The following is a 57,671-nucleotide window of genomic DNA, read 5'->3' as shown; positions in this document are numbered from 1 at the left end:
TTGTGGACACAATTGCCAGTGAGGGAGATTATTCTTTACGCATGGAACTTAGAAAAACGGATGCTGATGTCAGTGGAAGCAGAAGATCAGAACTGGCTTTAGGAATGGAAGACCCATTGGAAGAGCATTGGTATTCCTTTAGCACCTACCTTCCCCTTGGTGGTACCGAAGATTACGCTTTGGATAATAATAGCGGTGAAATCCTGGTTCAGTGGCATAATTATCCTGATGAGGGAGAGGAATGGACATCGCCCCCCCTATATTTAGCTACTGTCCGAGGTGGTTATGAAATTGGGAGATGTTGGGACGATGCTAAATTTTCTTCGAATAGCTCCATGAGGGGAAAAGGCAATTTTGAGTATGAAACCATTGGGTCTTATCTTGAGGATAAAGGTAAATGGGTTGATTGGACTTTTCATGTTAAATGGGGTTGGCATGAATCCCAGGATCCTATCCTGGAAATATATAAAGACGGCAAAAAAGTTTTTGATCGAAATGGTTTGCCGAATACCACCAATGATGAAAACGGCGTATATATGAAATTAGGTATTTATAAATGGGATTGGAAAGAAAATCCGGATATATCAAAAATCGATAACAGAGTTGTTTATTTTGATGAGATTTCAATAAATTAATGTTCTAACAGGAAAAATAAGATAGGGATAAAAAAGTAAGTCTAACAATTTTTTATGGGTTAGACTTACTTTTTTTGAAAGAAAGGCTTGTAATATATATTATCATAGAGTAAATATTTCTTAGCCATGGACATTGTGATATAATCACAAATAGGATAGATAGTCATCATTAGCTGTTCGAAGAACTTGGCAAGAAACCTACATGCCGCGTTAAGAAATTGCGCTAATATAGAGTAAATGAGGTTAGGAATCTGATGGAATTTACTGCGGTAAGTATAATAGTTCCGATATATAATGTGGAAAAATATTTACATCAGTGTATTGATTCTTTGGTGGTGCAGACCTTAAGTAACATCGAAATCATCTTGGTTGATGATGGTTCCACGGATCAATGCGGGAGGTTATGTGATGAGTATGCCTTAAAAGATGCTCGTGTCAAGGTAATTCATCAGCCTAATGCTGGGTTAAGTGCTGCCCGAAATTCAGGCATTAAATGTGCCGGGGGTGAGTATATTGGATTTGTGGATGGCGATGACTGGGTCGATGCCAGCATGTTTAAGGTGCTTTATGATGCAGGCAAAGAGCACCATTGCGATATCGTATCCTGCAATTTTAGCTTCTTTTACGAAGATTCTACGCTGAGGCGAATAGAACAAGAAGAAAAGATGTTTATCTCGCCGGGAATCGTGGATCAATCTAATATCCGGGAAGAGATATACTTACCTGTCATCAAAGGGGAAATTTTCACCTCATGCTGTAATAAAATTTATGATCGAAAATTTTTAGAGGAAAATAAAATTTTATTTCTGGAGGGTCTTCTTTTACAAGAAGATTATTATTTCTATTTGGATGTTTTTACCTACATGAAGCGCTGTTTTCAAATTGATGAACCTTTATATTATTATAGAAATTATTATGGCAGCAGCCGTCGTCGCTCACTGAATAACTATTTTCAACTGAGAATGGATTTACACCAGAAAGTTTTAGCCTGCATGCAGCTTTGGGGCATGGGGACAGCTCCTTATTTATCTTTGGCTTCTATCAGGTGCTTGGAACTAGCTTATGACTCAATGGTTAAGATCTTGCATTATAGGGATATCAATGTATTACAAAAAATAAAAAGAATGCTAGAAATCATCAATGATGAAAATGTTTTAAGTGCGATTAAAAAAATTAATAAGAAGGACATGCAGTCAAAGCCGTTGGATCTTAAATGTAAATACTGGGCGTTTAAATCCCGTAATATCTTCCTGGCATCTGTATTATTGCTATTTGCCAAGATAATTAGAAAGCTGAATCTTAATTTTTCTAATGCGGATACATCTGTGTAAAATTATCAAGGGAATTTCTTAGGCAGGTGGGGGTTATGAGGGGAAATAGAAAGATATGCTTGTTGAGTTTACTGATCATCATATTTTTGGGGGTGTTTTTTAACGGTTTTTTCATGAGGATAGGGGATTACCTGCCAAAGAAGCTGTCTATGCCGGATGATCTGCCGGTGCTTTTTTCAGAGGATTTTGAATCAGGACATTTGAAGAAAGAATGGCGCCAAAGTTTGGCTAATCGTAATTATTCCGCTCAAATTATTAATCACCGGGCGAGGACAGGAAATTCCTCTTTGCGTGTCGAATTAAGGGAAAATGACCCTAATATTGATGAAAGTAAAAGGGCCGAAATATCCCTTCCCATGGAAGCAGCTTTAGAAGAACATTGGTACTCTTTTAGCACTTTCCTTCCCTTACGAGGGGATGAAGACTACGGAATCGATCCTTCCAGCGGTGAAATTATTGCTCAATGGCATGATGTTCCTGATTTTGGTGAAGAGTGGCTTTCCCCTTCTTTAGCTTTGATGACGATTAACGGGTTTTATCAAATTGGACGGGTCTGGGACCAATCCCCTTTATCTACCCAGGAAAGAATTAAGGATGAGAGATTATCTGAATATGTAACCTTGGGCGAATATAATGCCGATAAAGGTAGATGGGTAGATTGGACTTTTCATGTTAAATGGGGCTGGGAAAGATCTCATAAACCACAGTTGGAAATATTTAAAGATGGGAAGAGAATCTTTGCCAGAACCGGAGTGCCTAATACTAAAAATGATAAACAGGGCGTTTATATGAAGTTAGGAATCTATAAATGGGATTGGGAAGAAAATCCCGGGAACTCGTCCCTTGATAAAAGGGTAGTATATTATGATTCCATTGAAATTAGATAATATATGCAAAAAGATATAGCATACGACAGGATGTGGAATATGAGAAGGATATTCTGGGCTGATTTAAACTATTTTGATCTTAAGACCGATAAATCAACTTTCATCGAAATATGCAATGAACTTGCAAAAAGTGGATATGAGGTTTGTTTTATTACCAGCTATAAGAAAAGTAAATTCATCCCAGAAGATTTGAATTATCTTTTTCAATATATTTATGCACCGGCAGTTCCTTTTTTATTTCGCCTGATTTTAATTTTTCGCATCTTGCTTTATTTGATGAAAAATTTACAACAGGATGATTTATTAATTTGCCAACCGGCTGCCTTAGCTCTTACCCTTGTGGCTAAAAAGAAAAACGCCAAGGTTCATCTGGACTTTCGCACCCTGCCTTGTGATATTATTTCATGGAAAGGCCATTTAGATCGATATATTTTTTGGAAGATTATGATCAAGTGGTTTCTGGAAGATGCGGACAGTTTTTCCTTTATTTCTGAAACATTAAAAAGTGAAGTGGAAAAAGAATTTAATCACCATTTCCATGATTATGTCATCTGGTCATCTGCTGTTAATACGGAGTTGTTTAAAATTTTGCCAAATAATAGAGAAGGTGCAAAATCTATTCATTTCTTTTATCATGGTCACATCACGATTAAGCGGGGCATTTTGACCTTTATTAATGCTTTTGCCCAAGTGATTCAGCATGGCAGAAATGATGTTTTTTTAACTATTGCAGGAGATGGACCAGAGCTTGAGTTTATTAAAAAAAGCACAGATGATTTAGGCATGAAAGAGCATGTTCGTTTTCTGGGGCTCCAGCCTTATGAATCGATGCCAGGCTTAATTAATGAAGCTGACATTTGTGTTAGTCCGCTCCCGGATCGATTAGAATGGAATGTGTCCAGCCCCTTGAAAGTATTTGAATATCTTGCTTGCGGCAAACCTGTGCTACTGACACCAATACCTGCTCATCGAGATGTTTTAGGTGATATGGATGGTATTATTTATACCAAAGGTGATGATGAGAATGCTTTTGTCAGTGGGATTACTGAAGCTTGCGAGAAAGTTGAATTCTTGAATGCTCAATCAAATTTTTTGCGCAATTTTGTTAGCAGGAGATATACCTGGAAAGAGCAAGGAAAGGTATTGATTGCCCATTTAAGAAAGATATATACTGGGGATTAAAATGTGGGAGGAACATATCTATGGCTGTATTGGTAAGTGTGATTTGTATTACCTACAATCATGAAAATTATATTGGGGATGCCATCGAAGGCTTTATAATGCAACAAACAGATTTTGATTTTGAAATCCTGATTGGGGAAGATTGCAGCACAGATGGCACGCGAAAAGTCATAGAAAGCTATGCTAATCAATATCCCGAAAAGATTAAATTAATCACCTCAGATCAAAATGTAGGCATGATAGAAAACTACCGCCGGGTTTATGCAAAGTCCTCCGGTAAATATATTGCCGAGTGTGAGGGGGATGATTATTGGACGGATCCTCAGAAACTACAAAAACAGGTAGACTTTATGGAAGCTCATCCGGAATGCAGCATGTGTTTTCACGCCGCAGAGGTCATCGATGTGAGAAATAATACCAGGGTTGCTTATATACGTCCTTTTAACAAAACACATATTTTGCCCGAGAATAATTTTTTCTATGGAGGAGGGCCTAAATGTCCTACAGCTTCAGTGATCTATGTTCGTGAGTTAATGAAAAATCCACCCCAGTTTTATCATGAAGCTCTGGTAGGGGATTTTGCTTTCTCCTTAGTGATGTTGGCCTCTGGGAGAATTGGTTATATGGATGAAGTGATGTCTGTGCGCAATCTTTGGGTTCCCGGTTCATGGGTTACAAAATACAATCATGAGTCTACAAAGGAAGACAAGGTGCATCATCTCCAAGGAATGATCAAGACATTAAATGGATTTAATGAATTTTCTCATGGTAAGTGGGAATATGAGGTTCAAAAGAAGAAATTGGAATGGTGTACAGAAATACGTGCGCTATTAGGAGACAAACATTATTTAAAAGATGGAGAAATTAAAAAGCTGTTTAACCAATTAGTTTTAAAGGATAAAATGGAGTACGTCCTTTGCTGGTATATACCTGGAATGAATAATCTATATGAGAATTTCAGACGCACCGTCAAGAAACATCTGTTACGTGTTGAGACCGAACATCATCAAGCACTAAAATAGCAATGCCCTCAACTTCATTCTCTTTCGTAACCTGGAAGCGGCTCTGGGAGATGTCAGATAAATATTTTAGGAGGATAGATGACCATCGTGAACCAGTTTATTAAAGTAAAACCTCAAGCTTTGACACAACTTTATTATGACTAAATCGATTAAAGAGCTTGATAAAAGAGAATTTAAAAATGCTGTCTTAGGCAGTCTGTTCTGGCGCTTTTTAGAACGGGGCGGTACCCAAGGCATTCATTTCATCATTTCCATTATTATAGCCCGTTTATTGATGCCGCGGGATTTTGGAATTATCGCTTTGATCACTGTTTTTATTGCTGTGGCAGATACTTTTGTGCAGGGTGGCTTTTCATCGGCTCTCATTCAAAAAGAAGAAGTCGATGAAACGGATTATTCATCGGTATTTTTTATCAATCTGATTATTGCTGGTTTTCTTTACGTGATCTTTCTGGGGACGGCCCCTCTTATTGCCGATTTTTATCAAGAACCTATCATCACTCCGGTATTTCGTTGGTTGTCTTTGATTGTCATTTTCGGTGCTCTAAATAACATTCAATATGTTGTTTTAGCCCGGGAAATGAAATTTAAGAAGAGTTTTTTGGTAAGCATTGGAGGAATTCTTGCCTCGGGTACGGTAGGAATAACAATGGCCTATCAAGGTTATGGCATCTGGAGTCTGGTGTTTTCTCAGATTGCAGGGCAGATGGTTTCCACTGTTATTTTGTGGCTGAGTGTATGCTGGCGGCCGCAATTATTGTTTTCTTTTTTTAGGCTTAAGATTCTTTTCAGCTTTGGCTCAAAGCTTTTGTTTTCAGGATTGTTGGATACGATTTTTAACAACATTTATCCTCTCGTAATCGGTAAATTATATGGAAAAACAATGTTGGGCTTTTACAACCGTGGTCAGAGTATCCCTGCAATGCTGGTAAATAACATTAATGGTACGATTACCGGCGTGATGTTTCCCGCCTTGTCCCATCACCAAAATGATCCTTTGCGTGTTAAAGCAATGATGCGGCGGACGATGCTTTCCAGTGCATTTATTGTATTTCCTATGATGTTTGGTTTGGGCATTGTAGCCAAGCCCATGATTTTACTTTTATTTACAGAAAAATGGCTGCCATGTGTTCCTTTTTTGCAGCTTCTTTGTATCTCTTTTGCATTCTATCCTGTTCATACGGCAAACTTAGAAGCACTTAAAGCCGTTGGACGCAGCGATATTTTCTTGAAGTTGGAAGTCATTAAAAAAGGTTTATTTATTTTAATCATTGTAGGTACCATACCCTTTGGGATTTATATCATGGTGGCAGGACAGGCCGTGGGCTCCATCATTGGAACAATCATTAATGCCTGGCCTAATAAGCAGTTATTCCATTATTCCTTTCAGGAGCAGATTAGGGATCTTATGCCTGCGTTACTTCTTTCTATCGCCATGAGCGGGGTGGTTTTTCTTATTTCCTTGTTTCCAATCCATCTTTATTTATCCCTGTTTTTGCAAATATGTATTGGCGCAGCATTCTATTTCATTGCTGCATCTTTGTTTAGGTTGGAAAGCCTGACATATATTCTGGCCACCATAAAAGATCTGAGAAAAAAAAGTTGATCATATCATGAAGGATCAAGGGGAGAGTAATTATGAAGCCACGATCAATTCCCGTCACCATTCCCAGCCTGCCACCGGTGGAAGAATATATTGCAGAAATCAAATCCATTTGGGATACGGGCCTGCTTACCAATATGGGACCTTTGCACCAGAAGTTAACAGGTTTACTGGTGGATTATCTAAATGTAAAAAATATTAGCTTGTTTACAAATGGTCATCTGGCTTTGGAATGCGCAATCGAGACCTTGCAGCTTACCGGTGAGGTTATAACCACTCCTTTTACCTTTGCTTCGACTACCCATGCTTTGATACGTCAGGGACTCACACCTGTTTTTTGTGATATTAGTCCTATGGATTTTACCTTAGATACGTCTAAGATGGAAGCTTTGATTACCGAAAAAACGTCGGCTATAGTTCCGGTACATGTTTACGGACAAGTATGTAATGTTGAGAAAATAGATCAAATTGCAAAGAAGTATGGTCTCAAGGTGATCTATGATGCAGCTCATGCCTTTGGCGTCAAAATTAACGGACAGGGCATTGGCCGCTTTGGTGATATTTCTATGTTCTCATTTCATGCCACTAAGGTCTTCCATACCATTGAGGGGGGGGCGCTGACTTTTTCTGACAGTAGTTATGAGGAAAGGTTGAGTCGTTTAAAGAACTTTGGTATTTCATCTCCTGAAGATGTCACTGAAGTTGGGACAAACGCAAAAATGAATGAGTTTCAGGCGGCCATGGGGATATGCAACATCCGTTATATTGATCATCAAATTGCTTTGCGTAAAAAAATTGTCGATTGCTATCGGGAGTATTTGGATGGAATCAGAGGATTGAGCTATCTATCTCCTCAAAAGGGTGTTACTACTAATTATGCCTATTTCCCTGTTCTTTTTGATGAAAAGGAATTTGGTAAAACCCGAAATGAGGTGGTAGAGGCCTTGAAAAAGGAAGATATTCTCGCACGCAAATATTTTTATCCTTTAACGAGCCGCTTTTCCTGTTACGAAGGACGGTATCAAGAAGAGGCAACGCCGGTTGCTAAATACATCGGTGATCGGATCCTTACCCTTCCTTTGTTTGGGGCACTTAATTTAAATGATGTGAAAAGAATTTGTCAGGTCATTTTAGAGAGGTGAGGGAAATGAAAGGAATTATTCTGGCAGGTGGAAAAGGAACCAGATTATATCCCATGACCCAGGTGGTCTCAAAACAACTATTGCCAATTTATGATAAACCGATGATTTATTATCCCTTATCAGTCCTTCTGTTAGCTAAGATAAAGGATATCTTAATTATTTCGACTCCACTAGATTTGCCTTATTATCAGAGACTGTTTGGTGATGGTTCCCAGTTGGGTATTACCCTGTCCTATGTGGCTCAGTCTGATCCGCGAGGTTTGGCGGAAGCATTTATCTTGGGAGAAAAGTTTATTGAGGGAGAAGAGGTATGCTTGATTTTAGGGGATAATGTTTTCTATGGTCAAAATCTGACCATAGATCTTCAGGAAGCCCAAGAAGCTTTAGAAGGGGCGGTGATTTTCGGTTATCGGGTAAAAAATCCTTCTGATTTTGGTGTCGTTGAGTTTGATAAAAATAGACAGGTAATTTCTTTGGAAGAAAAACCGGCTAAACCGAAATCTCATTACGCTGTTCCCGGATTATATTTTTATGATCAAGGTGTAGTGGAGATCGCCAATAATGTTAAGCCTTCTCCTCGGGGTGAGTTGGAAATTACAGCGGTTAATAATGCTTATCTGGCACGAAATAAATTGAAGGTCATTGAGTTTGGCCGAGGTATGGCATGGCTTGATACGGGAACACCGGAGGGGATTCTTCGGGCCAGTGAATTTGTTGAAACCGTACAGTTGAGACAAGGTTTATACATTGCATGCCTGGAAGAGATCGCTTGGCGCAGAGGGTTAATAAATACGGAACAGTTGCTTCGTATCGGGGAACAACTGCACATGACGGAATATGGAAAGTATATCTTGTCCCTGGTTGCAGAAGAAACCTAAAGATATGCTTCATTAATAAGACTGATTGAGTAAGCAGGAAGTGACATGATGAAAAAAAGGGCAAGAAGAGAAATGTTTAAGAAGATTCTGGCTTGGCTGATATATTGGACAGGTGTTTATTTTCTTTTATCATTACTATATCAGAGAAAAAAAACAGTAGTGATCCTGGCTTATCATAAGTTGGAAGCTCAACAGGGGAAAAACGTTTTTATTTCTTCCCTCGGTGTTACTGCGGCTGCCTTTGAAAAACAAATGAAGTATTGCACCAAGAAATATCGTTGCGTGTCTTTAAACGAGGGTATTCGGCTCTTGAGAACGGAAAAAGAATTAGAGTATAACTATCTGGTATGTACTTTTGATGATGGTTATCGAAATAATTATGATCATGGTATGGTAGTTTTTCAGAAGTATCAGGTGACTCCTATGATTTACTTGCCCACAGGATACATTGATACAGGAGAAACCCTTTGGCATGATCAAGTAGAGCAGCTGGTAAAATCCATTGACCAAGAGCGAGTGGATATTCCCTGTCTGGGAATATCGGCAAAATTAAGCAATAATAATGATAAGATGGATTTAGCATACACGTTAATGCAAAAAATAAAACACAATGCTCCCAAGGAAAGGGATACAATGATTAAGCAGATCGCTGATGAAATTGGTTTGACCTTAGAAAAAAAGGATAATGGATTATTAACCTGGCAGGAAATAAAAAGGATGGCTGATGCGGGAATTGATTTTGGTTCCCACACTGTGTCCCATCGGATTCTTGCCAAGAATGCCTTACCGGAATTTGAAAAGGAGCTTTATGTCAGTAAGGAGAAAATTATTGGCATTACAGTTTCAAAGGACGTTCATTTTGCGTATCCTGATGGTAAGCTGGCTGATGTTGATGAAAAAATAGAGCAAAAAGTCAAAGAAATCTATGTTTCTGCGGTTACGACAGAACCGGGGCATAATTACCCTGGATGTGATTTGCATCAATTGAAACGCGTTGGTGTGATCAAAGAGATGGATCTTACTTACTTAAAGGTAAAGATCCTGCTCACGAAGATCTTAAATAAGAGAGAATTATAAAAGAGGAACCCAAATGGCAGACATAATGAAACGGGATGAGAGTCTGAATTATCGGTTTATCATACTGGTTCTTGTTGCGATGTTATCACAGGTGATGCTTCAAATAACTGATAGTACCATGTTCAAGATTAGTGACGATTTTGTTTTTTTATTGTTACTGATCGATTCTCTGGTTGCAGTAAAAAAGAAACGCATTGAAATCGGCTTTGACCGTATCACTCTTGTTGCAGTCTCGGTTTTGTGTTTTAGTTATGTCTTTAGCGCCGTACTTGCTCTTTTGAATGGTAATCAAATCATGGTCATCCTGCTTCAATTGCGGCAATATAAATATGTCTTTGTTTTTCTTATTTTGCTCTATTATCATGGTGACCGCGTTTTTTATCAGATGTATAATATTGTGCGCATCATTGGTTATATCTCTGTTCCGGTTTCTATTATCCAGAGATTTTCCAGTAGTAATCCTTCTGGGGATATAGTAACAGGGCTGTATGGCTATGGCACCAGCGGTATTATGTCTCTGTTTCTTTTGATCCTATTTTTTTCTGAATTGTGCCAAAGACTGGCTCAAGGGAAACGTATTTTTGGTTGGTATTTTTTATTTTTTGTGCCCCTTGGATTGAATGAGACGAAAATTGTTTTTGTCATGATACCGATCATGTTTGTCATTACCTTGTGGGTGACGAAAAAATTTACCGTCACTAAGGTGCTTTTTATGGTGCTTAGTGCTGCTATCTTGTTTTATGGGACGAGTTTCATGTATCGCCAGGTTTATCATCGGGAGGTATCAGAGATATTTTCCAGGGAGTATCTCACGGAATATATGACTGAAGTAAATAGTGAGGATATTGGACGATATAATAAAACTATGATCGCGTATGATATTATTGACAGATCACCTCTTACCCGAACTTTTGGCTATGGAATTGGTGCCGGGTTTTCCGGGCAACTAACAGGAGCTTTCGGCATAGTCAGCGAAAAGTACTATGCCAGAAATTTATTTGGCGGGACGCGACCGCAATTATTTAACACCTTAATTGATAGTGGGGTTGCCGGAGTTGCTGCTCAGTTGCTCTTTATTGTGCTGATGACTGTGAAGATTGTTTATTTTAGCGGGGCTTATAGCTTAAAGCATTATGTGGCAATATTTAGTTTACTGACTTTATTTACAGGTATATTTTATCAAGACGTAATGACCACTCCTAATTTGGCCTTTTTTATCTTTACCAGTATATATTTAGTATGTATCAAGGCGCCGGGAACAGAACGTGAATTTTCTTAATTTATGGGGGCGTTGATTTTGGAAATAAGCTACTATATCAATTTACTAAAAAGGAATGCCCTGTTCATCATTTTTTTCATTATTTTGGAGTTACGACTATTTTACTGGGGTATAAATATTTTGCACCAAAACAGTATGAAGCGAGCATTACATTATGGGTTAATTATGGAGCAGATACATCCAGAGAATTATTTCTGGGGACGGAGCTGATCAAGGATATTCGAATCCTGATAAGAACGGATGGTTTCGCAGCAAAAGTACAAGAAGAATTGGTTACATTAAACCCGGGGAAACCCTCTTTAATCAAAGACGGTATCAGAGATGATATGATCTTTAATGATACTCCCGGGGCAAGAACCTTTTCCATCAGTTATCGTGATTCCGCTCCGGAAAAGGCCACTTCGGTACTCGAATCAATCGTCAACGTACTCCAGCAGGAGATAATGGAAAACTATCAAGAGAATGTGTTGATTATTGTGGATAATAAAAATTATTTTGCTTACTCTATTGGGCTATCGCTTAAAAAACTTGCTGCATTCGCTCTGGTAGTATCCATGGGATGTGCTTTTTTGATTGTTTTAATAAAGGACATAATCATTAATTCCATAGAATAAAAATCCTGGAGGGCATGAAATGAGTATTCATTATTATCAGTTATTAAAAAAAAGTCTGGGTTTCATGATCTTATTTGCTTTGCTATGTGCAGGAACAATGGCAGCTTTAAGTTATTGGGTAATCCCTAAAATGTATGAAGCGAATGTTTCCATGATGATTATAAAAAATCCTGATTCGGGTTCGGAATATTTTTATGACGAATTAATAGCTGGTCGGGAGATCATTAATGACTATCGGGAGATCTTAAACACCGATAGCGTTTTAAATGAAATAAAAAATGAGGTTACCAGACAAATAACCGGGGATACGAGTATTTCTCTTGATGATCTGAGAAAGAGAATCAATTTTGAATCTTTCTCAGATTCTCGGGTGTTTACCATCACTTATCGGGATTTAAATCCCTATCATGCCCAAATCGTTGTGGATTCGATTGCCAAGGTTTTAAAAACGCGCATTGTCGCTTTAACTCAGGTAGATAATATTGCTATTTTAGGTGCTGCCCAATTGCCTGTGGAACCGGTATCACCTAACATTGTAACTAATGGGGTACTAGCCTTTATGCTCAGTTTATTTGCTGCCTTTATTTTTGTCATCTTTATTGACTATCTGCGCAGTATGAATAAGAAGGTCGCCGAGCTTAAAAATTAAAACTAATCTTCCATAGCCTCCTGATATAATTGAATTAATCTTAAATTTGTTTTATTGATATTAAATTTTTCATATATCGTTAGATAGGCTGCTTCTCCCAAGGTCTTTTTAAGAGAAGGATTGTTTAGTAAAGTTATGATGCAGTTTGCTAAAGCCTTCCGATCACCGGGATCAATTAATAACCCGTTTTTTTCGTTTTCGATCACATGGGGAATCCCTCCAACACGTGTGGTAATAACTGCACATCCATGAGACATTGCTTCAAGCAGAGACATAGGCATCCCTTCATGGTAGGAAGACAAGACAAAAATGCTGCATTTCGCTAAATATGCTTGCTTTTCGGATCCGGATACCCAACCTAAAAAAGTTACATGTTTCTCAATGCCTTTTTTAAAACAAATAGTTTTATATCTATCAATATCACCATCACCAGCCAGGTACATGTGTGCATTTTTATTTCTATTAATAATTTGGGGGAAAATATCCAATAGATCATCAATTCCTTTTTCTTTACTTAGTCTGCCGAGAAAAAGAATATCCTCATTGTCATAGTTTTTATCAGTTATTTCCGGGAGTTGCACTGAATTATAAAGTATGCTTATTTTATTGATATCACAGATCTCTGATAGAAAGTCACGCCATTCTTCAGACAGGGCGATAACTTTATTTGCTGAAGAGAATGTCATCCTAATGACATTCTTTTGTTTTTCATTACTTTCATTGTAGTAAAATTGATGGAATTCTCCTGAATGCAGGTGAATTATAATTTTTTTATCAAATATTTTCGCAATTTTTATAAAATACTTTTTGCGTCGGAAGCTGCCTCGCGAAGACATATGAATATGAATGATTTCATAATTTTTAATCGTTCCAATATATTGCATCATGCACTTAATAAAATACATGAATTTAAAAAGTTTGGTCCCGCTTTTCATTGTCGGAATATATTTCAAAATAATGAGTTGGTTCAGATCGGCTTCATAATATTGGTTGACAACTGAAGCAATTCCACCTTTTTCATTTGGGTCTGGGCCGATCATAAGCACTTTAAGCTTATTGTCTGTCATGATGATACCTACTTTTTCTTTTATTTGCGTTTTAAACCTTTTTAACCTCGTGCGACAAGAAGCCTCCCACCTCTTTAGGTGGGGGATGAATTGTCGCTCTTTGTTTTGTTCTTGTCATGAAAATATTGCCATAATATAATCAGTAGTATAGTTATCTATGGCGGTGAATACTGTGGAATTAGACAATAACAATCATTCAGTCTTTTTGATGAATTATCACCTCGTCTTGGTTATAAAATATCGGCGTAAAGTAATAGATGATAGAGTTTGGATTTGCAGTAATTGTGGTACAGAGTTAGACCGTGACATAAATGCTGCAATCAATATCAGAAATGAAGGCCGACGCTTGCTCGGTATAGCCTAAATCTAATAGATAGAACCGTTGGGCAAACGGGGTTAGCTTGGTAATTATACTGGCGTTAGCTGGTACGTCCCAAGAAGCCCCTACCGCTAAGCGTTAGCGTAGGTGGTGGGAGTATGTCACTTGACACTAATTGTAGTAATTAATGTGCAATCTTTGTTTGTGCTTATCTTTATTCTGATGCCAACCACTTTTTCTCTTTTAAAATATTTATCAGAATACCACATTGTATCTTCTTCAATGACATAGTCATGGGTTCCCGAAAAATTCATGGTGACTTCCCTTGCTCCGTTAGAAATTACGATTTTATCATTATTGATTACCTGAGCACAAAACCCGGGACCTAAGATAAACGTCAAGATACAATTGACTGAATTAAGGATATTTTTAATTCTGTCTTCAATCCTAAGGATATTTACCGAATTAAATTGATATCGTCTTGAATGAATAACAGGAGCATATCCGTCATGGAAAAGGTCAATGATTGCCTCGCTCCCGTTAAATATACAATTGTTAATCTTGGTGTTTGCTTTCTTGCCCCATAAAAATGCCCCCAGCATTTCTGATTGGTCTCTGTCATTAATAGTAACCGTATTATGATTGATCGTTTTTCTGAAATAGTCCCTATCCTCTGGAGTAAAATGATAATTATATGTACCGGGATCCCCGAATACCGGAAAACCATTTACAAACATCTGAAAACTCAATGCATCTGCATGTCCATGGGCTGCAATCGGCCCAAATCCAAGAGCGGCGTGGTCAATGCCAATTAGTATGCTTCTATCGCGGCTTTTTAAAATCGTATGACCGCCTTCTTGATAACAGATACAATTAGAATTGTCATAAAGCACTTTATTTTTAGCTTCGGAAATGTTGTTGTCTGAAAATATCCAACTTATGTTTTCATGAACATTAGACAAGTCAACATATCTTTCTTCTAACAACATGCTCATCAATTCAAGAACATAATGATAATAGTTAATCATCTCTCCTTGAAGATCTAATATTTTCCCCTCATCGTTATCGCCAAAGACAATAACTTCACCAAATTTACCGATACAATTTGAGACATATCGGCTCATTTTTTTTAAGATATCAAACCAAGTTATTGGAACTTCAATATGATTGAATTTCATAACTCGGATGAACAGGCCCAAAGCTTCCATAACAAAAGCTTGATAATGCAGGGATAGCTCTTTATTTATTCCGTCAGCATAATTCTGGCGCAGGATCTCTGTATCCAAGATGCTGATCCCTATTGTAATCCAAGGTTCATAATCAAAAATGATCCCGGAAAGGCCAATTACATAAGCTTCTACAATAACATGGTTGTTCGCTGATGAAAACCTGGAGTAATGATTGGCAATATATTCAGTCATGTTGATGATGCCCACTCTAAGTTCTTCAAGGATCCTGGTCGGAGCATCCTTCACTTGCTTAAGGAAACAGTAGCAGAATATCCAGGAATTTGTTCTGATGGCAACTTCCATGATGCTTGTCCAGGATACCCCATAGAGAAAAGGGTTCTTTTCGGTCCAATCATCAAACAAATCGACCAATTCATTCATATATACCGGGTCTTTCGTGACAAAGCAACCTTTAGCCAGTAGTGGGAATTGAAAGTGTCTGTTTAATTCCCAGTTTGTTCTTACGTCTCCAATGTCAACCCGCTGTTTATAATCTAAATCATAAGAAAATTTTAATGGCCATTTATTTTTCGTTTGAAATCCAGCATGCCAGTTTTTCTTGTAAAGTTCATATTCAAATACATCAAACAAGGCGATTATCTTTTTTGATGTATATTTATGATTTGATAAATTAAGTCCCAGTCGGGCTTCGTCTATATTCAGCCGCTCCAACCTTTTATAAAAAACCTTATTCGTAACGGAAATCTTACTATTCCCAAAAGCTTTTCTTTCCTTTTTATGTATTTGTTTTTGCTGTAACCGCCAAAGAATTTCCATAAGGCTCATTGCTTTCATGCGGTTTATATACCACCATAAATTGCCCAAACATATTCCTCCAACGGTTTAGGATGATTTATCTAATAACTAACTTCTACTAAACCAAGAACTCTATATAATAATCTATAATTCTACAGAACCTTTTTTATTCCTCCAAAATGATACTAATCGTAGTTGCCGAAATAGGTTGAAAAATAGAAAATACAGTGACTTTTTGTCGATAATCTAGTAGAATAATGAGGACATGAAATAAACTAATAAATGTAAAAAAGATTTGTATTATCTGGAAAGAGCATTGGATACAAGCCAAAGAGAAAAATCATGATGATCAGTTTCATTAGAGAGAATTTATAGGAGTAAATACTATGGAATCTTCGGACAAAAATAGACGGTATCAAATTTTTAATACTTATGTAGATGTATACAGCTTTGATGAAACTGTTCATAAAATTGAACGTATTATTTCAGAAAGAAATCCGACTCAGCATGTGGTAATCAATGCATCAAAAGTGAATTTAATGCAAAAGGACAGGCAATTAACCGAGATTGTCAATTCATGTCCCCTCATTAATGCTGATGGTGCTTCCATCGTCTGGGCGGCTAAAAAGCTAGATATCCCATTAAAAGAACGAGTTACAGGGATTGATTTATTTTTAAAACTGGTGGAAATCTCAAATGACAAGGGCTATCGTATCTTTCTCTTTGGTGCTAAAGAAGAAGTTGTTGCTAAAGTGAAGCGCACCTTTGAAGAAAAATACTCCAACCTGAAGATTGCAGGGATCAGAAACGGATATTTTAATGAAGCTGAAGAACCTGAAATTGTCAACATGATTGCCCAGTCTAATTCTGATATTTTATTTGTCGCTTTTTCTTCCCCTAAAAAAGAGTTCTGGATTAACAAATACTTGCATCAGTTGAAGGTTCCCTTTGTCATGGGTGTGGGAGGCAGCTTTGATATTGTAGCCGGCATGACAAGCAGGGCTCCGGTCTGGATGCAGAAGAAGGGCTTGGAATGGCTCTATCGTTTTTTCCAAGAGCCGAGGCGAATGTGGAAACGATATATAATTGGTAATGCCAAATATATCATCTTAGTTTATAAAACAAAATATTTCAGAAAAAAACATAAAGAGGTTGGACAATGATTAATGTAATAGGACTAGGCTATATTGGATTACCAACGGCATTAATGTTGGCAGCACATGGATGGGAAGTTGTGGGTACTGATTACAATCAAGAAATCGTTAATACCCTAAATCTAGGGCAAACAACATTTAAAGAGCAAGGCTTGGACGAACTGTTTCATGCCGCAGTCAAGGCAGGGATTAGATTCAGCGAAGATTATATGAAGACAGATACCTATATTTTATCGGTGGCAACACCTTACGATAAGCTTAGTAAGAAAATAGACCCTCAATATCTTATCAAAGCGATGCAGAGCGTCATGAAAGTTTGTACAAAAGGAGCAATTGTCATCATTGAATCCACTGTCTCCCCTGGTACGATTGACAAACAAATACGTCCCATTGTTGAAGCGGGGGGCTTTGTGCCTGGGGAGGATATTCATCTTGTCCATGCCCCGGAAAGAATTATCCCGGGTAATATGCTTTATGAATTGAAACATAATGCTCGTACCATTGGTGCGGATCACCTAAATGTTGGGGAACAGGTAAAAGCGATTTATGATTCCTTTTGTGTGGGAGAAATAATTGTTACAGATATTAAAACTGCAGAGATGACGAAGGTTGTTGAGAATACCTACCGTGATATCAATATTGCTTATGCCAACGAACTGGTGAAAATTTGTCATGTAGACAATATGGATGTCTATGAGATTATTCGCATTGCTAATAGACACCCCCGCGTTAATATTTTAAAGCCGGGTCCGGGTGTAGGGGGTCATTGTATTTCCGTTGATCCATGGTTTCTTGTTGGTGATTACCCAGGATTGGCTAATATCATTCTTGCCGCCAGGAGAATCAATGATTCCATGCCTGAATTTGTCCTGGAACGTATTCATGACATTATGAAAGAAAATGGAATGAGGGATGTGAGCCGGGTCGGATTATACGGGCTTACTTATAAGGAAAACGTGGATGATATGCGTGAGAGCCCTACTCTTCAAATGCTTGATTGTATGGAAAGACATCTTTGTGGAAATTTAGTAAAAATATACGATCCCATGGTTAAAGAAGATGTGGTTGCGAATCAGTATTATGATTTGGATTACTTTCTTAGGGAGGTAGATTTCCTGGTCATTCTTGTGGGTCATAAAGAGATTATCGACAATATGCACAAGCTAAAAGGGAAAGTGATTCTGGATACGAGAAATATTTGTGATCTTGAGGGTACATACAGACTGTAAAAATAAGTTTTTAATTGACAGCGAATCCATACAAAGGGAGGATATCATGTATCGTTTTAACAGCCGTTCCCTTTTAAATATAAGACAATATTTAATGGATATTATTTTTATTGTCATTTCTTATATGGTTTCATATTATATTGCAGGGAGATTTACTTTTCTGGCGGGTTTTTTTGAATACATTTGGATTTTATTCATCTTTATCACTTCCTGGATTTATACCATGTATGCCCGAGGAATGTATGATATTACCATCTTCAAGTATCGGGACCGAATTTTGCGTAATGTCCTATTTGCTACCTTTGTGTCCGCTCTGAATACAGCGGCAATGACCTTCTTTATCAAGTTTCATACCTTAAGCCGTCTCTTTTTCGGTATTTTTATCTGCTCAACGATTGTTTTAGTACTTTTTGAACGATATCTTTATTTTGATTTGGCTAAAAAATTTGGCCTGAGACGAAAAAAAAAGGTGGTTTTTATTGGCCATGATGTGATCACAGCCAAGTATATGCATTTTATTAAGATGACTGATATGTTGCTTCATATCGTAAAACAAATTAATTTGGATCAAGAACCGGATTATTATAATTTAAAAGATGAAAAGTTGATGCAGGATTTGAATCAACTTCTAAGGAGTACAGAGATCAATGAGGTTATTTTTACGGTTCCGTCCCCATATTTCGCCGATATTAGGAAATATGCTAAAATGTGCGAGGAAATGGGCGTAACCACCAGCATAGCGTTGGAGTTTTCAGAGTTTAAAATCTCTCAAATCAGCCTGTCCAGTATTGGTACTTTGTCTAAGCTTACTTTCCATTCCGTTTGTTTGGATGCCTATCAATTATTCTATAAACGGTGCTTTGATCTGGCTGGAGGATTGGTTGGACTGCTGGGTACAACCTTTTTGGCTTTCTTCATTGTCCCTGCCATCAAATTAGAGTCCAGGGGACCTGTTTTTTTTACCCAGGATAGAATGGGCATGAATGGCCGGGTATTCAAATTGTATAAGTTTCGTTCCATGACTGTGGATGCAGAAGATAAGAAAAAGGATCTTATGTCCCAAAACGAGATGGGAGACGAGATGATGTTTAAGATCAAAGAGGATCCCCGGGTTACTAAAGTTGGTAAATTTTTGAGGGCAACCAGTCTGGATGAGCTACCCCAATTTCTCAACGTATTGAAAGGTGAGATGAGTCTGGTAGGTACCAGACCTCCTACATTAGATGAGGTCGCCAAGTATGAGAACCATCATTGGCGCAGAATCAGCATCAAACCAGGGATTACCGGCTTGTGGCAAATTAGCGGCAGAAGCCAGATCACTGATTTCGAAGAGATTGTCAAATTAGACACCAAATATATTGATAACTGGTCCCTCTGGTTAGACATAAAAATCATCTACAAAACGGTTATGGTAGTATTCAAGAAAAGTGGGGCATATTAACCTGCAAAATGGCATATAATGTCAGGAAGATTGACAACATGGCCAAAACAAAGTAAAATAATCCTACCTTACTTTTGAGGAAAACGGAGGGGAAAAACCATGGAAAACGCTTCAGCGCAACTAGGTCATCCTCGATGGGTTAAATTTGCATCGTTGTCATTAGTTGCAGTACTGCTGATCATTATGGGGTATGCAGCCTACGCAGTAATGGAAAAAGAAGTTGTAATCGTGGATGACGGAGTTCGGACAGAAGCAAGAACATTTAAAGCGGATGTTACCGATTTACTGGCTGAGAGAAACATCAAGATTAATCCTGAAGATCTGGTACAGCCAGGGATGACAACTCAGTTGAAGGAAGGACAGGTAATTGAGATTACCAGAGCCTTTCCGGTCGTCATTAAAGCTGATGGCAAAGAGACAAAGGTTTTAACAACACCAATGAAGGTGGAGGAGGTTTTAGCGAAAGCCAAAATCAACATCGAGAGTAAGGATTTGGTGCAACCGGCCTTATCCCAATTAGTACAAAAAGAAACGCCCATTGTTATTAACCGGATTAAAGAGGAACTCATTACCAAAAAGCAGGCTTTGGCTTATCAGGTGGAGAAGAAAAATGATGCCTCCTTAGAACGGGGCAAGCGCCGTGTCGTCCAAAAAGGCCAAAATGGCGTTAGGGAAGATACAATTAAAGTTACATATCAAGACGGACAAAAGATTGCTCATAAAGTGGTGGAAACAAAAACCATCAAAAAGCCGGTCAATGAAGTGATTGCCCAGGGTACCATGCAGCTGGCCTCACGGGGAGGAAGTACAGAAAGGGGAGGAGACCGATTTGACTACTCCAAATCGTTACGTGTCAGTGCCAGTGCTTATACACACACAGGAAATCGAACCAAGACAGGAACGAGCCCCAAGGTAGGAACCATCGCTGTGGATCCGTCAGTGATTCCCTTGGGCAGCAAGCTATATGTTGAGGGGTATGGCTATGGTCGGGCAGAAGATGTAGGTGGGGCCATCAAAGGTAATCGAGTCGATCTGTTTATGCCCACAGAACAGCAATGCCTTAACTGGGGACGCAAGTCCGTGCAGGTTTATGTGTTAAATTAAATCAATGAAATCAATGATAAAATGACCCTTGGGACCATCGTTTCAAGGGTTATTTTGTACTTTTAAACTGGATAGCATTTAAAGGTTGGAAGTAAAGGGACAATTAAGTCTGGTGCTAAATTTTATTTAAATATTTTGGCAGCAATCAGTAAAATCTATGATATAGGAATCAGGGAATCAATTTTGGGGAGGAAACTATGGATCGGATTGCAACACCCAGCATGACACGGGAAATCATTAATAAATACGGTCTGCGCATGCATAAAACCTTGGGTCAGAATTTTTTGATTGAGCCAAAATTTATTGAAAAAATTATGGAGGCTGCAGAGATCAAGGATAACCAGGTGGTGGTGGAGATTGGCCCAGGTATCGGGGCCTTGACCCAAGGTTTGGCAGAAAAGGCAGCCGGGGTAATCGCCCTGGAGATCGACCGGGGTCTCATTGATGTTTTGCAAGATATTTTCAGAGAAAAAACTAATGTCCATGTGGTGCACGGGGATGCCCTCAAGGTTGATTTTGACCTACTGGTGCAGGAGCAGATGGGCAAGAGGGCCATTCCCTACAAGGTGGTCGCTAATTTGCCTTATTATATCACCACCCCCATTATCATGCGATTATTAGAGGGAGGGTTTCATTTTTCCTCTCTCGTTTTAATGGTCCAAAAGGAGGTTGCCCGGCGTATGGCGGCGCTTCCCGGAACCAAGGATTATGGAGCTCTTTCCATTGGAGTTCAGTACTTTTGTAAGCCGCAGTTGATTACCACGGTGCCGCCTACAGTCTTTTATCCAAAGCCGGAGGTGGAATCAACGGTGATCAGACTGGACAAAAGAGAACGCCCTGCCGTGGTGGTAACAAATGAGCAGATTTTTTTTGCCTTGGTAAAAGCAGCTTTTGGCCAGAGAAGGAAGACGCTTTTAAATGCTTTGTCTAACTCTGGTTACCCCTTGAATAAAGAAGAATGGCAGCACTTGCTTGAAATGAGCAGGTTGGACCCCAAAAGAAGGGGAGAGACCTTAAGCTTGGCGGAATTCGCAGTCCTTGCCAATCATCTGTCCGATAAAGGTACTGCCTAATACGTCAAGAATCCTATTTTTCTTAACGGCAAAAGTTAAAGAAAAAAACACTCGGGTAAATTCAAATGAAAACCCGAGTGTTTTAATTTTAGTTAAATTTGCCTTATTTAGCAAAAACATGACTCCCGATTTTTGCCACAACAGGTCGGCTGTTAAGGAACTTATTATTGGGTGCTTTAGTCGGATTCCAATAATAGATTGCTCCATTGGCCGGATCCCAGCCGTTCATGGCATCCTCTGCCGCCTTAATGGAAGTTTCATTGGGACTCAGGTTAATTTGACCATCATTAACCACACAAAATTCGTTCTTTTGGTAAATGACCCCGGAGATCGAATCAGGAAAGGTGGTGCTTGACACCCTGTTCAATACCACGGCCCCAACAGCAACCTGTCCCTGATAAGCCTCACCTCGGGCTTCACCGTGAATTAAACGGGCCAGCAGCATGACCTCACTGCGGGAGTAGTTTCCTGCACCTCGGGAGGCAGTGGTTGCCGCGGCACCGGATCCCTTTATAATCAATCTTTGGCCCACGGACAAGGCGTCACTTTTCAGACCGTTAGATGATTTTATAGAAGCTACGGAAGTACCGAATCTTTTCGCTAAAAGAAAAAGGGTATCCCCTTTTCTGACGGTATAGCTTGTTCCGCTGCTTGCTGCAGGAACCTTAAGGGACTGGCCGGGGTAGAGATTATTGGATGTTAGACCATTAAGGCTTTTTAAGTTCTGCACCGTTGTTTGATAGCCTTTGCTGATGGAATAAAGGCTATCCCCTGATTTAACCGTGTATTGGGCAGCGAGGGCTTGTCCCGTGCCGGCAATTAGAAGTAAGCTGACGAGTGACGTTGTGATGAATCTTTTTAAAAAATGCATTCAATTTCCTCCTGTCTTTGATTAGCCTAACGATTCATTGATAGGCGGACATGAACATTATACTGATAGAAGGAATTGATTGCATTAGGGGATGGGTGGGTGATTTGACATAATTTGGATTAGGGATGATTAAAAGGTTTATTTTTTATTCAGCTTTTGATCAACGAGTTCACTTGCCCAGGTGAAAAATTTGGATTATCCCTTGATCATTTAGAAATCCTTCTAATAGATCAAAACGACGTGAAGAATGGTAGCCGTCATAGAGGATGCCTTTCTCTTTGCGGTCTGGAATAGTACCTTTCAGGAAAGCCAATGCTTCCAAACAATCTCCGATAATGGTTTCAGCTACCATTTTGTTGTGCAGTGGAGATTTCTCCCGGGAGCCTAATAACAGGTGGGGAATGGCTGCAGCGACATGGACACGAAGCCCGGTTATTTGGGCGCAGGTAATTTCCAAAGGAGGAATGGCTAAGGTGGTAACGGGAATGGAATCCAAGAGCAGCCTGGATATGGCATGGGGTCCATGGGAAGGACTAGCCAAGCCTAATTGATGAAACAAGTTAATCTCCCGGTTCAAAACTTCCCGATATTTTAAAACTTTTCTAGCCAAGGGGTGACGGGATTGAATATAAGGGTAACAATTTGTCAGGGCACAGTCAGTTCCGGATTTTATGGAGTTGATTAATTGTTGAAGGGGTAAGCACAGATCTCCGTTCATATCACCGTCAATAAACAGAACTCCTTGGGCCCCCATTTGATAAGCAAAATGGGCTCCTGCCGCCCGGGGAATATCAATGCCTAAAGGGAGGGGGGTATGCAGGATATGAAGCTTCGGTGAGGAAAAGGATAAACAAATATTCAGGGTTTGATCCTGACTGCCGTTAACCACGGGAATGATCAGATCCAGTGACAATTGCAGCAGATTATTGATCACCTCCCGGATATGGAGATCTTCATTTTGAGCAGGTATCACAGCAGCAAACATGGTTTTCACTCTCCGCTTAAATATTACACGATAATATATGGTATGAAATCTTTCCTCTTCCGGTGCTCACACCAATAAACAAAGGCGGTCATACTATATTATGAAACAGATTCGGGAGGGGAGACAGATGAACAAGATCCAGGCAGGAGATATTGTCGCAAGGAGATCCTATGGTTTCGATATCATCTTTCGTGTCAAGGCCATCTATGAAAATCAGGCGGGCAAACTGATCGCGATCCTAAAAGGGGTGGATATTCGCTTGGTGGCCGATGCCCCTCTGGAGGATTTGGTGCCCATTGTTAATTTGGAATATAATCGTTACCGTAATGTCAGTGCGGAACAAAACAATGAAAAATTGAATCATATCCTGACCAATCGCAGGATTTCACGGGATCATGGGGTATGGCGTTCCAATGCTTTAAACCTGATGGACGGAGCAGAGTACTTTGATATGCCGGGAAAAGTATTGCATATTGACGGGGATGAAGAATATTTAAAAAAATGCTTGGATGCTTACCAAAAATTAAAAATTCCCTGTCATGGTTTTAGCATTCCCGAGCAAGAACAGCCCAAGTTGATCCTGCATTACCTTCAGAAACATCAGCCGGATATTTTGGTCATTACCGGCCATGACGGGTTAACCAAGGATGCTTTTGATTTTCGGAGTATGGATAGCTACCGTAATTCCCGGCATTTCATTGAAACGGTGAAAGCGGCACGGCGTTTCATTCCCGGCAGAGATGATTTAGTAATCTTCGCCGGTGCCTGCCAATCCTATTATGAAGAAATCTTAAAAGCCGGTGCTAATTTTGCCAGTTCTCCCCGACGAGTTTTCATACATATCTTTGATCCGGTTTTCATTGTGGAGAAAATTGCCTATACATCCATTAAAGAGACCCTCACTTTAAATGATGTATTAGCAAACACGGTTACGGGTATTGATGGGGTGGGCGGGATTGAAACCCGTGGTTGTTTTCGTTTAGGTTATCCCAAATCCCCATATTAAAAAAAATGCTTGTCTATGCAAGTAATATCGTTAAATTATGATATAATATAAAAAAATCATTTATTTAAATTGAACCGCAAATTGTATGAGGGAGGGAACAGCATATGTCATTTATTCTGGGTATTGATACGGGAGGAACCTACACTGATGGTGTAATCGTAGCGATGGATGAGAAAAAAGTATTAAATAAAGCCAAAGCCCTTACGACCAGGGAAGATCTAACTATAGGAATCAGGAATTGCATCGATAATATGAAATTTGAAGAATTCGATAAAATCAGCGTCGTCTCCCTGTCTACCACATTAGCTACCAATGCGACAGTGGAAGGCAGGGGATGCCCTGTGGGCTTATTATTAATTGGACATGATCCCGTTGACAAGATGCCTGTGCAATGTTATGAGGTCTTGAAGGGCGGACATAATATTCACGGTTTGTCCTTGGATGATTTGGATGAAGGGGAAATCAGACAAAAGGTTTTAAGCTTCAAAGGTAAGGTGGAAGCTGTGGCAATTTCCGGATATCTGAGTGTGCGCAACCCTGAGCACGAATTAAGGGTTAAAGAAATCGTGGAAGAGCTTTTGGATCTGCCTGTGGTTTGTGCCCACCAGCTGACCACAACCTTGGGCTTTCATGAACGTACCGTCACGGCGGCTTTGAATGCCCGTTTGATTCCCATTATTGCAGAATTGATGGAATCCGTTAAAATAGTGCTCAAAGAGAAGAACATTGAAGCTTCTTTAATGATCGTCAAGGGAGACGGTTCCTTAATGGGCGAAAAAATGGCCCGGCAAAAGCCCATTGATACGATTCTTTCCGGACCGGCATCCAGTATCATTGGGGGAACTTTTTTATCGGATACCCAGAATGGACTGGTCTTTGATATGGGCGGAACTACGACAGATATCGCTCTCTTAAAAAACGGGGTGCCCCACATCAACCAGGAGGGAGCCATGGTCGGCGGTTGGTTGACCAGGGTTCAAGCGGCAGAGATCTATACCTATGGCTTAGGAGGAGACAGCTATCTTCAGCTTACCCAAGGCGGGAATCTTCTTGTCGGTCCGCAAAGGGTCTGGCCCTTATCGGTTGTGGCTAGCCAGCATCCCAATTTGCTTCACGAGTTAAGCACCTATTTTGACCGCAATTATAGTCTTATGTTTGCCCAGGCGACAGATTGTTTTATGATGCTTAAAAAACCAACCGGACAGGTATTGGATGAAACCGAAAGGAAGATCATTGAGATTTTAGAAAAAGGGCCGCGGAGTCTATACTATTTGGCCTATGCCTTGAGGATTGATCCCAACCTCTTTAGTACGCATAACCTGGTTAATTTAGGAATCGTGGCAAAAATCTCCATGACCCCTACGGATATTCTGCATGCCCAAGGAATTTATACCCAGTGGAGCCGAGAGGCAGCTGAGAAGGGTGCGGATATCTTAGCCTACCGGATGAGAAAATCCAGGGAGGAATTTCTGGAAATTGCCTCTGAAAGAATTGTGAATGAGTTGTGTCTCACCTGTGTTCAGAGCTTAATCACCAGTGAGGATGAATCCTTATGGTTTAAGGATAGTGAAACGGCTATGTATTTTGCAGATAAGGCCTTAGCCCCCAAAAAGAATCAATTGCTGGGTTTCTCTTTTCAGATGGAGATGCCTATTGTGGGGATTGGGGCACCGGTGCAAGCATGGCTGCCTCGGGTAGCAGAAAAAATGCATACGGAATTGATTATTCCGGATCATGCTGAGGTCGCAAATGCCATCGGAGCGGCTACTGGTAAAATTATGGAAACTGTAAAAGTTTTAATTAAACCTGGTGAAAACAACAGAAATTATTTTGTCCATGCCCCCTGGGAACGGAGAGTTTTTAAAACATTGAAGAGAGCCAAAATTTATGCTTTAAATGAAGCTAAGAAACGGGCCAAGCTTGCTGCGGAGCAGGCCGGCGCCGGTGATTATGAATTATTGATAAATGATGAGGACGTATACGCTCCCACCAATATAGTGGAAGACGATATCTATATAGAATCCAGAATAGAGGTTACTGCGGTCGGTCGGCCGGAATGGTAATTCCAATGAGCCGGGTTTGTTTTAAGGGATAACGAAACTTAAGGAATATGCATCCGACCGGAAGAAAGAAATAATAATTATTTATAAAAGCATCTCCATGGGGGATGCTTTTTTGCTTCCGCCAGTTTCGGAATCCTGGATAAGGCAAATCTTTTAATACCAAAATAACTGACAAATTAATAAAAGATTTAAATATTATTATCAGAAATTAATTATTGAGTGCCATTTCGCGAAATATAGTCATAATTTCTCAAAAAATCGGAAGAAATAGGTATTAATTATTAAAATCTGGGGGTAGCATTGTTTTTCTAAGGACTGCTCAATCTGACAAAAATTGACCTTAGCTGACCTTTGGGCTATAATTAAAACATGGTTTTATTAATATAAATTTCAAAAATACTAATTATAAAAGTTATTAGAGGAGGGTTTTTGATGGCAAAAGCAATAGGTATTGATTTAGGAACAACAAACTCAGTGGTCGCAGTAGTCGAGGGCGGCAAGCCCGTTGTCATTCCCAATGCGGAAGGGGCGAGAACCACTCCTTCTGTGGTGGCCATAGCGAAAAACGGAGAACGGTTGACGGGGCAAGTTGCCAGACGGCAGCGGATCATGAATCCCACCGGCACCATCTTTTCCATGAAACGATTCATGGGCAGAAAATTTGATGAGGTAGCATCTGAAATCAGCCAGGTACCTTATAAGGTAGTAAAGGGTCCCAGTGACTCGGTGCGTTTTGAAATAGAAGGAAAACTTCTTTCCCCGGAAGAAATCAGCGCCCAGGTGATCCGAAAATTAGCGGATGATGCCTCCACTTATCTGGGAGAAAAGGTGACAGATGCAGTCATTACCGTACCGGCATATTTTAATGACGCCCAGCGGCAAGCAACCAAGGATGCGGGGAAAATTGCCGGACTGAATGTTCTGAGAATCATTAATGAGCCGACGGCGGCAGCTTTGGCCTACGGCCTGGAGAAAAATAAAAATGAAACGATTTTAGTTTATGACCTAGGGGGCGGCACTTTTGACGTCTCTTTATTGGATGTGGGCGACGGGATCTTTGAAGTACGCTCCACCTCAGGTGATACCCATTTAGGGGGAGACGATTTTGACCAGAGGGTTGTTCAATGGATAGTGGAAGAATTTAAGAAAGACCAAGTCGTTGATCTGTCTACCGATCCCCAAGCACTGCAACGGCTTTATGAGGCGGCGGAAAAGGCTAAGGTGGAATTGTCCTCCACTCAGGAAAGTCAAATCAGCTTACCCTTTATCACAGCAGATAATACGGGGCCAAAACACCTGGATATGAAATTAACCCGGGCAAAATTGGAACAATTGATTGAAGACTTGGTGGCAAAAACCAAGGGACCTGTCAATCAATCCATCCAGGATGCCAAAATCAGTTCCTCAGAAATTGATCAGGTGATATTAGTCGGCGGATCTACTAGGGTACCTGCCGTCCAGCAGTTGGTGAAAACTTTAACTGGGGGTAAAGAACCCAATATGTCCGTCAATCCTGATGAGGTGGTAGCTGTAGGTGCCGCGATTCAGGCCGCCATTTTGATGGGAGAACTGAAGGATGTGGTACTTCTGGACGTAACGCCTCTATCCTTAGGTTTGGAAACCCTGGGGGGTGTTATGACCAAATTGATTGAAAAGAACACCACCATTCCCGTCCAAAAAAGCGAAGTCTTTTCTACCGCTGAGGATAATCAGTCCGGTGTGGAGATTGTCGTCCTACAGGGAGAAAGGGAGATGGCAGGAGATAATCGGAAATTAGGCCAATTCAAATTGGAAGGGATTGAACCGGCGCCCCGGGGCATTCCGCAAATTGAGGTCACCTTTGATATCGATGCCAACGGGATCTTAAATGTCTCGGCCAAAGAACAAAAGTCGGGCAAGGAACAAAAAATCACTATCAGCGGTTCCACCAGCTTGGCTCAGGATGAAATTGACCGTATGATTAAGGAAGCGGAAAAAAATGCAGCAGAAGATCAGCAAAAAAGAGCTTATATTGAGCTGAAAAATCAGGCGGATTCCTTGATTTATCAGTCGGAGAAAAGTTTAAAGGAAGCAGGAGATTCAGTGCCTGTTCATGTCAAAGGCCGCATTGAGGATTTAATCAGCAAGCTTCAGGAAGAGCTTAAAAACCAAGGGGCGACGGAAAAAATCCGCTCCCTGATGGATGAACTGAGTCAGGCGGCGGGAGAGTTGGCAAGCACAGCAAGCCAACCCGAGACGCATACGACAGGAACAGAGAAAAAGGATGATGATGTCATTGATGTGGATTATACGGCAGAATAAATCAGCGGGTCAGGTCACAAATAATTAGGGGGTGGACGCGTGAGTGTAAAATTTGAAGATTATTATCAGGTTTTAGGAGTTCAGCGGGACGCAACTGCCAAAGAGATTCAAGCAGCCTTTCGTAAGCTGGCTCGTAAGTACCATCCCGATGTGAATAAAGAACCGGAAGCAGAACAGAATTTTAAAAAAATCAATGAAGCTTATGAGGTTTTAAAGGATCCGGAGAAAAGAGAAAAATATGACCAGCTGGGCGCCAATTGGAAATCGGGGCAGGATTTCACTGCCCCGCCTGGTTGGGAAGGTTTTAATATGCACTATGATACCGGCGGCGGAGGTCAATCCTTCCATTTTGGCGGGGAGGGAGATTTCAGCGATTTTTTTGAGACACTCTTCGGCAATCAGGGGAGGGGATTCTCTAATTTTTCCGGACAACAAAGGGGTTCACGGGGTCAGAGCTGGTCCCAAAAAGGCCAGGATCGGGAATCTGAATTACAGATTACCTTAGAGGATGCTTATTTTGGCACCACTAAAACAGTGGCCCTGCAGATGTCGGAAGAACAGCCTGATGGGCGGCTAAAAAATACCCGGAAAGAAATCCAGGTAAAAATCCCCAAAGGAGTAAAGGATGGCAGCAAGATCCGTCTAAAAGGACAAGGAGGACCGGGATTCAATGGCGGGCCCTCCGGTGATCTTTATTTTAAAATCAATATTGCCCCTCATCCTGTCTATTCTCTGGAGGGTACAGATTTAAAAACCAATATCTCTCTATCCCCATGGGAAGCGATCCTGGGCGGAAAGGTACGTGTTCCTACGATGGAAGGATCTGTCCAGATCACCATTCCGGTCGGTACCCAGAATGGCCAGCGTTTCCGATTGAAAGGAAAAGGCTTAGCGGGAAAAGGTGATCTCTACGGGGTAGCCCAGATTAAGATTCCCACCAATCTCAGTCAGGAAGAAATAGAATTGGTAAAAAAATTAGATCAATTCCGTAAAGATACCGGGAAAGAACAGGGGGGATCCTGAGATGTCGACCAACAGATATAAGATTGTACTGCGCTGTCAAAGCCCTGGCATCTGGAAAGAAAGAGCTCTGACCATTGAAGAGGCAGCTTTCGAGGCGGGAGTAGAGGCCTCTTTGATACAAAAGCTGCTGGATTTAGGTTTAATTTATTATCAAGGGCGCATGGAAGATCCCCGGATCTCCCGCCAGGAAGTGCTTAAAATTCAAAAAATGCGCAGATTGAAGCGGGATCTGTCCCTGAACTGGACCGGTGCCGGGTTGGTGCTGGAATTACTGGAAGAAATGGACGATTTACAAAAAGAAATTAAAAAATTAAAATCCTGGTATGGGGGGGAATAAATATGGATCTCAACCGTTTGACGCAAAAATCCATGGAAAGCTTACAGCAGGCGGAAACGAAAGCTTTGAAATATGGCAATACGGAAATAGATATTGAACATTTACTGGTTGCCTTACTGGAACAGGATGAAGGCCTGGTGCCTCGGATACTGACATCTATGGACATCGTACCGGAAAATTTTAAGCGGGAAGTAGAGAAGGTTTTAGAAAGCAAGCCCCGAGTCTCAGGACCGGGACGAGAGCCGGGCAAGATTTATGTCAGCCGTCCGGTCAATGCGGTATTGGTGAAGGCGGAAGAAGAAGCCAAGCGAATGAAGGATGAATATGTTTCTGTCGAGCATATTTTTTTAGGAATGATTGATGAGGCGGCGAACAGCCGTTTAGGTAAGGTTTTTGAGACCTTTCATATCACCCGCAATAGATTTCTCCAGGCTTTGACGGGGATCCGCGGTAATCAACGGGTGACCAGCGCCACTCCAGAGGACACCTATGAAGCCTTGACCAAATATGGAACCGAATTAGTGCAGGAAGCCCGGAACAATAAACTTGACCCGGTGATTGGACGGGATGGGGAAATCCGCCATGTGATCCGGATTTTGTCCAGAAAAACGAAAAATAATCCGGTACTCATCGGGGAACCTGGGGTGGGTAAGACCGCTATTGTGGAAGGGTTGGCTCATCGTATTGTCCGGGGAGATGTTCCCGAAGGATTGAAAAACAAGAGGATTTTTTCTTTGGATATGGGTTCTTTGGTGGCCGGGGCAAAATATCGGGGAGAATTTGAAGAACGCTTGAAAGCTGTTTTACAAGAGGTTAAGAAAAGTGAAGGAGAAATTCTTCTCTTTATTGATGAGATTCACACCATTGTGGGAGCCGGCAAGGCGGAAGGCTCCATGGATGCCGGTAATATGCTGAAACCGATGTTGGCACGAGGAGAACTCCATTGTATTGGGGCGACCACTCTGGATGAATATCGCAAGAATATTGAAAAGGATGCCGCCCTGGAAAGAAGATTTCAGCCGGTAATGGTGGAAGAACCTAATGTGGAAGATACCATCTCCATATTGAGGGGTTTGAAGGAACGTTTTGAAGTTTTCCACGGGGTGAGAATCCATGATAATGCTCTGGTATCTGCGGCGGTCTTGTCCAATCGCTATATCTCTGATCGGTTTTTGCCGGATAAGGCCATCGATTTAGTTGATGAAGCCTGTGCTTTAATCCGCACGGAAATTGATTCTCTTCCTGCAGAATTGGATGAGGTTTCCCGACGTGTAATGCAGCTGGAGATTGAAGAGGCGGCGCTCAGGAAGGAAAAGGACCGGGCCAGCCAGGAACGTTTAGAAAATCTGCAAAAAGAATTAGCAGATTTGAAGGAAAAAATGACCTCCATGAAAGCCCAATGGGAAAATGAGAAAAAAGCCATTCAGCATGTGGGAAAAATGCGGGAAGAAATTGAACAGATTCATCAGGAAATTGAAAAAGCAGAACGGGAATATGATTTGAATAGGGCGGCAGAATTAAAATATGGCCGCTTGCCGGAACTAGAGAAAGCTTTAAAAGAAGAAGAAAATAAATTTGGTTCCGGTAAAGAAACTTCCCCCTTGCTCAGAGAAGAGGTGGGAGAAGAAGAAATTGCCCGTATTATTTCCCGTTGGACGGGCATCCCCCTGGCCAAATTGGTTGAAGGAGAAAGAGAAAAGCTTTTGCGCCTGGAAGAGATCTTGCATCAACGGGTCATCGGCCAGGATGAAGCTGTGGAAAGAGTGACGGATGCTATTCTCAGGGCTCGTGCCGGCATTAAGGATCCTAAAAGGCCCATCGGTTCCTTTATTTTCCTCGGTCCTACCGGTGTGGGCAAGACGGAGCTGGCCAAAACCATTGCTCAAACTCTTTTTGATACGGAAGAAAATATCATTCGCATTGATATGAGCGAATATATGGAAAAACATGCTGTATCCCGTATGATTGGGGCTCCTCCCGGTTATGTAGGCTATGAAGAAGGAGGGCAATTAACAGAAGCAGTACGAAGAAAACCTTATTCGGTGATTTTGTTTGACGAAATCGAAAAGGCCCATCAGGATGTTTTTAATGTTCTGCTGCAGGTATTGGACGATGGACGTATCACTGATTCTCAAGGCCGAACCGTGGACTTTAAAAATACCATTATCATTATGACCTCCAATATTGGATCGGCCTATCTCCTGGACGGAATAGATGAGGAAGGCAAGATTTCCGAATCTGCCAAGGATCTGGTTATGGGAGAATTAAGACGCCATTTCCGCCCGGAATTTTTAAATCGGGTAGACGATACGATCTTTTTCAAACCTCTCACCGTCGGAGAGATTGGCAGCATTGTCCATCTCTTGGTGGAAGAGCTGCAAAAACGTCTGGAAGATCGTCATATTTCTCTTAATCTGACCGATCAAGCGGTTGATTTCATTGTTCAGGGTGGGTTTGATCCCGTTTTTGGGGCACGGCCCCTGCGACGATTCCTGCAGCACCATGTAGAAACGCTGATTGCGCGGGCTTTAATCAGTGGTCAAATTATGGATGGTGCTCAGGTAACGGTGGATAGTGATGGAGAGACATTGAAATTAAATTGGCAAAATCCTGAGCATCAGGGATAATTAAATAGAGGAGGGGTGCTTATCGTGCCCCTCCTCTTTGTATTTTACATAACTTTGACATCAGGATAAATAACATGATAGCTCTTAAATATGGTTTCCTGGGGGAAATTTGCCGGGAAATAAGCTTTTATTAAATGCGCCGAATGATTCCCTGAATCAGAGGATAAGCATAAAGCCTGCCGTTTAAAACTCGGGAGGCGGCAATCAGGGATGTTATCACGAAAATAATGCCTAGAACCAGCAGTACAGGAATGAGTAAAAAACCAATGAGCACGATGCACAAAACAGAAACCACCGCTCCTGCAATCAGAAGCATTATTTGTGCCACCAAAGCTTGCTTGGCATGTTCATAAACAAAAGGATCGTCTTGTTTCAGGATTAAGATGATTAAGGGAGCGATTACAAAGCCAACACCCCCCAGTAAATACAGGAGATGGGCTGCGATGGCCAATAATTTTTGTTCACCGGTCACCGGATAAGCTTGATATTCCATGAAGGGGCTCTCCTTTCATGTACAAACTTCTTTCATTGCATAAGGGTTAAAAAAGCACAATTTATTGAGCGATGGCAGTATTGTTATACAGTATTATATTATAGGGCGGAATGAATATCCAGCAAAAATAACGGGGACAAACTTCAAAAGAATAATTTGGATGGAAGCGATGTGCATGTTTCAAATTAAAGATGAAGTTTATCAAATTTAGGAGTAAGACCGGCCCTTCATGGTCAAAGAAATACGATTACGCGCCACATCAACCGCGAGCACGCTCACCGTAACCACATCACCAATAGAGAGCACCTCTAGAGGGTGCTTTATGAAACGATCCGCAATTTCCGAGACATGAACCAAACCATCCTGCTTCACCCCAATATCAATAAAGGCGCCGAAATCAGTCAAATTATGAACCGTGCCCTTTAAGACCATGCCCGGCTGTAAGTCTTCGATCTTCAAAACATCCGTGCGAAAAATAGGAGGCGTCAAATCCTCCCGGGGATCCCGTCCGGGCTTGAGCAGGCTATCTATGATATCGGTCAGGGTAGGAACACCGGTCCCGATTTTTTCAGCAAGAGAGATGATTCTTTTAGGTGCTTTACTTATATCAGTCAAAGGCTGGATAAACTCAGGAGAACCCACATCAGATAAAGCCAGACCCAACTCTTGGAGCAGCTGCTTCGCCACCCCATAGGACTCCGGATGGATGGCAGTATTGTCAAGCTGACTATCCCCGTCGGCAATGCGCAAAAATCCGGCACATTGCTCAAAGGTTTTTGGCCCTAATTTGGCTACTTTTTTTAATTCCTTGCGGTTTTTAAAACCTCCCAGTTCATCCCGGTGGCTGACAATATTGGTGGCTACTGTGCCATTAATGCCGGCTACATAAGCAAGGAGAGGGGCCGAAGCCGTATTTAAATCCACACCCACATAATTTACCACCGATTCCACTACCTTGGACAAATTCTCTGACAACCGCTTTTCCGGCAGATCATGCTGATACTGACCTACTCCTGCCGCTTGAGGAGGAATCTTCACCAGCTCTGCCAAGGGATCTTGAATTCTGCGGCCAATGGAGATGGCACTTCTTTCCGCTACGTCTAATTGGGGAAATTCTTTTGCTGCCAATTTGGAGGCAGAATAGACGCTGGCCCCAGCTTCACTGACGATGGTATAAGAAAGGCCGGGATCAGCGGATTTTTTGATAAACTCCGCCACAAAATGCTCTGTTTCCCGGGAAGCAGTGCCATTTCCAATGACAATCGCCTGGATCCGGTACTTTTGTACCAGCCTGGTTAATTCTTCTTCACCTTCCCGAATTTTGTTATGGGGTGGCGTGGGATAAATGACTCCCACTTCCAGGACCTTCCCGGTGGCATCCATCACCGCCCATTTGCAGCCGGTACGGTAGGCCGGATCTAACCCTAAGACAATCTTCCCTTTGACCGGGGCCTGGAGGAGCAAGCTGCGCAGATTCTGGGCAAAAACGTTTAAAGCATGAGTTTCCGCCGCTTCCGTCAAATGGTTCCGCACCTCCCGCTCAATGGAAGGTGCGATCAGCCTTTTGTACCCATCAGCCGCCGCCTTCCTAACCAGATCTGCTGTTATACCCGTTTTGACAAAGCGACGGTAAAGGTATTCCAGAATAAAGTCCTGATTAACGTCCAGTGTCACATGCAGGAATTCCTCCCGTTCACCTCGATTGATCGCCAGTACCCGGTGGGGCACGATCTTGGCCACGGCCTCCTGATAGTTTTCATAATACATGCGATAAACAGAATCCTTGTCCGGGTCCTTGGCCTGGACTAAGAGCATTCCATGATCCAGCCAAAACCCACGCACCCATTTTCTGATTTGGGCATCCTCACTGACCATTTCCGCTACAATATCCATGGCACCTTGAAGAGCAGCCTCCCCGTCCGTTACCTCCTCGGATAGATACTTTTCTCCTTCTTCCTCCGGAGATCCTGTTTGAGGAAAAGTCAGGAGATATAAGGCTAAAGGCTCCAGCCCTTTTTCCTTTGCCATACTGGCGCGGGTTCTTTTCTTTTGACGATATGGAAGATAGAGATCTTCTAGTTCCGTCGGCTTCATGGTTTTAAGAATTTTTTCCCGAAGCTCTGCGGTTAATTTCCCCTGTTCATCAATCAGGCGTATAATTTCTTCCTTGCGTTGTTCCAGTTGGCGATGGAATTTAAGCTTTTCTTCAATCTCCCTGATCTGATTTTCATCTAATTCTCCTGTCATTTCTTTCCGGTAACGGGCAATGAAAGGCACCGTATTTCCTTGATCCAGAAGCCCCGTGGTATTTAATACTTTCTTCAGGGGAATATGGGTCTCGGCAGCAATTACAGATGGAATATCCACAGTCATCTAACAATCTCCTTTTCCTTCATCTCTTAGACAATTTTTGTCGTCCAATCCTCTACCTCCCAAATGCCCGTTACCCAATCCTGATAGAAATCCGGATCGTGGGACACCAATAGAATAGTTCCTTTAAATTCTTGCAGGGCTTTCTTTAACTCCGCCTGGGCGTCCGTGTCCAAGTGATTCGTGGGTTCGTCCAGGACCAGCCAATTGACATCCTTTAACATCAGTTTACATAAACGTACCTTGGCATTTTCCCCACCGCTGAGCACCAGCATTTTACTGGTGATATGTTCATTTGTTAATCCACAGCGGGCTAAAGCGCCGCGCACCTCAAAATTGCCCATACCCGGATATTCATTCCAGACCTCTTCCAAGGCCGTATGATAATTGTTGCGCTGGGATTCCTGGGTAAAATATCCGGGAAAAATATTTTCCCCCAGAAATACCTGACCGGAAAAGGGCAGAATCTCCCCTAAAAGGGTTTTCAGCAAAGTAGATTTACCTAAGCCATTTACACCGCGCAGGGCAATCTTCTCACCTCGTTCCAGGGAAAGATTGACCGGCCTGGTCAAGGCTTCATCATAGCCTAAAACCAGATCCCTGGCCTCCACCACGATTTTACTTCCGGCACGAGCCTCCCGAAACTGAAAAACGGGCTTCGGTTTTTCCCGGGGACGTTCCATGATTTCCATTTTATCCAGTTTTTTTTGGCGGCTGTTGGCCATACCCCGCGTCGCTACCCGAGCTTTGTTACGGGCAATAAAATCCTCCATGCGTTCTATTTCCTGTTGCTGTTTTTCGTAGGCCTTTAACTCCTGGTTCTTTTTTGTGGCGTACATCTGTTGGAACTGCTCATAATTGCCGGTATAGCGGGTAAGGCCGGCACTCTCCATATAGTAAATGACATTAATCACAGCATTAAGAAAAGCCATATCATGGGATACGAGAATAAAACTATTCTCGTAAGACTGTAAAAACCTTTTCAGCCATTCAATATGTTCAAAATCCAGATAGTTAGTAGGCTCATCTAAAATGAGAATAGCAGGATTCTGCAGCAATAGCTTTGTTAAGAGCACCTTCGTGCGCTGACCCCCGCTTAAGTCCGCTACATCACGGTCCAAACCGATATCAGTCAGGCCCAAACCATGGGCGATCTCTTCTATTTTGGCCTCGATCATATAAAAACCGCTGTTTTCCAATAGTTCTTGAATCTCCCCCACATCTTCCATTATCCCATCTAATTCTTCAGGCTGGGTCTCCCCCATACGATCATAAAGGGCAAGCATATCAGCTTCCAGATCATACATCTTTTGAAAGGCTTCTCTTAGCACCTCCCTGATAGACTTCCCCTTGGCTAATGTGGAATGCTGCTCCAAATATCCTACAGTTACACGTTTCGCCCATTCTATTTTTCCTGCATCAGGCATCAGTTGTCCGGTAATGATATCTAAAAAGGTGGACTTTCCTTCCCCATTGGCACCGATCAAGCCGACATGCTCACCTTTTAACAGGCGAAAGGAAACATCCTCCAAAATCTTACGGGCACCAAATCCCTGGCTGACATTTTCAACGGTTAAGATGCTCATATTGTTACTCCTCTTCCTCATACTTTGTGCTGGTTTTTTCCTTTGTTATTTTACCCTATATAATTTAGGGCTGTCAAAAAAATCGGCAAAATTTCCTGCGCTCCGGCAGGAAATTCCTCATAAATGTACAATATTTGTAACAAGTTAGATTGTTTTTCCCCTGGAATAAACTTAAGTTTTTGATAATGGATAGTGAATCCTTGATCAAAGGAGGAGATTATTGTTGGATTCGATTACTTATATTTGCTTACCCAGCTGAGTCACTTGCCGCAAAGGGAAAGCGTGGCTTTCTGATCATGGGCTGGATTTTGTTTACCGCCATCTGGAAAAGGATCAATTGTTGCCGGATGAATTAAAAATGATCGCTCAAAGGAAAAAGATTCCCATTGCCGGGTTGATTAATCCCAAAAGCAGAAATCTCAAAGATCTGGGCATCAAACCCGCTGATTTAGAAAATTTAACTGAAGAAACAGCACTGACACTGCTCACTAAGAATCCCAAGATCATGTTTCGCCCCATTGTCCTTACGGGGGAGCAAGTACTGCTGGGCTTTAAGGAAGAGGAGTTCAACAAGCTCATCCCCGAAAACAAATAAGCAGGAGGATCTCCAGGTGATAAATATTACGATGATGGATTATTTTGATTGCGGTCAGGCTGGTAAAACCTGTGGTTATCTAATAGAAGGAGATCATTTAACCTTGGTGGAAACCGGCCCCGGCCCCGCCGGTGAGATAATCCTCAATACTTTAAAAAGCAAAGGGTATACCCCCTCCGACCTTAAATATGTGATTGTGACCCATATTCATTTAGATCACGCCGGATCGGCAGGATGGCTATTAAATCAATGTCCTAATGCTCGTCTATTGGTACACCCTGCCGGAGCCCGTCACATGGCAGACCCCAGTCGTCTGATTGCCGGAGCTAAAATCGCTTATGGGGATGCTTATGAATTTTATGAACCGGTGCTGCCCATTGCTCCGGAACGTATTTGGGCTCTGGAGGATGAAAGCAGTCTGGATTTGGGGGAACGCACGCTTACCTTTTATCATGGCAAGGGACATGCCAATCATCATTTAACCATTATGGACAGCCTTACTAATGGTTTGTTTTGCGGAGATCAGTTGGGCGTCTACAACACCGAGTTGGCTCTCTACGGGATTGAATACAGTCTGTTACCCTCGGCGCCCAATCAATTTGATCCTCAAGCCTACCGGCAATCCTTGGAAAAAATCAGGCGCCTTCGGCCGGAACAATTATATTTTTCCCATTTTGGCGTCAAGAAAAATCTCACCAACGAATACCTGGACACAACCCTAAGAAACCTGGATCTTTTTTGCGCGCTGACAGAAGAAGCTTTTGCTAAAGGAGCCACCACTTGGCAGGAAATCTATGATCTCATGGAAGTAAAAATCAAAGATGTTTTGGAGGAACTGGGCTGGCCAAAGGACAAACCCCTGCCCTCGATGTACCCTTCCACCATTGAGGTCAGTGCCAAAGGTTTGGTGGACTGGTGGACGAAGTACCATTAAAAATAAGATTTCTAGCAAAATTACCTTTAGTAAATATTTTTTTATTTTATAAACCTTTGGTTGTAATATATGAGTTATTTATGTATTATAGTAATAAATGCGAGGAGTTCTATGGACTAAATGAATATAAGTTAATGCTGCAGATTAGGGCCCGCTTAACAGAACAAATTATTATGCTTCATGATGAGTTGCTGAAAACGATGGAATGCATGCTACGGTTATGATGCTTAAATTATCTGAAGTAAATAATAATTATTATGAGGAGTAGATATTGTATGAGAAACAGTATATCGAAAGAGTTAAAATTTAAAAATGAAAAAGTATTGAAGTATTTGCCGGAAAGCCCTGAAAGAAAAGAGCTTGAAGCTGAATTGATTAATTTGAAAAATTCATTGGTTGATATACCTGTCATCATAAATGGCAAGGAGATTAGGACTGGCAATAAAGGGCAATGCATTCTTCCTCATAATAAAAATAAAGTTATCGGGGAATATCATAAAGCAGGGAAAAAAGAAGTTGAAATGGCTATTGAGGCAGCATTAAAAGCAAAAGCAAACTGGGAAAGTTTACATTGGGAATCCAGGGTAGCAATTTTTATGAAAGCTGCTGAATTGGCCTCGGGAAAATGGCGGGCTAAACTCAATGCTGCTACCATGCTCTGCCAGGGCAAAACATATAAACAGGCGGAAATTGATTCAGCTTGTGAATTAATAGATTTTATGAGATATAATGCAAGCTGCCTGCATCAAATTTACAGTGAACAGCCAATATCTTCAGACGGAATATGGAATAGAACCGAGTATCGGCCTCTTGAAGGATTTATTTTTGCGGTCTCTCCTTTTAACTTCACTGCCATCGGCAGCAATCTTGTAGGAGCACCGGTTATCGCAGGCAATACTGCACTATGGAAGCCGGCAGCTGTTGCGGTTTATTCTGCCTACCTGGTGTTTAAATTGTTTCAGGAAGCAGGGATTCCAGACGGCGTTATTAACTTTATCCCCGGAAATTCACAAGATATTGGAGATCTTATTTTAACAAATGAAAATCTTTCCGGGATTCACTTTACCGGTTCAACAAAGGTATTCCAAGATATGTGGAGGTCTGTAGGAACCAATATTGACAAATATAAAACCTTTCCAAGACTTGTCGGTGAAACCGGAGGTAAAAATTTCGTCATCGGCCATGCTTCTGCCAATATAGAAGCATTATCACGAGGCCTTCTTGAGGGGGCATTTGAATATCAAGGGCAAAAGTGCTCCGCAGCTTCTCGCGCATATATAGCGAGCAGCATCTGGACTGAAGTTAAAGAAAACCTGTTGGAAAAAGTAAGAAATGTTAAAATTGGTGATGTTGAAGATTTCAACAATTTTATGGGGGCTGTAATCGATAAAAAAGCTTTTGAGTCAATTACATCATATATTGAATTTGTTAAGAATTCAGATGAGGCTGAAATAATAATTGGCGGGAAATATGATGACAGTATCGGTTATTTTATTGAACCTACCATAGTTGTTACTAATAACCCTCATCTCAGAACTATGGAAGAGGAAATATTCGGGCCGGTTTTAACGATCTATGTATATAAGGATGAAGATTTCGCAGACACACTTAGGCTTTGTGACTCTACCTCAAAATATGGATTGACAGGTTCAATATTTGCTGTGGATAGATATGCAATAGCCCAAGCTGAAAATGAACTGGTCAATGCTGCCGGTAATTTTTATATCAACGACAGACCAACGGGGGCAGTAGTGGGACAACAGCCCTTCGGCGGCGCTAGATTATCTGGTACCAACGACAAAGCAGGATCCAAAATAAATCTGATGCGCTGGATGAGCATTAGAGCAATAAAAGAAAAACTCAATTAGCACTACAGCAAGGTTTAACGCCGACCAAGGGGATTCCGATCTTGGTCGGCGTTTTCTCATTTTACATCAATAAAAATTATCTTTTAGGGAAAGACTGAAAAGGATGATTTTAATTTATGGGGTGATGCCGTGTTAAATGAAAAAGATATCATTCAAAAGCTGAATTGGTTTTACAGCTTAGAACTGAATCAGGTGGATCTCTATGCCGCACAAAGCAAAAAGGTTGAGGATATTTATCTTAAAAGAACCTTGGAAAGAGTAGCGGTCATCGAAGAGCAGCATGTTAAAAATATTTCGGAGATGATTAAACAATATGGGGGTCAGCCCACCGTGCTGGGGGAATTCGTTGCTCCCCTGACGGGAAAGCTGGCAGGAAACCTTTCCGGTATCTCAGGCGTCACTAATTTATTAAAAGCGAATATTCTGCTGGAGCAAAAAGCTATGGCGGATTACAAGGATTTTATTCTTAAGGCAGGGGGGCATCAGACCTTATTTGATTTATTATGGGGCAACTTAATTGATGAGGATCTGCATACAGCCTGGTTTAGCAATAAGGTCAAAGAACTTCAGTAGGTGACTTAATGCCCTGCCAGAAAATAAAATGAGCCGAAGGAAACTTTTGTTTCACTCTGACTCATTTTTTGCGTTTAAATCTCTGTTGGGCAACCAATAATAACCCCATCCTTGATATAAATACACTCATCCCCAAACATTTCGTTCTCCTTTTTATCATGAGTGATTAATATTGTCGGGATTTTAAAAAGCTCCTTAAAAGAGGCGAATTCCTGATAGACAATCTTTTTTGTTTCCCGATCCAAGGCGGAAAAAGGCTCATCCAAAAGCAGCAGTTTAGGCTTGGTGACAATCGCCCTAGTCAAGGCAACCCGTTGCTTCTCTCCACCGGAGATGTTGTTAGGCAGTTTCTTTTTCAAGTGGTGGATGCCCAAGGTTTTCATAATGTGCTCAGAATAAGAAAGAAGCTCCGCCCTGCTTTTTTTGTTTTTGTATTCGGGACTGTTTTTAATGCCATAAATAATATTCTGATGTACGCTCATATGAGGAAACAGGGCAAAATTTTGGAATAGATAGCCCAGATTTCTTAAGCGGGTGGGGATGTTGATTTCAAGTGTGTCGTCAAAGACCACCAGATCTCCCAAGCTAATCCTGCCTTGATCCGGATTCTTCAGATCGGAGATACAATTGAGCAGGGTGGTTTTGCCTGATCCCGATTCCCCTTGAACTACAAGAACTCCCTTTTCAAATGAATATTCCAGGTCAATGGTAAAATGGTCCAGCTTCTTTTTAATCCTAAAATAGATCTTCACGTCTACGCCCTACCCTTGTGGTCTAAATAATTTTTGTTCTTTAACCATGTATTTAATCCAAATATTAGGACAAAGCTAAAGATGGTCATAATTAGAACTAATGTATTGGCTAATTCCGTATTACCTGATTCCACGGCAAAATAAATTGCGGTGGGGATAGTTTGGGTTTTCCCGGGAATATTGCCTGCAATCATTAAAGTGGCGCCAAATTCACCGATAGCCCTGGCAAAGGAAAGGGCAATCCCGCTGATAATTCCCGGCCATGCTAAAGGAATGATCACGGTTCTGAATATTTTCCCTTCACTGCTGCCCAAGGTTTGTGCCGCCTGTTCATAAATGGGGTCGATGGTGAGAAAAGCTGCCTTGACGTTCTGATACATAAGGGGCAGTGAGACTATACATGCGGCAATAACCGCGCCGACCAAGGTAAAGACAATTTGCAGTTCAAAATTTTCTAATAAAAAACGCCCGATCCATCCTCTTTTGCCAAGTGCGATTAAAAGCAGATAACCTGTCACTGAAGGAGGCAATATCATCGGTAAGATCAGAATCGTCTCCCAAATATTTTTCCCGGGGACATTCTTTTTGTTGATTAAATAGGCGAAAAAAACGCCTAAAATCAAGGAAAAGACAGTTGCTATAGAGGCAATTTTTAGCGAGAGAATGATCGGGGCTAGCATTTAGTTAAACTCCTTTTATGAGTGGTTTTCTTTAGAGAACTTGAAAACCATATTTTTCGAAGGTTTTTTTGGCGTAATCTGTCTGCAGGAATTCATAGAATGCATTTGCTGCTTCCGGTTGCGCAGCATTTTTCATGATAGCGGCCGGATATACAATGGGGTCATGAGAATCCGCAGGCATATCTACAATGATTTTTCCTGTTTCCAGCAACATGGCATCGGATCTGTAAACAAGACCACAGTCAGCATTGCCGGAATCAACATATTGTAACACCTGACGCACATCTTTGGCGAAGACAAGTTTTTCTTGAATTTGATCCCAAATTCCCAAGCTTTCGAAAGTTTGTTTGGAGTAATTTCCTGCCGGCACCGATTCTGGTTCTCCGATGGCAATGCTGGCCACATCATCATTGGTAAAGGATTCTGGTCCGGTAATCAAATCCGCTTTTTCTGCCGTGGCTATCAGGGTCAAGGTATTACCCAATAAGTCTTTGCGGGAGTCTGTGACCACCAGCCCGTCTCCTTCTAAAGTATCCATATGCCCCTTAGAGGCTGAAATAAAGAGATCACAGGGAGCTCCTTCCTGAATTTGTTTCTGCAGGGTTCCCGAAGCGGCGAAATTGAATTGTAAAATGGCATTGCTTTTTTTAGCGTATTCGGCTTGAATCTCTGTCAGGGCATCTGTTAAGCTGGCGGCAGCTGATATGTTGATTTCTACTGCCTCATCTGTAGGTCCTTCCGCATCAGATGTTCCATTTTCGTTGCCACAGCCTGTAAGGACTAAAGCAAACATCATCAAGAAAACTAATAGTAAACTCATTTTTTTCATTTCTTTTTTTCCTCCCTTTTAAAATGTTTTAACAAATAAAACGAAAACCAACAAATACTAACCAAAACTAATTATAATGAGCTTAAATATGCTTGTCAATTGATTTTGCCTTTATTTGTAGTATAATGAATTTATCTATTTGAGAGTAGGAAGAATTAATTTTGGATTTGATGGGAGGGCACTACTGATGAGTGAAGAAATTTTGTACACCCCAGAGGAAGTGGCCAAGAAGCTGAAGCTTTCCAAATATACAATCTATGAAATGATTAAACGCGGTGACTTGAAGGCGCACCATATCGGAAGAAGCATCCGGGTTTCCCAATACCAACTTGAGCTATATCTCATGGGAACGGGAAAGGCTGAAAATGTCTTTGATGCTGAAATTATATCTGAAGGGGATGCAAAATTTGCTTTGGCCAACGGGGTAAAAATTTCTGTTTCTACCGAACTGGAAGGCCGTGTCAAGGTGTCGATTGCTCCTGAGGATATTATTTTAAGCGGCGGAACTTTTTTATTAGCAGTGCCCGAAATATGCTGAAAGGAGTGGTAACCGATCTGAAGATCGGCGATAGAAGTGTCCAAGTGCTATTGGATATCGGCATTCCCTTGGTAGTTTTAATTACCAGACAATCCTTGCAGGATATGAATATTCAGAAGGGTAATGAACTCTATGCTGTTTTTAAGACGATGGCAGTCAAGGTGATTAAGCCGTAGAATTGTTCAATTATCACCATGACATCAGACGAAAAGAGGATGCACAGAAACTTCATTGTTTTCCGCGCATCCTCTTTTCTTTTGTGTACTGGAGACGAGAGAGATTTTTATCTATTTAATGAGTGGCGTAGTGCCATCAGAGGATGACTTAGTACCATTCTGGGACCGGAAAAGCGCATCACAGATCTGATTCTCTCCCGCATTTCTTTTTGGTAGCAGTGCACAGTGCATTGGGCACATGTGGATTTCTGATTGCCAAAGGGACATTGATCCAAGCGTTTACCAGCATATTCCAGAAGCTTTTGACAATCATCACATAAATCGATTTTAGTTTGGTGGTTTTTCGTGCAATACAACCGGATCATCACCTCAATCACTTTTTTCTCCCGCTCTATTTTTGTTGTTTCTAAAGACAATTTTATCACCCCGCTTATTATAGCAGTATTCCCTGCAAATATAAAATTAGGTGTTTCCCTTGCGATGAAAAGTAAAATACCTTTTGACATTAACGTTGCAGGAGCATAGCCGAAAGCCTGGGGTTTCAATCAGGGGATGATGTTATTGCCTTTTAGCCTTAATTTTGCTTATAATAAGGGATATTGAGGTTATTGTGTATGATAATAATTGTGAAGATAATGAAAAGGGAGTGTTGAAATGAACAGTAAAATTGCCAAATTAGTAAAGCTTAAAAACCATCCGGTGGCCGTATTGCGTGCAGATCAAAAACCAGCAGGTGCTTTGGAATTCAAGGAAGGAAAGTGGGGCTGCGTCATTTCAATGTTGAACGCCGTTGCCACAAGAGGGAAAAGTGCCGTATTCGATGAACAAACCACCGGTTGTAACGGTGGGGCAGTTGGTCTGGGTTTTAAACAGTTTGAATTAGGTTTTATCGAGTATTTCCTATCTACGGGTGGGGTTGGCGGCATGGAGGGGGAATTTTACAAGAAAAATCCGGACCTGGCGGCGAAATTTGCCACCGGCTTGCCTGTTGTTCCTATCTCCAAAACATATCTGGTATTTAGACCTTTAGATGAATTGGCAGAAGGGGAAATACCGGAGACGATCATTTTTCTGACTAATGCAGATCAATTGTCGGCACTGATGTGGCTGGCCAATTATGATCAGCCCACCCAGGACAATGTAAAAATAGACTTTGGTGCGGGCTGTCATCAATCAATCCTTTATGGGCTTGATCAAGTGGATAAGGAGAATCCTAAGTGCTTCATAGGGTTAACGGATCCCTCAGCCCGTAAATTTATCGACAAAGACATTCTTTCCTTTACCATGCCATATAAACGCTTCCTGGAACTTGAGGAACAGGCAGAAGAAAGTTTTTTGACCAAGGAAACGTGGCTGCATATCGCGGAAAGGATCTAAGACTTATTTTGTGGATGGCGTCAAAGTGCATGAAGGCGTTCCCACCAAGGAGATTGTCCGCAAAATATTCGAAACATCTTTAAAAGACAGTCTTGTGTGACAATGAATATATTGCATATTTTTGCCAACGGGATTATAATACTTTTGTGTAATTTGAATACTAATATTATAAATGAAAGGGGGTGTCCAGTTACCGCTCATTGCCTGGAGCGTCACCTTGCATCATAAAATTTAAAAGAGGAGAGTGATCAGTAGCAGTGGAAGTACTTTCGAAAATGGGAAAAAGGATATTGCGCAGTTTTTTTATCGGGCTTGTTTTACTGCTTTCACCGGTGATGGCATTTGCCAGTGAAGCAGACCTGAAGATTCCTACCTTAAATCCGGAACAGAGTGCTTTATTGATCGGAGGAATCGGGATCGCGGTTTTAGGTTTATTTTTTGGTTTTTATCAGTTCCAAAAAGTTAAAAAGCTCAGGGCCCATCAATCTATGCTGGATGTGGCTCAAATTATTTATGAAACCTGTAAAACCTATCTGGTGCAGCAAGGAAAATTCTTAGTGGTCTTATTTTTGTGTATAGGTCTTTGTATCGCATTCTATTTTGGTTTTCTCGGAGATGCAGGATTAGGCGGTGTATTGTTAATTCTGGCTTGGACGGTTATAGGTATTCTGGGATCCTATAGTGTTGCTTGGTATGGAATTCGCATGAATACACTGGCCAACAGCCGTATGGCCTTTGCTTCATTGGAAAGGAAGCCATTGAAGCTGCTCAATATTCCTCTTGATGCCGGTATGAGCATCGGTGTGGTTCTGGTCTGTGTTGAGCTGATCATGATGCTTTTGATTCTGCTTTTCGTTCCCCGAGAATTAGCCGGAGCTAGTTTTATGGGTTTTGCTATTGGGGAATCCTTAGGCGCCAGTGCTTTGCGTATCGCCGGCGGGATTTTTACCAAAATTGCCGACATTGGTTCCGACCTAATGAAAATTGTTTTCAAAATTAAGGAAGATGATCCCCGCAACCCTGGGGTTATTGCCGATTGTACAGGAGATAACGCCGGAGACAGCGTAGGACCTACCGCTGATGGTTTTGAAACATATGGGGTAACGGGAGTAGCATTAATTACATTTATTGTATTGGCTGTAGACGTATCTCTACAGGCACACCTTCTTACCTGGGTTTTTGTAATGCGTGTTCTCATGGTGCTTACATCCGTAGCGGCTTTCTATATTAATAAAGCTATCAGCCGGGCCAGGTATAGTGATAAAGATGATCTGGATTTTGAACAGCCTTTGACTAGCCTGGTATGGATTACTTCGATTCTTTCTATTATTGGTACCTATGCAGTCAGCTATTGGATGTTGGGACCGACGTCTGGACTCGCATTAGAAAATCAGGATATTTGGTTCCTCCTGGCAACGATTATCAGTTTTGGTACTTTAGGCGCCGCCTTAATTCCGGAAGTCACCAAAATCTTTACCAGTCCCAAATCTACTCATGTGCAAGAGGTAGTGAAGGCCTCCCGGGAAGGAGGAGCCTCCCTGAACATCTTATCAGGACTTGTGGCAGGTAACTTTAGTGCCCTCTGGATCGGTTTGGTTTTCGTTGTCCTGATGTTCGGAGCCTATTTTGTCAGTGGATTTGGCTTGGATACCATCATGATTTACCCCTCGGTCTTTGGTTTTGGTCTGGTAGCTTTTGGCTTAATGGGGATGGGTCCGGTGACCATTGCCGTGGACAGTTATGGACCGGTTACGGATAATGCCCAGTCTATTTACGAATTATCCCTGATTGAAGAGCTGCCTGGCGGCGAAAAAGAAATTCAGAAAAAATTTGGATTTAAGCCGGATTTTGAAAAGGCTAAATATTATTTGGAAGCAAATGATGGAGCGGGCAATACCTTTAAAGCTACAGCTAAACCGGTTCTGATCGGAACAGCTGTTGTAGGGGCCACCACCATGATTTTTTCTATAATCTTAGTAATTAAGAATGTTTTGGGTGTAGAACCGGAAACGATTCTTAATTTGCTCAATCCTTACACGATTTTAGGCTTTATATGTGGCGGCGCGGTCATTTACTGGTTTACCGGAGCTTCCATCCAGGCGGTTACTACCGGAGCTCATTCCGCCGTTGAATATATTAAGAAAAATATTCAGTTGGATGAGAATGCCAGCCAGGCGGCCTCTACAGAGAAATCTAAAGAAGTAGTTAAGATTTGTACCCAATATGCCCAAAAAGGGATGGTTAACATTTTTATCGGAATTTTCTCTTTTGCCATGGCTTTTGCTTGTCTTTCCGCGCCTAAGAATGGCAATGCACCGGTTTCCTTTTTTATCGCTTATTTGATTTCTATCGCCGTATTCGGTTTGTACCAGGCCGTGTTCATGGCTAATGCCGGCGGATGCTGGGATAATGCGAAGAAAGTTGTGGAGGTAGATTTGAAGGCCGGAGGTACTCCTTTACATGACGCCTCTGTGGTTGGTGATACCGTGGGGGACCCCTTCAAAGATACTTCTTCCGTGGCCTTGAATCCAATTATTAAATTTACTACTTTGTTTGGTATGCTGGCCATGGAAATCGCCATTACGGAGTCCTTCAGAGATATTGCTCCCACGATAGGAGTTATCTTCCTGATCATTGCCTTATTCTTTGCCCGGCGTTCCTTCTATGGCATGAGAATTAAAAAGACAGAGTAATAAATTATTTAAACTGAAACCTCACAATCAGCCGATTGTGAGGTTTTTTTAACTTGAGGAAGAGGTGAAAAGATCGTAATATAGGTAGGATAAGGTTTTATGAATCGTTAAGGTGGCTGTATAACAATGGATTTGAAAGAAATATTTTTTATTATTTTTTCTTATCTCATCGGCTGTTTTTCCGGTGCTTATTATTATGGGATCATTTTTAAGAAAGTGGATCTTAGAAAGCTGGGCAGCGGAAATCTGGGGGCATTGAATGCCGGCCGAGTTTTAGGGCAGAAAGACTTTCTAGTGGTATTCTTGATTGATTTTCTTAAGGGGGCTATGGTGGTATTTATTGCGCAGCAATTGAATTTACGAGATAGTATTCAGATGATGGCAATGATTTCTGTAGTATTGGGTCATATTTTACCCTTACAGCTGCACTTTCAGGGAGGAAAGGGGATTGCAACATTTTTAGGGGTGATCACCGTTTTTGATATTACCGTGGTGCTGATACTCCTCCTCATTTACCTGCCGGTGTTTGTTATCCTTCGGCAATTCACCATCTCCGGCCTCATCAGTATCGGGCTCCTTCCTCTGGTGCTGTTCTTTCTGGACTATTCGGGTGAAAAAGTATTGGTGATCCTGCTTTTTGCGATTATAATAATAACGAAGCATCGTAAAAACATCCTGGATTACCAAAACTTTCGCAAAAAGAGAAATCATTGAGGTGAACAACTTGACTGAGCAGAATCGTTTTATCATCAAAATAGCAGATCAAAAGACCGAGTTTGAGCTGATTCATCGCTTGAATTACCAGACCTTTGTTGAAGAGATTCCTCAGCATCTCCCAAATGAAGATAGGCGTCTGGTGGATAAGTTCCATAATGAAAACACTTATATTATTTGTCTGGATGGGGAAAAACTGGTGGGATCAATTGCGGTAAGAGGAAACAGACCTTTTTCTCTGGATGAAAAAATTGATCATCTGGATTCATATTTTGGCGATTATGAAAACCTTTGTGAAATCAGACTTTTAATGATGGATAGGAAATACCGAAGAGGCTATGTTTTTTATTATCTGGCTGACGCCTTGGCAAGGTATTGTTTGGAGAAGAAATATGATTGCGCACTGATGTCCGGGACGACCAGACAGTTGAAATTATATCAACATATCGGTTTTGTACCCTTTCATCATTTAATAGGCAAGGAAGGTGCTTATTTTCAGCCTATGTATATCACAGTGGAGAATTTTGCTCAAGGCATCGGTCGCTTGTTTCACAAGAAGCAAGCACGGCAGGATCTCGCAAAGCGGGTCAATCTTTTGCCCGGCCCGGTGGAAATTCATCCGGCGGTTAAAGCGGCCTATGTTAGTGAATCGGTCTCTCACCGGGGCGAAGTCTTTTTAAAAGATTTTCATGATGCCCAAAATATGCTGTGCACCTTGGTCAATGCCCGGAAGGTGGAGCTGTTTACCGGTTCCGGTACTCTGGCCAATGAGGTCGTCGCCGCCCAGCTGTCTTTAATCGGCAAAAAAGGATTAATTCTGGCCGCAGGAGAATTTGGGGAAAGATTGATTCAGATTGCTGAAAGATGGGGCCTGGATTTTCAGGCCTTTCAGAAAACTTGGGGAGAAACCTTTATCCCTGAGGAAATCATAGAATTTATGGATCAAAAGGGCGAAGCCTGGGATTGGCTGTGGACAGTTCATTGTGAATCTTCCACAGGGGTATTGCTTGACCTGCACGGACTATCATCTCTCTGCCAAAACAGAGGGATGAAACTTTGCCTGGATGCTGTCAGCTCCATCGCCGCCGTACCTGTAGATCTTTCCCGGGTCTATCTGGCATCGGGGGCCAGCGGGAAGGCTATCGGCTCTTTAGCTGGAATTGCAATGGTCTTTTATAACCATGAAATTAAGCCTTCCCATAAAATTCCCATCTATTTGGATTTAGGCTACTATCATGAAAAATTTGGGGTTCCTTTTACCATTTCTTCTAATTTGGTTTATGCTTTAAAAAAAGCTGTTCAATTGCTATTAGATGACCATAAATTTGAGAAAAGAAAGAAGATTTCTTTGCTCATCAGGAAAGAATTGAAAACCTGCGGATTGGAAGCCATCGTGCCGGAATCCTGGTCGTCTCCGGCAATTATTACCTGTGCCCTTCCCCAGGGAGTAAGCTCCCAGTGCTTTGGAGATATTATGGAGCAAAAGGGCTATCACTTAAGTTTCCGCAGTTCCTATTTAATAGAGAAAAACTGGATTCAGATATGTCTGATGGGTGAAGTGTTACTTGATGAGATGAAATTATTTTGTACAGATGTAAAGGCTTCTCTAAAAGAAATGAGGGGAAATTAAGGGAGGAAGGCTTCGCCGGCCGGGGCAGCTATTTTCCCGGAAAAGAGGGTGTCTGATGAGGTTGTTTATTGCCATTCGTTTTCCTGAAGAGATTAAAAATATTTTGAACGAGAGCATGACAGAATTTAAGAAATTTGCCCTAAAGGGTAATTTCACCAGAAAGGATAATTTGCATCTGACGGTAGTATTTATCGGCGAAACAGATCAAGAGGCAAGGATTGAGAAGATCATGGAACAGGTACAAAGTGCTCCATTTCAGCTCACCATGGGCGGCTTTGGGCGATTCCAACGCCGAGGAGGCGATATCTATTGGGTTGGGGTTGATGCCAATCCAGTGCTGACGGATCTTTACCGGGAACTGTATGAGAGGCTAAGGTCCCAAGGTTTTAAACTGGAAAACAGGCCTTACCGGCCCCATCTTACCCTGGGGCGGCTTGTCGTGGCGGCAGACAATTTTGACTGCCAGGACTTTAGTCAAAATATACCCCCGATGAGCATGAAGGTGGATGCCATTAGCTTGATGAATTCTGAGCGCATCAATAATCAGCTCACTTATACGGAGATTTACCGAAAAGAGCTGTGGGATGCTTCGCATAAGGAATAAAACCATTTAAAGCAAGTGTTATAAGGTTGCTGCAAGAACGAGGAGGGGGATGACCACCCTCCTCTTTTTCTGCATTATTGTGTCAACCCATCTATTACTATTAGCTGCCAATAATTCTGAATCCTTCCGGCAGCGGATCCCTGGGATCCAGGACCAGTTGATTAAAGCCTGTGATTTGGGCAGTGCCGGATACCTCTGTGACCACCCCATCATAATCTCCCACTTTAGTTTCCTCTATCACTTTACCCTCAAAAGGGGTATCAATGATGCTGTAATTAACCAGAATATCTCCTTGTTTTAATTCACCCTTATGATAATGCAAGGCAACTCTTCCGCCGGTACCTGTCCCTGTCGGGGATCGATCCACCTGTCCTTCAGCAAAGATGCAGACATTTTTTGTGATTACACGATTTCCTTCCCGCACAGGAGTTTCAAAAAAGATTGTACCATAAAGCCAGTTCACGTCGGAGGTAGGATGGTTAAATTCCATGAGCTCCATTACCTTATACTTAATTTCCATGCCTACCTGAACCAATTTCTCCGTATGTTCCGGACTGACTGTCAATCCTACTTTTTTGACATCCAGATAAACATAAAAGGCACCGCAATAAGCTACATCGGCCAAAACACCCCCGATCCCATCCACCGGTACGGTGATATTTTCTTTGTAGACAAAGCAAGGTACATTTTGAAAACGAACTCTTTCTACTTCTTCATCTTTCACATCGGCAAAAGCTGTTACTCTTCCGGCCGGGGTATCGATTTTGACAATATTCTCCCCTTCCTTCATAGGCAACATCCCTGTTTCCAGGGCGACTTTGGTAACACCAATAATCCCGTGGCCGCACATGGAACTTAACCCCTCATTATGGGTAAATAAAACGCCTAAATCACCGTCTTCTGTAACGGGGTCCACCAGAATACAACCATACATACCGCTATGTCCGCGGGGCTCAAACATCATCAGCTTGCGCAAATGATCATAGTTCTCCAGCATAAATTGCCTTTTTTCCAAGATTGTCTTGCCCTGGATGGGAGGCAGACCGGTAGTAATAATCCTCAAAGGCTCACCGGCGGTATGGGCATCGATGCAATGGATATAATGCTTAAATTTCATCATGATAGTTGATCCTCCACTTGTTTTTCATATTTTTTCAATTAGTGTATTTATTATTTCTCATCAAATTAATGGCATAACCTCAGCTTGGGGTCATACTCGCCTATCAGAAATGAATTGGTGTTTTATCACCCAAGAATTCCATCGGCTTTAGCCATAGGAGTGTCAAGGGCGCAGTTGATTAATACTATTAAAAATTACTTGGCCGGCCAGAAGGTTTGCCTGTTTTTGGGATGGCACCCTGGCGGATTTTTGATTCCTGGAATTCGTTAAGATTTTCCTTATCTCGGTAAGGAATTGATCAAAGGAATAAATTTTAAACCTTTCTACCTCCCCGTTTGCGGCTAAATCCTCAAAGACACCGATAATAATATCCTGATAAGATGCTAAGGATGTAAGCCCTAAATTCCTGGCCAAAAGAGGTATCATTTTTTCAAACAGCATGCGCTTAGGAGTCATTTCTTTCAGGCCTAAAGATGCACCTAAGTCTTTAATATCTGCATCCGGGATCAGATATAGAGCATGAATAAAGAAATCCTCTTCAATAGGCTGGATGTAATACTTCTTACCTTTTAAACCTTTGATAACACGCAGGGCATCAAAATAGCCCATCGTTAAATTTCGCTGAATCATATTGTTATCAAAATTTAGAATACTGCCTAGGTCTTCGGAAGGCTTAACTGTAATTAATTTTACATTGGGAAATTTAATATCCTGGACGATTCCGATACTTAAGGTTCTGACGGCAACAATCTCTTGATACCCTTTCCTGGCCAGGAGATTGATCGGACAGTTGTCATAGAAGCCGCCGTCCAGAAAATACTTGCCTTCGATGCGCTCCAATTTGAAACCGGGAAAACCGGCGCTAGCCATAAGATACTCCATCATCTGCCCCTGGGGGATGTCTTCCTTATAAAGCTCCAAAGGCTTCATATCAGAGAGGGATACTGTCACCAGCCCAAAATCAATGGGGGAATTCCTTAATTTGTCTTCGTCAAGAATGCTTTCCATCAATTCTTTCATTTTGCCGGTATCGATTCCTTTATTGGTGATTAATTCTTTTATTTTGGCGGTCAGGTGAAAAATAGTCTCTTTATCAATTTGGCGCTGGGCGATTTTATCCAACCAGGTTTTTTCCAGGTCAAATAAAAGGGAATTATCGATATTCTCCCATATTTGATACCCCGTTTCAAAATCTCCCTGGGCGATAATTGCTCCATTCAATGCCCCAATAGATGTTCCGGTAATGCCGTCAAATTGATACCCTTCCTCAAGAAACGCTTTGACCACACCAAAATGGAAGGCGCCTTTAGCCCCGCCTCCTTCTAAGGCCAAACCCAGCATCTTGTTCCCTCTCTTCTAAAAAGAAATATTAAATATTATTTATCATTTCTGTCTTTGCAAGAAATATCCTGCCGAATTGCAATTGTTTTACTTAAATAAATTGGGATTGAGGCAATTGTATAGTTGTAAATACCCTTAGGTTATGCAAAAATGAGATAAAGAAAAGTTGTGATCATAGAATCATGGGAGGGATAAAAATGAGTGAACAGAAACAAAAACAATGGCAATGTCAAATGCCCAATTGCGGGTATATTTACGACCCGGAAAGAGGCTGTAAAAAGAATAAAGTGGAAAAAGGATGTTCCTTTGAAGATTTGCCGGAGAATTACAAATGTCCTTTATGCGGTGCCGGTAAGAAACAATTTAAAGCATGTAATTGGGACTAAAGATTAATAAAAGCTGATCCATCCATTAAAGGCTGCATTTTAAATGGATCAGCTTTTAAATTCAATATTTATTTTGGCATGGATTAGATAAGGATAATCCAGGAAGTCATGACATAAATAAAAAAACATATAAATAGATATAGCTCGGAAACTTTCAACAGAGTTTTTCCGTCTATATAATACTAAATAAATAAAGGAGGGGAACCACCATGAAAAGAATTTCATCAATATTAATTACCCTATTACTGCTTTTTGGTATCTTTCCCGCAACTGTTTTTGCTGCCTCGGGAACCGATGGACAATTGATGACCGTTGAACAGGCGATCAAAATTGCCAAGGATTTATTCCCATTAACCAAAGATCTGGATCAGTTTGATTCCACCTATGAGCAAAATGAAAATGACAATATCTGGTCATTGCGTTGGTATACGGAGCAGGGAGGAGGAGGGGAGCTGAATGTGCGGGTTAATGCTGTTTCCGGTGAAATAGCAGGCTTTACTTATTATAATCCCAATGATTATTCCGGCAAATTCAGCAGCATTCCCAAAGTTTCCCGCCAGGAAGGGGAAAAAATAGCCCGTAATTTCATCAAAAAGGTTGCACCCTCTAAAGCTAATGAGATTGTTTTAAAACCCAATAATGGTTCTTATTATGGGGGTCCTGTTTTTCATTACTATCAATTCGTGCGTACCATCAAGGGGATTGAATATCCCATGAATAACATCAATGTGGAGGTAAACGGGCAGACGGGGGAAGTACGCAGCTTTTATGTGAATTGGGAAAAGATTGATGTTCCTGGGCAAACGGCAAAGTTAAGTCTTGCAGATGCAGAAAAAATCTTTACCGAAAAGCTTGGTTTTGAATTAAAATACTTTAAACCCAGATCCAAGCCCATAAAGACCATCTATGAAATTAATAACCCTTATCAAATAGCCGTTGATGCCATGACAGGAGAAATAATTACCGATTCCTATTATGGCCCGTACGCTGACGATAAAGGCATGGGGGGCATGGGAGGGATGGAAAATAGCCCTTCATCTCCTCTCGAGCCGTATGAGCAACAGGAAGCGGATCAATTGAAAGGCTTGATCTCCCGGGAACGTGCTTTTGAAATTGCCACCAAAGCGATTACGGTTCCTGAGAATTATAAATTAAATTCCTCCAATTTAAATAAGGACTGGGAATTCCCTGAACTGCGCATCTGGTCCTTCCAATGGAGTCTGGAAGCAAAGGATCGCTATGGCTGGGCCAGCGTTGAAATCGACGCCAAGACAGGGAAGGTATTGGCCTTTGATAAGAACGAAGATCAATATCCTTACAGCAATCAAGGGACGCAGAAAGATTTAAAAATCAAGACCAAAGCTGATGCCGAAAAAATCGTCCAGGAGTTTTTAAAGGCTAACTATCCTGAGACAGTTGGCAATCTGCGCCCTCAACCGGAATATTTTGTGCGCCCTATGGGGATGAGCGATGAGAATAACCAACCAAGTTATTTCTTCCAATATGAACGGCTGGTAAATGAGATTCCTTTTACGCAAAATCTTGTTTATGCATCAGTGAATAGTTATACCGGGGAAATTACCAGTTTCCGGATCCGCTTTTTAGATCTAAATTTCCCATCTGTAGATAATGTCATCGAGAAAGGTGCCTTTACCGCTAAAAATTTGACGGAAAACCCCATGACCCTGGTTTATTCCAAGGACCAGGATCAAAAATTACGTTTAGTTTATAAGTTGGCAGTTTTGGAAAGCTATCGCTATGACGCCGTCACCGGACAAATGCTGGATTACAACGGAGAACCTCTGCAAGACAAAAAGGCCGGAGAGATTACGGACATCAAAGGGCATTGGGCAGAAAATGAGATCAATACCCTGAATCAAATGAGTTTATTGCATTACGAAAACGGTCTTTTCCAACCTAATGCTTCGATGACTCAGGCAGAATTGATCAAGGTCTTGGTAAAATCCGCTAACAGTTATCTCTCTGATGCCACATCCGGCAATTGGTATGATAATTATTATCAGCAAGCCAAACAATCGGGATTAATTACAGAAGCTGAGATCAAACCCCAGGCCTCCCTGACCCGGGAAGAAGTGGCTAAATTTATCACCCGTACGATTGTAGGCGATAAAATTGCCCGGTTAAGTATTTATCAAATTCCTTTTCAGGATAAGGCAAGTATTTCCCAAGGATATCAGGGTTACGTGGCCATTATGGATGGATTGGGTATTATGAAGGGAGAAGGTACATCATTTCTACCCCAAAGAGAGATGAAAAAAGGGGAAGTATGCGTTGCTTTGATACGATATTTGAGATTAGAAAAATAAGAGACAGGGATGTAAGATAGCTATCGGATATAGGAAAAAAGGTGCATTGTCCTTTGGGACAAATGCACCCTTTTTTATACTTTCAGAAAGTATAAGTCAGCTAGGTTTCCCCTAAGCCTTCGGCTTGGCGTAAGCCGAGTTTTCTTTAAAATTCAAAGCCGATGGTATGATCCTTTTTGACGACAAGTGCTGCGGAAAATGGTTTTCCTGCCTTTGATTTAAAACCGGTCATTTTTTCTGTTCTTCCCTGGACAATTAGTTTTTCTACGGCTTCTTCCGGAATTGGTTTACCGGCAATTGTTTTCCAAACGGTAAATTTGCAGCCGTTTCTCCAATTAGCACAACCAAAGGCTTTGGGGGATTCAATAACAGGATGGCCGCAAAAAGGGCAGGTACCTATGGTTTTTTCTGCTTTGCTGGCCACTGTTTTTCCTGAATTTTTTATCAGTCGCACCGGGGTGGCTTTGAGCGTTTCGATCATTTCATGAATATATTGGCTGAGTTCAGCCATAAAAGCTTCATCAGTCAGATTGCCCGACTCAATTTCAGCTAATTTCATTTCCCATTCTGCTGTGAGCATGGGGCTTTTTAATCTTTCATCACAAATGGCATCGATGGCATCAATACCAAAAGGGGTAGCCACCAGAGTCTTAATTTTCCCTTTTCCTCTTCGTTCCACCATTTTGATTTTAATCAATTTTTCAATAATGGCCGCCCGGGTGGCTTCTGTACCAAGTTCCAAGGTTTTTAACTGTTTTTTGAGGTCATCTTCCAATTCTTTGGAGACATTTTGCATGGCTTTAATCATTGTGCCATCATCATAAAGAGGTCGGGGCTTCGTTTGTTTTTCTTCCGCTTCAGCTTTGGTCACAGGGCGGGTTTCACCTTCTGTCAAAGGAGGCAGCACGCCTTGTTTTTCTTCATGTTCTTCACCGGATTGATCTACCCCGTAAACCACTTTCCAACCTATTTTCACCACTTGCCGTCCGGTGGTACGAAAGATGTGTTCTGGGGCTTCTATAATCTGAGTCAAGACGGTAGTTTTATCATATTCCGCTGCCGGAAAGAAAACAGCCAGGAAACGTTTTACTACTAATAAAAAGAGGGCCTTTTCATCACCGGATAACTTGCCCCATTTGGCCGGTGTTGCTGTGGGCAGAAGACAATGGTGGTCCGTGACCTTGGTACTGTCCACATAATT

General features: G+C 41.5%; 50 protein-coding genes and 2 pseudogenes (2 of these 52 only partly in view). 38 read left to right on the top strand and 14 right to left on the bottom strand.

The genetic code is table 11. From position 1 onward, the window contains the following. The 12 genes from CEQ75_RS02275 to CEQ75_RS02215 all read left to right on the top strand — a co-directional run. On the top strand, positions 1-635 hold the 3' portion of the coding sequence (locus CEQ75_RS02275; protein ID WP_089608908.1) for a polysaccharide lyase family 20 protein. Its footprint begins 466 nt before the window's first position; only the last 635 of its 1,101 coding nucleotides appear in the window; the start codon falls outside the window, past its left edge; it ends in the stop codon at positions 633-635. Positions 636-889: 254 nt separating this feature from the next. Then, on the top strand, positions 890-1,966 hold the full coding sequence (locus tag CEQ75_RS02270) for a glycosyltransferase family 2 protein (protein ID WP_198306608.1): 1,077 nt from the start codon (positions 890-892) through the stop codon (positions 1,964-1,966). Positions 1,967-2,001: 35 nt separating this feature from the next. Then, a complete protein-coding gene (locus tag CEQ75_RS02265; RefSeq protein ID WP_089608907.1) occupies positions 2,002-2,853 on the top strand; it encodes a polysaccharide lyase family 20 protein in 852 nt (283 codons plus the stop codon). A 39-nt stretch (positions 2,854-2,892) separates the two neighbouring features. After that, on the top strand, positions 2,893-4,035 hold the full coding sequence (locus CEQ75_RS02260) for a glycosyltransferase (RefSeq protein WP_157677277.1): 1,143 nt from the start codon (positions 2,893-2,895) through the stop codon (positions 4,033-4,035). 20 nt (positions 4,036-4,055) lie between these two features. Continuing rightward, positions 4,056-5,057 (top strand): glycosyltransferase family 2 protein, encoded by a 1,002-nt coding sequence (locus CEQ75_RS02255; protein ID WP_089608905.1) that lies wholly within the window; start codon positions 4,056-4,058, stop codon positions 5,055-5,057. A 136-nt stretch (positions 5,058-5,193) separates the two neighbouring features. After that, on the top strand, positions 5,194-6,663 hold the full coding sequence (locus CEQ75_RS02250) for a lipopolysaccharide biosynthesis protein (protein ID WP_089608904.1): 1,470 nt from the start codon (positions 5,194-5,196) through the stop codon (positions 6,661-6,663). Between the two features lie 32 nt (positions 6,664-6,695). After that, positions 6,696-7,802, top strand: coding sequence for a DegT/DnrJ/EryC1/StrS family aminotransferase (locus CEQ75_RS02245; protein WP_089608903.1), 1,107 nt, complete (start codon positions 6,696-6,698; stop codon positions 7,800-7,802). A 5-nt stretch (positions 7,803-7,807) separates the two neighbouring features. Beyond that, on the top strand, positions 7,808-8,680 hold the full coding sequence (gene rfbA, locus CEQ75_RS02240; protein ID WP_089608902.1) for a glucose-1-phosphate thymidylyltransferase RfbA: 873 nt from the start codon (positions 7,808-7,810) through the stop codon (positions 8,678-8,680). Between the two features lie 45 nt (positions 8,681-8,725). Next, positions 8,726-9,757 carry a polysaccharide deacetylase family protein gene (locus tag CEQ75_RS02235; RefSeq protein WP_089608901.1) on the top strand — a complete coding sequence of 344 codons (1,032 nt, stop codon included), beginning with the start codon at positions 8,726-8,728 and terminating at the stop codon, positions 9,755-9,757. A gap of 13 nt (positions 9,758-9,770) precedes the next feature. Then, complete coding sequence (locus CEQ75_RS02230) at positions 9,771-11,036, top strand: hypothetical protein (protein ID WP_089608900.1); 1,266 nt, start codon at positions 9,771-9,773, stop codon at positions 11,034-11,036. Between the two features lie 269 nt (positions 11,037-11,305). Next, a complete protein-coding gene (locus tag CEQ75_RS02220) occupies positions 11,306-11,650 on the top strand; it encodes a hypothetical protein (protein ID WP_089608898.1) in 345 nt (114 codons plus the stop codon). Between the two features lie 19 nt (positions 11,651-11,669). Then, positions 11,670-12,299, top strand: coding sequence for a YveK family protein (locus tag CEQ75_RS02215; protein ID WP_089608897.1), 630 nt, complete (start codon positions 11,670-11,672; stop codon positions 12,297-12,299). A 2-nt stretch (positions 12,300-12,301) separates the two neighbouring features. Here CEQ75_RS02215 and CEQ75_RS02210 read toward each other — a convergent pair whose 3' ends face one another. Then, a complete protein-coding gene (locus CEQ75_RS02210; protein WP_089608896.1) occupies positions 12,302-13,366 on the bottom strand; it encodes a glycosyltransferase family 4 protein in 1,065 nt (354 codons plus the stop codon). 172 nt (positions 13,367-13,538) lie between these two features. On the opposite strand from CEQ75_RS02210, the pseudogene CEQ75_RS19445 reads away from it, so the two are divergent. Beyond that, positions 13,539-13,634: pseudogene (locus CEQ75_RS19445) on the top strand (transposase); the annotation flags it as partial. Continuing rightward, positions 13,620-13,730 (top strand): zinc ribbon domain-containing protein, encoded by a 111-nt coding sequence (locus CEQ75_RS19440; protein ID WP_420828405.1) that lies wholly within the window; start codon positions 13,620-13,622, stop codon positions 13,728-13,730. The pseudogene CEQ75_RS19445 and the gene CEQ75_RS19440, both read left to right, overlap by 15 nt. A 116-nt stretch (positions 13,731-13,846) precedes the next feature. Here CEQ75_RS19440 and CEQ75_RS02200 read toward each other — a convergent pair whose 3' ends face one another. Next, positions 13,847-15,739, bottom strand: coding sequence for an alginate lyase family protein (locus tag CEQ75_RS02200; RefSeq protein ID WP_089608895.1), 1,893 nt, complete (start codon positions 15,737-15,739; stop codon positions 13,847-13,849). A gap of 317 nt (positions 15,740-16,056) precedes the next feature. Here CEQ75_RS02200 and CEQ75_RS02195 point away from each other — a divergent pair, with 317 nt between their 5' ends. From CEQ75_RS02195 to rsmA, 5 genes are all read left to right on the top strand, one after another. After that, positions 16,057-16,833 carry a WecB/TagA/CpsF family glycosyltransferase gene (locus CEQ75_RS02195; RefSeq protein WP_089608894.1) on the top strand — a complete coding sequence of 259 codons (777 nt, stop codon included), beginning with the start codon at positions 16,057-16,059 and terminating at the stop codon, positions 16,831-16,833. Beyond that, positions 16,830-18,053: a nucleotide sugar dehydrogenase gene (locus CEQ75_RS02190; RefSeq protein ID WP_089608893.1), complete on the top strand. Its 1,224-nt coding sequence runs from the start codon at positions 16,830-16,832 to the stop codon at positions 18,051-18,053. Before CEQ75_RS02195 ends, CEQ75_RS02190 begins: the two co-directional genes overlap by 4 nt. 46 nt (positions 18,054-18,099) lie before the next feature. Continuing rightward, positions 18,100-19,494 (top strand): sugar transferase, encoded by a 1,395-nt coding sequence (locus tag CEQ75_RS02185; RefSeq protein ID WP_089608892.1) that lies wholly within the window; start codon positions 18,100-18,102, stop codon positions 19,492-19,494. A 99-nt stretch (positions 19,495-19,593) separates the two neighbouring features. Beyond that, positions 19,594-20,598 carry a 3D domain-containing protein gene (locus CEQ75_RS02180; RefSeq protein ID WP_089608891.1) on the top strand — a complete coding sequence of 335 codons (1,005 nt, stop codon included), beginning with the start codon at positions 19,594-19,596 and terminating at the stop codon, positions 20,596-20,598. Positions 20,599-20,795: 197 nt separating this feature from the next. Next, a complete protein-coding gene (rsmA, locus tag CEQ75_RS02175) occupies positions 20,796-21,671 on the top strand; it encodes a 16S rRNA (adenine(1518)-N(6)/adenine(1519)-N(6))-dimethyltransferase RsmA (RefSeq protein WP_089608890.1) in 876 nt (291 codons plus the stop codon). Between the two features lie 103 nt (positions 21,672-21,774). Here the strand turns inward: rsmA and CEQ75_RS02170 are convergent, their stop codons facing one another. After that, entirely contained in the window at positions 21,775-22,542 is a 768-nt protein-coding gene (locus tag CEQ75_RS02170) for a cell wall hydrolase (RefSeq protein WP_089608889.1), read from the bottom strand. Between the two features lie 169 nt (positions 22,543-22,711). Continuing rightward, positions 22,712-23,527, bottom strand: a complete 816-nt coding sequence (locus CEQ75_RS02165) for a glycosyltransferase family 2 protein (protein ID WP_089608888.1) — start codon at positions 23,525-23,527, stop codon at positions 22,712-22,714. A gap of 127 nt (positions 23,528-23,654) precedes the next feature. On the opposite strand from CEQ75_RS02165, the gene yabG reads away from it, so the two are divergent. The 6 genes from yabG to clpB all read left to right on the top strand — a co-directional run bounded on the left by yabG (position 23,655) and on the right by clpB (position 32,884). Continuing rightward, a complete protein-coding gene (yabG, locus tag CEQ75_RS02160) occupies positions 23,655-24,533 on the top strand; it encodes a sporulation peptidase YabG (RefSeq protein WP_089608887.1) in 879 nt (292 codons plus the stop codon). Between the two features lie 104 nt (positions 24,534-24,637). Continuing rightward, positions 24,638-26,596 carry a hydantoinase/oxoprolinase family protein gene (locus CEQ75_RS02155; RefSeq protein ID WP_089608886.1) on the top strand — a complete coding sequence of 653 codons (1,959 nt, stop codon included), beginning with the start codon at positions 24,638-24,640 and terminating at the stop codon, positions 26,594-26,596. Between the two features lie 432 nt (positions 26,597-27,028). Continuing rightward, complete coding sequence (dnaK, locus tag CEQ75_RS02150; protein ID WP_089608885.1) at positions 27,029-28,897, top strand: molecular chaperone DnaK; 1,869 nt, start codon at positions 27,029-27,031, stop codon at positions 28,895-28,897. Positions 28,898-28,936: 39 nt separating this feature from the next. Next, positions 28,937-29,920, top strand: a complete 984-nt coding sequence (locus CEQ75_RS02145) for a DnaJ C-terminal domain-containing protein (protein WP_089608884.1) — start codon at positions 28,937-28,939, stop codon at positions 29,918-29,920. Position 29,921: 1 nt separating this feature from the next. Then, entirely contained in the window at positions 29,922-30,257 is a 336-nt protein-coding gene (locus CEQ75_RS02140; protein WP_089608883.1) for a chaperone modulator CbpM, read from the top strand. Positions 30,258-30,259: 2 nt separating this feature from the next. Further along, the gene (gene clpB, locus CEQ75_RS02135) at positions 30,260-32,884 is read left to right on the top strand and encodes an ATP-dependent chaperone ClpB (protein WP_089608882.1); all 2,625 of its coding nucleotides are present in this window, start codon (positions 30,260-30,262) and stop codon (positions 32,882-32,884) included. Between the two features lie 130 nt (positions 32,885-33,014). Here clpB and CEQ75_RS02130 read toward each other — a convergent pair whose 3' ends face one another. The 3 genes from CEQ75_RS02130 to CEQ75_RS02120 form a co-directional block, all read right to left on the bottom strand. Continuing rightward, entirely contained in the window at positions 33,015-33,377 is a 363-nt protein-coding gene (locus tag CEQ75_RS02130; RefSeq protein WP_089608881.1) for a DUF4870 domain-containing protein, read from the bottom strand. 207 nt (positions 33,378-33,584) lie between these two features. After that, entirely contained in the window at positions 33,585-35,750 is a 2,166-nt protein-coding gene (locus CEQ75_RS02125) for a Tex family protein (protein WP_089608880.1), read from the bottom strand. Positions 35,751-35,776: 26 nt separating this feature from the next. After that, on the bottom strand, positions 35,777-37,333 hold the full coding sequence (locus tag CEQ75_RS02120) for an ABC-F family ATP-binding cassette domain-containing protein (RefSeq protein ID WP_089608879.1): 1,557 nt from the start codon (positions 37,331-37,333) through the stop codon (positions 35,777-35,779). 274 nt (positions 37,334-37,607) lie between these two features. On the opposite strand from CEQ75_RS02120, the pseudogene CEQ75_RS02115 reads away from it, so the two are divergent. The 4 genes and pseudogenes from CEQ75_RS02115 to CEQ75_RS02095 all read left to right on the top strand — a co-directional run. Continuing rightward, positions 37,608-37,928: pseudogene (locus tag CEQ75_RS02115) on the top strand (arsenate reductase family protein); the annotation flags it as partial. Positions 37,929-37,944: 16 nt separating this feature from the next. Continuing rightward, positions 37,945-38,862 (top strand): MBL fold metallo-hydrolase, encoded by a 918-nt coding sequence (locus CEQ75_RS02110; RefSeq protein WP_089608877.1) that lies wholly within the window; start codon positions 37,945-37,947, stop codon positions 38,860-38,862. A gap of 275 nt (positions 38,863-39,137) precedes the next feature. Continuing rightward, positions 39,138-40,730 (top strand): L-glutamate gamma-semialdehyde dehydrogenase, encoded by a 1,593-nt coding sequence (gene pruA / locus CEQ75_RS02100; protein WP_089608875.1) that lies wholly within the window; start codon positions 39,138-39,140, stop codon positions 40,728-40,730. Between the two features lie 129 nt (positions 40,731-40,859). Then, positions 40,860-41,303 carry a DUF2383 domain-containing protein gene (locus CEQ75_RS02095; RefSeq protein ID WP_157677273.1) on the top strand — a complete coding sequence of 148 codons (444 nt, stop codon included), beginning with the start codon at positions 40,860-40,862 and terminating at the stop codon, positions 41,301-41,303. Between the two features lie 74 nt (positions 41,304-41,377). Here the strand turns inward: CEQ75_RS02095 and CEQ75_RS02090 are convergent, their stop codons facing one another. From CEQ75_RS02090 to modA, 3 genes are read right to left on the bottom strand one after another with little or no spacing between them, the layout of a single operon-like run. Further along, the gene (locus CEQ75_RS02090) at positions 41,378-42,055 is read right to left on the bottom strand and encodes an ATP-binding cassette domain-containing protein (protein ID WP_198306607.1); all 678 of its coding nucleotides are present in this window, start codon (positions 42,053-42,055) and stop codon (positions 41,378-41,380) included. 2 nt (positions 42,056-42,057) lie between these two features. Continuing rightward, positions 42,058-42,735: a molybdate ABC transporter permease subunit gene (gene modB / locus CEQ75_RS02085; RefSeq protein WP_089608874.1), complete on the bottom strand. Its 678-nt coding sequence runs from the start codon at positions 42,733-42,735 to the stop codon at positions 42,058-42,060. Positions 42,736-42,766: 31 nt separating this feature from the next. Then, on the bottom strand, positions 42,767-43,564 hold the full coding sequence (gene modA / locus CEQ75_RS02080; RefSeq protein ID WP_089608873.1) for a molybdate ABC transporter substrate-binding protein: 798 nt from the start codon (positions 43,562-43,564) through the stop codon (positions 42,767-42,769). Positions 43,565-43,751: 187 nt separating this feature from the next. Between modA and CEQ75_RS19290 the strand changes: the two genes are divergently transcribed. Beyond that, on the top strand, positions 43,752-44,102 hold the full coding sequence (locus CEQ75_RS19290) for a helix-turn-helix domain-containing protein (protein WP_089608872.1): 351 nt from the start codon (positions 43,752-43,754) through the stop codon (positions 44,100-44,102). Then, complete coding sequence (locus tag CEQ75_RS02070) at positions 44,096-44,278, top strand: TOBE domain-containing protein (RefSeq protein ID WP_089608871.1); 183 nt, start codon at positions 44,096-44,098, stop codon at positions 44,276-44,278. The genes CEQ75_RS19290 and CEQ75_RS02070 overlap by 7 nt, the downstream gene beginning before the upstream one ends. Positions 44,279-44,385: 107 nt before the next feature. On the opposite strand, the gene CEQ75_RS18805 is transcribed toward CEQ75_RS02070, so the two are convergent. Further along, positions 44,386-44,694, bottom strand: coding sequence for a nitrous oxide-stimulated promoter family protein (locus tag CEQ75_RS18805; RefSeq protein ID WP_257912819.1), 309 nt, complete (start codon positions 44,692-44,694; stop codon positions 44,386-44,388). 238 nt (positions 44,695-44,932) lie between these two features. Between CEQ75_RS18805 and CEQ75_RS02060 the strand changes: the two genes are divergently transcribed. The 5 genes from CEQ75_RS02060 to thpR all read left to right on the top strand — a co-directional run bounded on the left by CEQ75_RS02060 (position 44,933) and on the right by thpR (position 51,296). Then, a complete protein-coding gene (locus CEQ75_RS02060; RefSeq protein ID WP_089608870.1) occupies positions 44,933-45,655 on the top strand; it encodes a DUF169 domain-containing protein in 723 nt (240 codons plus the stop codon). A 275-nt stretch (positions 45,656-45,930) separates the two neighbouring features. Then, entirely contained in the window at positions 45,931-48,348 is a 2,418-nt protein-coding gene (locus CEQ75_RS02050; RefSeq protein WP_089608869.1) for a sodium-translocating pyrophosphatase, read from the top strand. 126 nt (positions 48,349-48,474) lie between these two features. After that, the gene (locus tag CEQ75_RS02045) at positions 48,475-49,062 is read left to right on the top strand and encodes a glycerol-3-phosphate acyltransferase (protein WP_089608868.1); all 588 of its coding nucleotides are present in this window, start codon (positions 48,475-48,477) and stop codon (positions 49,060-49,062) included. Position 49,063: 1 nt separating this feature from the next. Beyond that, positions 49,064-50,692: an aminotransferase class V-fold PLP-dependent enzyme gene (locus CEQ75_RS02040; protein WP_157677271.1), complete on the top strand. Its 1,629-nt coding sequence runs from the start codon at positions 49,064-49,066 to the stop codon at positions 50,690-50,692. A gap of 55 nt (positions 50,693-50,747) precedes the next feature. Continuing rightward, positions 50,748-51,296, top strand: coding sequence for an RNA 2',3'-cyclic phosphodiesterase (gene thpR, locus CEQ75_RS02035; RefSeq protein ID WP_089608866.1), 549 nt, complete (start codon positions 50,748-50,750; stop codon positions 51,294-51,296). Between the two features lie 100 nt (positions 51,297-51,396). Here thpR and CEQ75_RS02030 read toward each other — a convergent pair whose 3' ends face one another. Both CEQ75_RS02030 and CEQ75_RS02025 read right to left on the bottom strand, forming a co-directional pair. Continuing rightward, positions 51,397-52,416 carry a proline racemase family protein gene (locus CEQ75_RS02030; RefSeq protein WP_242965350.1) on the bottom strand — a complete coding sequence of 340 codons (1,020 nt, stop codon included), beginning with the start codon at positions 52,414-52,416 and terminating at the stop codon, positions 51,397-51,399. 162 nt (positions 52,417-52,578) lie between these two features. Next, positions 52,579-53,757 (bottom strand): patatin-like phospholipase family protein, encoded by a 1,179-nt coding sequence (locus CEQ75_RS02025; RefSeq protein WP_089608865.1) that lies wholly within the window; start codon positions 53,755-53,757, stop codon positions 52,579-52,581. Positions 53,758-53,954: 197 nt separating this feature from the next. Here CEQ75_RS02025 and CEQ75_RS02020 point away from each other — a divergent pair, with 197 nt between their 5' ends. After that, a complete protein-coding gene (locus tag CEQ75_RS02020; RefSeq protein WP_089608864.1) occupies positions 53,955-54,143 on the top strand; it encodes a rubredoxin in 189 nt (62 codons plus the stop codon). Between the two features lie 209 nt (positions 54,144-54,352). Next, the gene (locus tag CEQ75_RS02015) at positions 54,353-56,470 is read left to right on the top strand and encodes an S-layer homology domain-containing protein (protein WP_089608863.1); all 2,118 of its coding nucleotides are present in this window, start codon (positions 54,353-54,355) and stop codon (positions 56,468-56,470) included. A gap of 145 nt (positions 56,471-56,615) precedes the next feature. Here CEQ75_RS02015 and CEQ75_RS02010 read toward each other — a convergent pair whose 3' ends face one another. Further along, positions 56,616-57,671, bottom strand: the 3' end of a protein-coding gene (locus tag CEQ75_RS02010) for a type IA DNA topoisomerase (protein ID WP_089608862.1). The gene runs 1,077 nt beyond the window's last position; 1,056 of the gene's 2,133 nt are visible here — the last part of the coding sequence; its start codon lies off the right edge, out of view; its stop codon occupies positions 56,616-56,618.

It is taken from the genome of Dehalobacterium formicoaceticum (genome assembly GCF_002224645.1).
Taxonomy (GTDB): domain Bacteria; phylum Bacillota; class Dehalobacteriia; order Dehalobacteriales; family Dehalobacteriaceae; genus Dehalobacterium; species Dehalobacterium formicoaceticum.
Note: the sequence above shows the minus strand (reverse complement) of the source record. Positions and strands in the feature narration are given on the sequence as shown.

What these genes read in the sequence shown, in the direction of transcription:
- CEQ75_RS02190 (WP_089608893.1), top strand. Translation starts at nt 16,830, where the DNA reads ATGATTAATGTAATAGGACTAGGCTATATTGGATTACCAACGGCATTA.
- CEQ75_RS02185 (WP_089608892.1), top strand. Translation starts at nt 18,100, where the DNA reads ATGTATCGTTTTAACAGCCGTTCCCTTTTAAATATAAGACAATATTTA.
- CEQ75_RS02050 (WP_089608869.1), top strand. Translation starts at nt 45,931, where the DNA reads ATGGGAAAAAGGATATTGCGCAGTTTTTTTATCGGGCTTGTTTTACTG.
- CEQ75_RS02020 (WP_089608864.1), top strand. Translation starts at nt 53,955, where the DNA reads ATGAGTGAACAGAAACAAAAACAATGGCAATGTCAAATGCCCAATTGC.
- CEQ75_RS02060 (WP_089608870.1), top strand. Translation starts at nt 44,933, where the DNA reads ATGAACAGTAAAATTGCCAAATTAGTAAAGCTTAAAAACCATCCGGTG.
- CEQ75_RS02045 (WP_089608868.1), top strand. Translation starts at nt 48,475, where the DNA reads ATGGATTTGAAAGAAATATTTTTTATTATTTTTTCTTATCTCATCGGC.
- CEQ75_RS02155 (WP_089608886.1), top strand. Translation starts at nt 24,638, where the DNA reads ATGTCATTTATTCTGGGTATTGATACGGGAGGAACCTACACTGATGGT.
- CEQ75_RS02120 (WP_089608879.1), bottom strand. Translation starts at nt 37,333, where the DNA reads ATGAGCATCTTAACCGTTGAAAATGTCAGCCAGGGATTTGGTGCCCGT.
- CEQ75_RS02250 (WP_089608904.1), top strand. Translation starts at nt 5,194, where the DNA reads ATGACTAAATCGATTAAAGAGCTTGATAAAAGAGAATTTAAAAATGCT.
- CEQ75_RS02130 (WP_089608881.1), bottom strand. Translation starts at nt 33,377, where the DNA reads ATGGAATATCAAGCTTATCCGGTGACCGGTGAACAAAAATTATTGGCC.
- CEQ75_RS02230 (WP_089608900.1), top strand. Translation starts at nt 9,771, where the DNA reads ATGGCAGACATAATGAAACGGGATGAGAGTCTGAATTATCGGTTTATC.
- CEQ75_RS02260 (WP_157677277.1), top strand. Translation starts at nt 2,893, where the DNA reads ATGAGAAGGATATTCTGGGCTGATTTAAACTATTTTGATCTTAAGACC.
- CEQ75_RS02270 (WP_198306608.1), top strand. Translation starts at nt 890, where the DNA reads ATGGAATTTACTGCGGTAAGTATAATAGTTCCGATATATAATGTGGAA.
- modA (WP_089608873.1), bottom strand. Translation starts at nt 43,564, where the DNA reads ATGAAAAAAATGAGTTTACTATTAGTTTTCTTGATGATGTTTGCTTTA.
- CEQ75_RS02195 (WP_089608894.1), top strand. Translation starts at nt 16,057, where the DNA reads ATGGAATCTTCGGACAAAAATAGACGGTATCAAATTTTTAATACTTAT.
- CEQ75_RS02245 (WP_089608903.1), top strand. Translation starts at nt 6,696, where the DNA reads ATGAAGCCACGATCAATTCCCGTCACCATTCCCAGCCTGCCACCGGTG.
- CEQ75_RS02125 (WP_089608880.1), bottom strand. Translation starts at nt 35,750, where the DNA reads ATGACTGTGGATATTCCATCTGTAATTGCTGCCGAGACCCATATTCCC.
- CEQ75_RS02180 (WP_089608891.1), top strand. Translation starts at nt 19,594, where the DNA reads ATGGAAAACGCTTCAGCGCAACTAGGTCATCCTCGATGGGTTAAATTT.
- modB (WP_089608874.1), bottom strand. Translation starts at nt 42,735, where the DNA reads ATGCTAGCCCCGATCATTCTCTCGCTAAAAATTGCCTCTATAGCAACT.
- CEQ75_RS02215 (WP_089608897.1), top strand. Translation starts at nt 11,670, where the DNA reads ATGAGTATTCATTATTATCAGTTATTAAAAAAAAGTCTGGGTTTCATG.
- CEQ75_RS02255 (WP_089608905.1), top strand. Translation starts at nt 4,056, where the DNA reads ATGGCTGTATTGGTAAGTGTGATTTGTATTACCTACAATCATGAAAAT.
- rsmA (WP_089608890.1), top strand. Translation starts at nt 20,796, where the DNA reads ATGGATCGGATTGCAACACCCAGCATGACACGGGAAATCATTAATAAA.
- CEQ75_RS19290 (WP_089608872.1), top strand. Translation starts at nt 43,752, where the DNA reads ATGAGTGAAGAAATTTTGTACACCCCAGAGGAAGTGGCCAAGAAGCTG.
- dnaK (WP_089608885.1), top strand. Translation starts at nt 27,029, where the DNA reads ATGGCAAAAGCAATAGGTATTGATTTAGGAACAACAAACTCAGTGGTC.
- CEQ75_RS02025 (WP_089608865.1), bottom strand. Translation starts at nt 53,757, where the DNA reads ATGCTGGGTTTGGCCTTAGAAGGAGGCGGGGCTAAAGGCGCCTTCCAT.
- yabG (WP_089608887.1), top strand. Translation starts at nt 23,655, where the DNA reads ATGAACAAGATCCAGGCAGGAGATATTGTCGCAAGGAGATCCTATGGT.
- clpB (WP_089608882.1), top strand. Translation starts at nt 30,260, where the DNA reads ATGGATCTCAACCGTTTGACGCAAAAATCCATGGAAAGCTTACAGCAG.
- pruA (WP_089608875.1), top strand. Translation starts at nt 39,138, where the DNA reads ATGAGAAACAGTATATCGAAAGAGTTAAAATTTAAAAATGAAAAAGTA.
- thpR (WP_089608866.1), top strand. Translation starts at nt 50,748, where the DNA reads ATGAGGTTGTTTATTGCCATTCGTTTTCCTGAAGAGATTAAAAATATT.
- CEQ75_RS02140 (WP_089608883.1), top strand. Translation starts at nt 29,922, where the DNA reads ATGTCGACCAACAGATATAAGATTGTACTGCGCTGTCAAAGCCCTGGC.
- CEQ75_RS02170 (WP_089608889.1), bottom strand. Translation starts at nt 22,542, where the DNA reads ATGCATTTTTTAAAAAGATTCATCACAACGTCACTCGTCAGCTTACTT.
- CEQ75_RS02210 (WP_089608896.1), bottom strand. Translation starts at nt 13,366, where the DNA reads ATGACAGACAATAAGCTTAAAGTGCTTATGATCGGCCCAGACCCAAAT.
- CEQ75_RS02265 (WP_089608907.1), top strand. Translation starts at nt 2,002, where the DNA reads ATGAGGGGAAATAGAAAGATATGCTTGTTGAGTTTACTGATCATCATA.
- CEQ75_RS02165 (WP_089608888.1), bottom strand. Translation starts at nt 23,527, where the DNA reads ATGTTTGCTGCTGTGATACCTGCTCAAAATGAAGATCTCCATATCCGG.
- CEQ75_RS02015 (WP_089608863.1), top strand. Translation starts at nt 54,353, where the DNA reads ATGAAAAGAATTTCATCAATATTAATTACCCTATTACTGCTTTTTGGT.
- CEQ75_RS02235 (WP_089608901.1), top strand. Translation starts at nt 8,726, where the DNA reads ATGATGAAAAAAAGGGCAAGAAGAGAAATGTTTAAGAAGATTCTGGCT.
- CEQ75_RS02030 (WP_242965350.1), bottom strand. Translation starts at nt 52,416, where the DNA reads ATGATGAAATTTAAGCATTATATCCATTGCATCGATGCCCATACCGCC.
- rfbA (WP_089608902.1), top strand. Translation starts at nt 7,808, where the DNA reads ATGAAAGGAATTATTCTGGCAGGTGGAAAAGGAACCAGATTATATCCC.
- CEQ75_RS02070 (WP_089608871.1), top strand. Translation starts at nt 44,096, where the DNA reads ATGCTGAAAGGAGTGGTAACCGATCTGAAGATCGGCGATAGAAGTGTC.